Origin of the sequence: Bacillus sp. MHSD_36, assembly GCF_030757775.1 — a bacterium.
Classification (GTDB): domain Bacteria; phylum Bacillota; class Bacilli; order Bacillales; family Bacillaceae_G; genus Bacillus_A.
On record NZ_JAVBIS010000014.1, the window covers coordinates 1 to 57,671 of the forward strand.

General features: G+C 35.5%; 64 protein-coding genes, 6 tRNA genes, 1 pseudogene and 4 riboswitches (1 of these 75 running past the window's edge). Of the genes and pseudogenes, 17 read left to right on the forward strand and 54 right to left on the reverse strand.

The annotated features are described in order from the left end of the window. Nucleotides 1–158 precede the first annotated feature (158 nt). The 7 genes from Q9B79_RS25755 to Q9B79_RS25785 form a co-directional block, all read right to left on the reverse strand. Nucleotides 159–1,244, reverse strand: a complete 1,086-nt coding sequence (locus tag Q9B79_RS25755) for a DUF871 domain-containing protein (protein ID WP_306188743.1) — start codon at nt 1,242–1,244, stop codon at nt 159–161. Further along, nucleotides 1,234–1,512 carry a hypothetical protein gene (locus tag Q9B79_RS25760; protein ID WP_306188745.1) on the reverse strand — a complete coding sequence of 93 codons (279 nt, stop codon included), beginning with the start codon at nt 1,510–1,512 and terminating at the stop codon, nt 1,234–1,236. Before Q9B79_RS25760 ends, Q9B79_RS25755 begins: the two co-directional genes overlap by 11 nt. Further along, nucleotides 1,488–2,798 carry a PTS sugar transporter subunit IIC gene (locus Q9B79_RS25765; RefSeq protein WP_001013059.1) on the reverse strand — a complete coding sequence of 437 codons (1,311 nt, stop codon included), beginning with the start codon at nt 2,796–2,798 and terminating at the stop codon, nt 1,488–1,490. Before Q9B79_RS25765 ends, Q9B79_RS25760 begins: the two co-directional genes overlap by 25 nt. An 82-nt stretch (nt 2,799–2,880) precedes the next feature. Continuing rightward, a complete protein-coding gene (locus tag Q9B79_RS25770) occupies nt 2,881–3,186 on the reverse strand; it encodes a PTS sugar transporter subunit IIB (protein ID WP_000275651.1) in 306 nt (101 codons plus the stop codon). Nucleotide 3,187: 1 nt separating this feature from the next. Next, complete coding sequence (locus Q9B79_RS25775; protein WP_306188748.1) at nt 3,188–3,508, reverse strand: PTS lactose/cellobiose transporter subunit IIA; 321 nt, start codon at nt 3,506–3,508, stop codon at nt 3,188–3,190. 111 nt (nt 3,509–3,619) lie between these two features. Beyond that, nucleotides 3,620–5,560: a BglG family transcription antiterminator gene (locus Q9B79_RS25780; protein WP_306188750.1), complete on the reverse strand. Its 1,941-nt coding sequence runs from the start codon at nt 5,558–5,560 to the stop codon at nt 3,620–3,622. 76 nt (nt 5,561–5,636) lie between these two features. Next, nucleotides 5,637–6,725, reverse strand: coding sequence for a DUF871 domain-containing protein (locus Q9B79_RS25785; protein ID WP_306188752.1), 1,089 nt, complete (start codon nt 6,723–6,725; stop codon nt 5,637–5,639). A 317-nt stretch (nt 6,726–7,042) separates the two neighbouring features. On the opposite strand from Q9B79_RS25785, the gene Q9B79_RS25790 reads away from it, so the two are divergent. Both Q9B79_RS25790 and Q9B79_RS25795 read left to right on the forward strand, forming a co-directional pair. After that, on the forward strand, nt 7,043–8,245 hold the full coding sequence (locus Q9B79_RS25790) for an MFS transporter (protein ID WP_306188753.1): 1,203 nt from the start codon (nt 7,043–7,045) through the stop codon (nt 8,243–8,245). A 332-nt stretch (nt 8,246–8,577) separates the two neighbouring features. Next, a complete protein-coding gene (locus Q9B79_RS25795) occupies nt 8,578–10,233 on the forward strand; it encodes a Na/Pi cotransporter family protein (protein WP_306188754.1) in 1,656 nt (551 codons plus the stop codon). Nucleotides 10,234–10,267: 34 nt separating this feature from the next. Here the strand turns inward: Q9B79_RS25795 and Q9B79_RS25800 are convergent, their stop codons facing one another. Next, nucleotides 10,268–11,266 carry a YhdH/YhfP family quinone oxidoreductase gene (locus Q9B79_RS25800; protein ID WP_306188755.1) on the reverse strand — a complete coding sequence of 333 codons (999 nt, stop codon included), beginning with the start codon at nt 11,264–11,266 and terminating at the stop codon, nt 10,268–10,270. 313 nt (nt 11,267–11,579) lie between these two features. Here Q9B79_RS25800 and Q9B79_RS25805 point away from each other — a divergent pair, with 313 nt between their 5' ends. Beyond that, a complete protein-coding gene (locus Q9B79_RS25805; RefSeq protein ID WP_306188757.1) occupies nt 11,580–12,782 on the forward strand; it encodes an LCP family protein in 1,203 nt (400 codons plus the stop codon). A 148-nt stretch (nt 12,783–12,930) separates the two neighbouring features. Beyond that, the gene (locus Q9B79_RS25810; protein WP_101168581.1) at nt 12,931–13,371 is read left to right on the forward strand and encodes a YbjN domain-containing protein; all 441 of its coding nucleotides are present in this window, start codon (nt 12,931–12,933) and stop codon (nt 13,369–13,371) included. Between the two features lie 33 nt (nt 13,372–13,404). Here Q9B79_RS25810 and Q9B79_RS25815 read toward each other — a convergent pair whose 3' ends face one another. The 15 genes and pseudogenes from Q9B79_RS25815 to Q9B79_RS25885 all read right to left on the reverse strand — a co-directional run bounded on the left by Q9B79_RS25815 (nt 13,405) and on the right by Q9B79_RS25885 (nt 24,416). Further along, nucleotides 13,405–14,169 (reverse strand): sulfite exporter TauE/SafE family protein, encoded by a 765-nt coding sequence (locus Q9B79_RS25815; protein WP_306188760.1) that lies wholly within the window; start codon nt 14,167–14,169, stop codon nt 13,405–13,407. 33 nt (nt 14,170–14,202) lie between these two features. Further along, nucleotides 14,203–14,682 (reverse strand): DsrE/DsrF/DrsH-like family protein, encoded by a 480-nt coding sequence (locus Q9B79_RS25820; RefSeq protein WP_000437728.1) that lies wholly within the window; start codon nt 14,680–14,682, stop codon nt 14,203–14,205. A 71-nt stretch (nt 14,683–14,753) separates the two neighbouring features. After that, nucleotides 14,754–15,050 (reverse strand): rhodanese-like domain-containing protein, encoded by a 297-nt coding sequence (locus Q9B79_RS25825; protein ID WP_306188762.1) that lies wholly within the window; start codon nt 15,048–15,050, stop codon nt 14,754–14,756. 14 nt (nt 15,051–15,064) lie between these two features. After that, nucleotides 15,065–15,430, reverse strand: a complete 366-nt coding sequence (locus Q9B79_RS25830; RefSeq protein WP_306188763.1) for a rhodanese-like domain-containing protein — start codon at nt 15,428–15,430, stop codon at nt 15,065–15,067. A gap of 4 nt (nt 15,431–15,434) precedes the next feature. Next, nucleotides 15,435–15,794, reverse strand: coding sequence for a sulfurtransferase (locus Q9B79_RS25835; RefSeq protein WP_306188765.1), 360 nt, complete (start codon nt 15,792–15,794; stop codon nt 15,435–15,437). A 66-nt stretch (nt 15,795–15,860) separates the two neighbouring features. After that, the gene (locus tag Q9B79_RS25840; RefSeq protein WP_000864996.1) at nt 15,861–16,088 is read right to left on the reverse strand and encodes a sulfurtransferase TusA family protein; all 228 of its coding nucleotides are present in this window, start codon (nt 16,086–16,088) and stop codon (nt 15,861–15,863) included. A gap of 24 nt (nt 16,089–16,112) precedes the next feature. Then, nucleotides 16,113–16,343, reverse strand: a complete 231-nt coding sequence (locus Q9B79_RS25845) for a sulfurtransferase TusA family protein (RefSeq protein WP_306188767.1) — start codon at nt 16,341–16,343, stop codon at nt 16,113–16,115. Between the two features lie 27 nt (nt 16,344–16,370). Further along, nucleotides 16,371–17,501, reverse strand: coding sequence for an MBL fold metallo-hydrolase (locus Q9B79_RS25850; protein ID WP_306188769.1), 1,131 nt, complete (start codon nt 17,499–17,501; stop codon nt 16,371–16,373). A gap of 38 nt (nt 17,502–17,539) precedes the next feature. Next, nucleotides 17,540–18,100 carry a sulfurtransferase TusA family protein gene (locus tag Q9B79_RS25855; protein WP_306188771.1) on the reverse strand — a complete coding sequence of 187 codons (561 nt, stop codon included), beginning with the start codon at nt 18,098–18,100 and terminating at the stop codon, nt 17,540–17,542. A gap of 88 nt (nt 18,101–18,188) precedes the next feature. Next, a complete protein-coding gene (locus Q9B79_RS25860; RefSeq protein WP_000456206.1) occupies nt 18,189–18,452 on the reverse strand; it encodes a metal-sensitive transcriptional regulator in 264 nt (87 codons plus the stop codon). A 184-nt stretch (nt 18,453–18,636) separates the two neighbouring features. After that, entirely contained in the window at nt 18,637–20,301 is a 1,665-nt protein-coding gene (gene cdr, locus Q9B79_RS25865) for a CoA-disulfide reductase (protein ID WP_306188774.1), read from the reverse strand. A 477-nt stretch (nt 20,302–20,778) separates the two neighbouring features. Next, the gene (locus Q9B79_RS25870) at nt 20,779–21,165 is read right to left on the reverse strand and encodes a DUF2606 family protein (protein WP_306188776.1); all 387 of its coding nucleotides are present in this window, start codon (nt 21,163–21,165) and stop codon (nt 20,779–20,781) included. Next, nucleotides 21,131–22,103: pseudogene (locus tag Q9B79_RS25875) on the reverse strand (trypsin-like serine peptidase). Before Q9B79_RS25875 ends, Q9B79_RS25870 begins: the two are co-directional and overlap by 35 nt. A gap of 222 nt (nt 22,104–22,325) precedes the next feature. After that, a complete protein-coding gene (gene spoVR / locus Q9B79_RS25880; protein WP_306188778.1) occupies nt 22,326–23,741 on the reverse strand; it encodes a stage V sporulation protein SpoVR in 1,416 nt (471 codons plus the stop codon). A 114-nt stretch (nt 23,742–23,855) separates the two neighbouring features. Beyond that, nucleotides 23,856–24,416, reverse strand: a complete 561-nt coding sequence (locus tag Q9B79_RS25885) for a nitroreductase family protein (RefSeq protein WP_000214810.1) — start codon at nt 24,414–24,416, stop codon at nt 23,856–23,858. A gap of 233 nt (nt 24,417–24,649) precedes the next feature. Here Q9B79_RS25885 and Q9B79_RS25890 point away from each other — a divergent pair, with 233 nt between their 5' ends. The 9 genes from Q9B79_RS25890 to Q9B79_RS25930 all read left to right on the forward strand — a co-directional run bounded on the left by Q9B79_RS25890 (nt 24,650) and on the right by Q9B79_RS25930 (nt 31,356). Next, entirely contained in the window at nt 24,650–25,246 is a 597-nt protein-coding gene (locus tag Q9B79_RS25890) for a hypothetical protein (protein ID WP_306188780.1), read from the forward strand. 125 nt (nt 25,247–25,371) lie between these two features. After that, nucleotides 25,372–26,889 carry a spore germination protein gene (locus tag Q9B79_RS25895; RefSeq protein ID WP_306188782.1) on the forward strand — a complete coding sequence of 506 codons (1,518 nt, stop codon included), beginning with the start codon at nt 25,372–25,374 and terminating at the stop codon, nt 26,887–26,889. After that, entirely contained in the window at nt 26,886–27,968 is a 1,083-nt protein-coding gene (locus Q9B79_RS25900) for a Ger(x)C family spore germination protein (protein WP_306188784.1), read from the forward strand. The genes Q9B79_RS25895 and Q9B79_RS25900 overlap by 4 nt, the downstream gene beginning before the upstream one ends. 16 nt (nt 27,969–27,984) lie before the next feature. Beyond that, on the forward strand, nt 27,985–29,094 hold the full coding sequence (locus Q9B79_RS25905) for a GerAB/ArcD/ProY family transporter (RefSeq protein ID WP_306188786.1): 1,110 nt from the start codon (nt 27,985–27,987) through the stop codon (nt 29,092–29,094). Between the two features lie 45 nt (nt 29,095–29,139). Further along, entirely contained in the window at nt 29,140–29,649 is a 510-nt protein-coding gene (locus Q9B79_RS25910; RefSeq protein ID WP_140968545.1) for a PCYCGC domain-containing protein, read from the forward strand. Between the two features lie 120 nt (nt 29,650–29,769). Continuing rightward, on the forward strand, nt 29,770–30,018 hold the full coding sequence (locus Q9B79_RS25915) for a YhdB family protein (protein WP_048526289.1): 249 nt from the start codon (nt 29,770–29,772) through the stop codon (nt 30,016–30,018). Nucleotides 30,019–30,183: 165 nt separating this feature from the next. Next, the gene (locus tag Q9B79_RS25920; RefSeq protein WP_306188789.1) at nt 30,184–30,603 is read left to right on the forward strand and encodes a disulfide formation protein C; all 420 of its coding nucleotides are present in this window, start codon (nt 30,184–30,186) and stop codon (nt 30,601–30,603) included. 12 nt (nt 30,604–30,615) lie between these two features. Further along, on the forward strand, nt 30,616–31,068 hold the full coding sequence (locus Q9B79_RS25925) for a thioredoxin family protein (RefSeq protein WP_306188791.1): 453 nt from the start codon (nt 30,616–30,618) through the stop codon (nt 31,066–31,068). 72 nt (nt 31,069–31,140) lie between these two features. Beyond that, complete coding sequence (locus Q9B79_RS25930; protein ID WP_306188793.1) at nt 31,141–31,356, forward strand: DUF1540 domain-containing protein; 216 nt, start codon at nt 31,141–31,143, stop codon at nt 31,354–31,356. A gap of 33 nt (nt 31,357–31,389) precedes the next feature. On the opposite strand, the gene Q9B79_RS25935 is transcribed toward Q9B79_RS25930, so the two are convergent. From Q9B79_RS25935 to Q9B79_RS25945, 3 genes are all read right to left on the reverse strand, one after another. Then, complete coding sequence (locus Q9B79_RS25935) at nt 31,390–31,641, reverse strand: hypothetical protein (RefSeq protein ID WP_306188795.1); 252 nt, start codon at nt 31,639–31,641, stop codon at nt 31,390–31,392. Between the two features lie 103 nt (nt 31,642–31,744). After that, entirely contained in the window at nt 31,745–32,506 is a 762-nt protein-coding gene (locus Q9B79_RS25940; protein WP_306188797.1) for a L,D-transpeptidase, read from the reverse strand. Between the two features lie 68 nt (nt 32,507–32,574). Further along, on the reverse strand, nt 32,575–33,441 hold the full coding sequence (locus tag Q9B79_RS25945) for an SDR family oxidoreductase (RefSeq protein ID WP_306188800.1): 867 nt from the start codon (nt 33,439–33,441) through the stop codon (nt 32,575–32,577). Between the two features lie 202 nt (nt 33,442–33,643). On the opposite strand from Q9B79_RS25945, the gene Q9B79_RS25950 reads away from it, so the two are divergent. Beyond that, the gene (locus tag Q9B79_RS25950; RefSeq protein ID WP_048526278.1) at nt 33,644–34,945 is read left to right on the forward strand and encodes an NCS2 family permease; all 1,302 of its coding nucleotides are present in this window, start codon (nt 33,644–33,646) and stop codon (nt 34,943–34,945) included. Nucleotides 34,946–35,070: 125 nt separating this feature from the next. On the opposite strand, the gene Q9B79_RS25955 is transcribed toward Q9B79_RS25950, so the two are convergent. Together Q9B79_RS25955 and Q9B79_RS25960 are read right to left on the reverse strand one after the other, a co-directional pair. After that, entirely contained in the window at nt 35,071–35,925 is an 855-nt protein-coding gene (locus Q9B79_RS25955; RefSeq protein WP_306188803.1) for a patatin-like phospholipase family protein, read from the reverse strand. A 128-nt stretch (nt 35,926–36,053) separates the two neighbouring features. Next, nucleotides 36,054–36,515 carry a MarR family transcriptional regulator gene (locus tag Q9B79_RS25960; RefSeq protein WP_306188805.1) on the reverse strand — a complete coding sequence of 154 codons (462 nt, stop codon included), beginning with the start codon at nt 36,513–36,515 and terminating at the stop codon, nt 36,054–36,056. Between the two features lie 140 nt (nt 36,516–36,655). Between Q9B79_RS25960 and Q9B79_RS25965 the strand changes: the two genes are divergently transcribed. Next, nucleotides 36,656–37,837, forward strand: a complete 1,182-nt coding sequence (locus Q9B79_RS25965) for an MFS transporter (protein WP_306188806.1) — start codon at nt 36,656–36,658, stop codon at nt 37,835–37,837. A gap of 22 nt (nt 37,838–37,859) precedes the next feature. Here Q9B79_RS25965 and kdpDN read toward each other — a convergent pair whose 3' ends face one another. The 18 genes from kdpDN to tenA form a co-directional block, all read right to left on the reverse strand. After that, a complete protein-coding gene (gene kdpDN / locus Q9B79_RS25970; protein ID WP_306188808.1) occupies nt 37,860–39,014 on the reverse strand; it encodes a KdpD-like non-kinase potassium sensor in 1,155 nt (384 codons plus the stop codon). Nucleotides 39,015–39,070: 56 nt separating this feature from the next. Then, the gene (gene kdpC / locus Q9B79_RS25975) at nt 39,071–39,652 is read right to left on the reverse strand and encodes a K(+)-transporting ATPase subunit C (RefSeq protein WP_306188809.1); all 582 of its coding nucleotides are present in this window, start codon (nt 39,650–39,652) and stop codon (nt 39,071–39,073) included. Nucleotides 39,653–39,668: 16 nt separating this feature from the next. Then, entirely contained in the window at nt 39,669–41,759 is a 2,091-nt protein-coding gene (gene kdpB / locus Q9B79_RS25980; RefSeq protein ID WP_306188812.1) for a potassium-transporting ATPase subunit KdpB, read from the reverse strand. A 13-nt stretch (nt 41,760–41,772) separates the two neighbouring features. After that, nucleotides 41,773–43,440 (reverse strand): potassium-transporting ATPase subunit KdpA, encoded by a 1,668-nt coding sequence (kdpA, locus tag Q9B79_RS25985; protein WP_306188814.1) that lies wholly within the window; start codon nt 43,438–43,440, stop codon nt 41,773–41,775. Between the two features lie 19 nt (nt 43,441–43,459). Beyond that, a complete protein-coding gene (kdpF, locus tag Q9B79_RS25990) occupies nt 43,460–43,540 on the reverse strand; it encodes a K(+)-transporting ATPase subunit F (protein WP_061679172.1) in 81 nt (26 codons plus the stop codon). Nucleotides 43,541–43,542: 2 nt separating this feature from the next. Then, on the reverse strand, nt 43,543–43,641 hold the full coding sequence (locus tag Q9B79_RS25995) for a SipW-dependent-type signal peptide-containing protein (RefSeq protein WP_306188816.1): 99 nt from the start codon (nt 43,639–43,641) through the stop codon (nt 43,543–43,545). 99 nt (nt 43,642–43,740) lie between these two features. Further along, nucleotides 43,741–43,886, reverse strand: a riboswitch (cyclic di-AMP (ydaO/yuaA leader). A gap of 261 nt (nt 43,887–44,147) precedes the next feature. Next, on the reverse strand, nt 44,148–44,378 hold the full coding sequence (locus Q9B79_RS26000) for a hypothetical protein (RefSeq protein WP_306188818.1): 231 nt from the start codon (nt 44,376–44,378) through the stop codon (nt 44,148–44,150). 28 nt (nt 44,379–44,406) lie between these two features. Next, complete coding sequence (locus tag Q9B79_RS26005) at nt 44,407–44,781, reverse strand: hypothetical protein (protein ID WP_306188820.1); 375 nt, start codon at nt 44,779–44,781, stop codon at nt 44,407–44,409. 93 nt (nt 44,782–44,874) lie between these two features. After that, nucleotides 44,875–45,022, reverse strand: a riboswitch (cyclic di-AMP (ydaO/yuaA leader). A gap of 85 nt (nt 45,023–45,107) precedes the next feature. Continuing rightward, nucleotides 45,108–45,929 (reverse strand): bifunctional hydroxymethylpyrimidine kinase/phosphomethylpyrimidine kinase, encoded by an 822-nt coding sequence (gene thiD, locus Q9B79_RS26010; RefSeq protein WP_306188822.1) that lies wholly within the window; start codon nt 45,927–45,929, stop codon nt 45,108–45,110. Between the two features lie 6 nt (nt 45,930–45,935). Continuing rightward, nucleotides 45,936–46,955: a thiazole biosynthesis adenylyltransferase ThiF gene (locus Q9B79_RS26015; RefSeq protein ID WP_306188824.1), complete on the reverse strand. Its 1,020-nt coding sequence runs from the start codon at nt 46,953–46,955 to the stop codon at nt 45,936–45,938. Continuing rightward, nucleotides 46,948–47,718, reverse strand: a complete 771-nt coding sequence (thiG, locus tag Q9B79_RS26020) for a thiazole synthase (RefSeq protein WP_144612949.1) — start codon at nt 47,716–47,718, stop codon at nt 46,948–46,950. The genes Q9B79_RS26015 and thiG overlap by 8 nt, the downstream gene beginning before the upstream one ends. A 2-nt stretch (nt 47,719–47,720) precedes the next feature. Further along, complete coding sequence (thiS, locus tag Q9B79_RS26025; protein WP_001049508.1) at nt 47,721–47,924, reverse strand: sulfur carrier protein ThiS; 204 nt, start codon at nt 47,922–47,924, stop codon at nt 47,721–47,723. 15 nt (nt 47,925–47,939) lie between these two features. After that, complete coding sequence (gene thiO / locus Q9B79_RS26030) at nt 47,940–49,049, reverse strand: glycine oxidase ThiO (RefSeq protein ID WP_306188828.1); 1,110 nt, start codon at nt 49,047–49,049, stop codon at nt 47,940–47,942. After that, the gene (tenI, locus tag Q9B79_RS26035; protein ID WP_306188830.1) at nt 49,042–49,662 is read right to left on the reverse strand and encodes a thiazole tautomerase TenI; all 621 of its coding nucleotides are present in this window, start codon (nt 49,660–49,662) and stop codon (nt 49,042–49,044) included. Before tenI ends, thiO begins: the two co-directional genes overlap by 8 nt. A 10-nt stretch (nt 49,663–49,672) precedes the next feature. Continuing rightward, on the reverse strand, nt 49,673–50,674 hold the full coding sequence (locus Q9B79_RS26040; RefSeq protein ID WP_306188832.1) for an ABC transporter substrate-binding protein: 1,002 nt from the start codon (nt 50,672–50,674) through the stop codon (nt 49,673–49,675). Further along, nucleotides 50,671–51,423: an ABC transporter permease gene (locus Q9B79_RS26045; RefSeq protein ID WP_098667923.1), complete on the reverse strand. Its 753-nt coding sequence runs from the start codon at nt 51,421–51,423 to the stop codon at nt 50,671–50,673. The genes Q9B79_RS26040 and Q9B79_RS26045 overlap by 4 nt, the downstream gene beginning before the upstream one ends. After that, nucleotides 51,423–52,172: an ABC transporter ATP-binding protein gene (locus tag Q9B79_RS26050; protein ID WP_306188834.1), complete on the reverse strand. Its 750-nt coding sequence runs from the start codon at nt 52,170–52,172 to the stop codon at nt 51,423–51,425. Before Q9B79_RS26050 ends, Q9B79_RS26045 begins: the two co-directional genes overlap by 1 nt. Further along, nucleotides 52,141–52,836, reverse strand: coding sequence for a thiaminase II (gene tenA, locus Q9B79_RS26055; protein WP_306188836.1), 696 nt, complete (start codon nt 52,834–52,836; stop codon nt 52,141–52,143). Before tenA ends, Q9B79_RS26050 begins: the two co-directional genes overlap by 32 nt. 82 nt (nt 52,837–52,918) lie before the next feature. Beyond that, nucleotides 52,919–53,022, reverse strand: a riboswitch (TPP riboswitch). 60 nt (nt 53,023–53,082) lie between these two features. Continuing rightward, nucleotides 53,083–53,194: riboswitch (TPP riboswitch) on the reverse strand. A 270-nt stretch (nt 53,195–53,464) separates the two neighbouring features. Here tenA and Q9B79_RS26060 point away from each other — a divergent pair. Together Q9B79_RS26060 and Q9B79_RS26065 are read left to right on the forward strand one after the other, a co-directional pair. Further along, nucleotides 53,465–54,625 carry an SH3 domain-containing protein gene (locus Q9B79_RS26060; RefSeq protein WP_306188837.1) on the forward strand — a complete coding sequence of 387 codons (1,161 nt, stop codon included), beginning with the start codon at nt 53,465–53,467 and terminating at the stop codon, nt 54,623–54,625. 5 nt (nt 54,626–54,630) lie between these two features. Further along, complete coding sequence (locus Q9B79_RS26065; protein ID WP_306188839.1) at nt 54,631–54,969, forward strand: hypothetical protein; 339 nt, start codon at nt 54,631–54,633, stop codon at nt 54,967–54,969. Nucleotides 54,970–55,196: 227 nt separating this feature from the next. Here Q9B79_RS26065 and Q9B79_RS26070 read toward each other — a convergent pair whose 3' ends face one another. The 8 genes from Q9B79_RS26070 to Q9B79_RS26105 all read right to left on the reverse strand — a co-directional run. After that, a complete protein-coding gene (locus Q9B79_RS26070; RefSeq protein ID WP_306188841.1) occupies nt 55,197–56,348 on the reverse strand; it encodes a DUF3965 domain-containing protein in 1,152 nt (383 codons plus the stop codon). A 294-nt stretch (nt 56,349–56,642) separates the two neighbouring features. Next, complete coding sequence (locus tag Q9B79_RS26075) at nt 56,643–57,065, reverse strand: CBS domain-containing protein (RefSeq protein ID WP_073518729.1); 423 nt, start codon at nt 57,063–57,065, stop codon at nt 56,643–56,645. 131 nt (nt 57,066–57,196) lie between these two features. Then, nucleotides 57,197–57,268 (reverse strand) — tRNA-Glu (locus tag Q9B79_RS26080). Nucleotide 57,269: 1 nt separating this feature from the next. Then, a tRNA-Asn gene (locus tag Q9B79_RS26085) sits at nt 57,270–57,344 on the reverse strand. A 10-nt stretch (nt 57,345–57,354) separates the two neighbouring features. After that, a tRNA-Ile gene (locus tag Q9B79_RS26090) sits at nt 57,355–57,431 on the reverse strand. Nucleotides 57,432–57,441: 10 nt separating this feature from the next. After that, nucleotides 57,442–57,512 (reverse strand) — tRNA-Trp (locus tag Q9B79_RS26095). Between the two features lie 6 nt (nt 57,513–57,518). After that, a tRNA-Thr gene (locus Q9B79_RS26100) sits at nt 57,519–57,591 on the reverse strand. A 9-nt stretch (nt 57,592–57,600) separates the two neighbouring features. Continuing rightward, nucleotides 57,601–57,671: transfer RNA gene (locus tag Q9B79_RS26105), tRNA-Phe, on the reverse strand; it runs 5 nt beyond the window's last position.

The following is a 57,671-nucleotide window of genomic DNA, read 5'->3' on the forward strand; positions in this document are numbered from 1 at the left end:
AGAACATACGTTTCGTCTTTTCTCAAAAATAAAATATTTCTTTCGATTCACCTCACCACCTTCACTTACATTTAGAGGTGGGAGTCCTCTCGAAAGGCATGATAGATTACTATTTCAACAGAAAAAGAGGATGCCACAGCATCCTCTCCTTCTCTTCTCTATTCCACACAAGTAAACTGCGTCCAAGCTCCTACATAATCTAGTAAGAATAACTCCTCTTCTGCAATTGTACCGACAATATTTTTCCGTTCATCTATCGGCATTTCTTTTAGAATAATTTGCAGTTCACCTTTATACTTTCCGAATGAGTTGTTCCCAATTACAACTTGCCCTCTTTCCTGTAATACACTTTCGCGCACTGGGAAATCATAGTCTTTATACTTTTTACGCACTTCTGTAGAACGCACCATATATTCTGTTATGTCGCCGCGTCTTACGTGTAATTCTTGCAGCGTGGCTCTCTTCTCTACTTCAGTTGCTTCATCTACAAAGTGTACCTTCAGCTGTAACATGTAACGATTTAAGTTTCCTAGTTTCTCTAACTCTTCTTCACTCGCATAAGCATTTCCGATAATAACATCATCAATAAGCCCTGTCGCCCATAAATGTTTCGCTTGTACTTCAATCGGTAAGTTACGATGCTCTTCTAACGTACATAATCCGTCATTAATATCCCATGGACCGATGTTAGCTGCATGTGACGTAATAAACGCTGCCGTGCGAATACCGTGTTTTTTAAAACGTTCACTACAGCGAATAAAATAATCATACGGAAGACCAGTGAATTTTTGCGGATAAAAGTTATGACAACCAATTAAAGCTGACTTATTCGCCTGATGCGAAAGAATATTTTCTAAGTACGCAATATCGTTACTTACGTTTAGCTCAATTTTTAAGCCGTACGGGTTATTCGTCATTTTCGCTTCAGTTAATCCGTCAAACCCTAAATCTAATCGAATACCGTCTGCACCTAACTCTGCGAAAAATGATAGATCACTATAACTAATACCAAGCTGATCAAAGACAGCTGGAGCTACATCTAAAATAACTTCCATATTGTTATCTTTTGCATGATGAATAATTTCTTTAAATTCAGCTACAATTTCTTCTTTCGGACGATTCACAGATAATAGACATGTGAATATTCTTGAAAAACCGTGGCGTGCCGCTGCCGAAATGTATGCCATATCTTTTTCTTTCGTTGAATGCTCTGGATAAAGTGAAATTCCTAATTTACGCTCCATGCTTTTGCATCTCCTTCACACGTTGTATTAATGCCATGCTCGTAAATCTATATTTTGCAGATAAACATGTTGCACATAAAATCGTTGGTACAATAATTACGTACGGTGATTGTACTCCTAACATTACATAAGCACCCATTGAACAACCGATAAATAAAATTGATACGAGTAGTAAAACTAATAAAGATTTACTTTGTACCCATTTTGAATAATGCGCAATACACTGCCCCGCTACGAATGTAATTAAGATGATAATTGCTCCGAGCATTTTTCTTTCTCCTCTCCTGCTAATTGTTGTTTCTCATACATTTTGAAGAACGGATAGTAAATAACGAATGAGATAACAAAGTTAACAAGTACAAGTACACCAGCCATAATTGTCCAGTCCGTACTAATAACCGCTGCAATTGGTGCTAACATCGTAAATGGCAATTTCGCCATCATCAGCGGAATCATCCCTGAAACAACTGCAAAATATGATACTGTCGTTGTTACTAACGGTGTAATAACGAACGGAATAATTAAGATTGGGTTCATTACAATTGGTGCCCCGAAAATAATCGGTTCGTTAATATTGAATAAACCTGGCACAAATGATAATCTACCTAACTCTTTTAGGAACTTAGATTTAGAGAACATAAACATGATAACTAAAGCTAACGTCGAGCCTGATCCACCGATCCATACGAACCATTGAATAAATTGCTCTGTAAATAAGTTTGGTAATTGATGTGCATTTCCTGTAGCTGTGAATACTTCCATATTTTCAAGAATTGCTGAATCCCACATCGGACGAATGATTGGTCCTAAAATCGCAGGACCATGTATACCGAATGACCAGAAGAACACGATTAAGAATACTGTTAATAAACCGCCGAATAAATTATTTCCTACTAATACTGATTTTAGTGGTGCGATTAAATATGTGATTGTTGTATTTACATCAAATTTTAAACCGTAACGAATACCCCAGAATAAAAGAATAACAACTAACGTTGGAATTAATGCTGCAAACGAATTTGACACTGCTGGTGGTACACTATCTGGTAATTTAATCGAGATATTATGCTTAATCATAAAATGATAAATTTCTACTGCAATTAAGGCTGTAACAATTGCTCCGAATAAAGATGTTGCACTTAATGTTCCTACTGAAATATATCTACCTGCATCAATAACTCCTGGTACAGCTTTCGTAATTTGAATTGGTTCAACCGATGCTAGTAAAAAGGCGAGTACAGATAACAACCCTGCACTTAACTGATTGAGCTGATAAAAGTTGGCGAGTGAAGCTCCCACCCCAAATGCTGCGTATAACGCCATTAAACCTACTGTAAATCGGAATGGAATATCTAAAATATGGCGAAACGGTGCAATCCACTCCATATATGCATCAATTGGTAAATTTAAAAAGATAACGAAAAATGATCCGACAATCGTTAACGGCAATGTCGAAATAACTCCGTTTCGAATTGCTAATAAATGTCGTTGCCCTGCAATCTTTTGTGTTGTTGGCATAATCTTTTGTTCCATAAAACTCATAAAACCATTCATCAATACCCCTCCTCTTTTTCCTTACTATGAAAGAATGAAATAAAGTTATAACATTATAATGTTTATATTTAAAAAAATATAATTATGCTAAAACTAATTGTTCTGCTTGTTTCAATACTTTCAAACCGTCACACATGCCATAATCTCGTTGCTCTATAATTGCAACCGGTATATCGTATGACTTCGCAAGAAACTGTACCGCTGGAAACAAATACTTCACCTGTGGTCCAATTAAAACAACATCAGCATTTTTTATCTCCAGTTTCACAAGTTCTGAATCAACTGCTTTAATTTTATAATTCTTCCCTTGTTTCATTGCCTCTTCTTGCATTTTTCTTACAACCATACTCGTTGACATGCCTGCTGCACAACATAATAAAATGTACATCTTATACTGTCACTTTCTCTTCTATTCGTTTATGAAGAGTGATAAATTCTTCAGCAAGTTCTTTCACTGTAATTGCATTCATTAAATGATCTTGTGCATGCACTAACAGTAAACTGATTTCTGTATGATTTCCTCTTGCTTCTTCTTGAATTAAGTCCGTTTGAATACGATGAGCTGCTGAAATTTCTTCACTAGCAAGTGTCATCTTTTCACTCGCACTCTCAAAATCTCTTTGTCTTGCAAAAGCGATTGCTTCAAGTGCCGCGCTTCTCGCGTTGCCACCATGTAAAATTAACGCAAATGGAGTTTGCATATCAGTCATTTTAAATTCCCCCAAGCTATCTTTTTTCTATATTGTTATCTTATTATGAAAACGCATACAATTAAACATAAAAAACTTCCGTTGTGTAACGGAAGTTTTTATATACTTCTCTTATAACGATAATAATATCTCTTGAAAATCTTCAACCACTTCAGCCTGAGCTAATTTCTCTATCGTATTTTGATTAGACATAATATCATATAAAAAATCATAAAGCTTTTGTAAATCTTCATTATTATTGCGCTTTACACTAAATAAAATAATAACTTGTACTTTTTTATCTCCCCAATCAACCGCTTTGTTAAGTGTACAAAACATCAAAAATGTTTTCTCACTTAACAACTGCATCGGATGTGGAATCGCAACTAAATTCCCGACCGCTGTAGGAGATGTATTCTCTCTTTCCATAACGGAATCATAAAAGTTTTCTGGTACATAGTTTTTCTCAGCAGCTTTCTCACATAAAAATTGAATAACCTCTTCCTTCGTAGAAGCAATATGATTTAAGAAAATCAAATCTTCCTTCATATATTGCTGTACACTAGTATTCACATGCGTAAACAACTGCTGACCGATTGACTTAACCTCTTTATCATCAAATATTGAGTTCACTTTTATAACTGGAACAGGCAAGCCACTTGGTATATGAATCGTACTAATAATACAATCTATTTTATCTTTATAAAGGTCTTCAACTTTCAACTGATAATAACCTGTAATTCCCACAATCTCTAATTTATCTCGGAACTGTGATAGAATTTTATATTTCAATAGCTGGGCGCTTCCTTGACCAGTCGCACAAACTAATAAACATCTTTTCTTTTGATTCTCTTCCTGTAAACGACTCATCGCTCCGCCGAAGTGAATCGCAATATAACCAATTTCACTTTCTGGAATCGATTCTCCCGTATATTCACCAATTATATCTCCAACGAGAACGGCAATTTCAAAAGCATACGGATAATTCTTTTTCACTTCTGCCAAAAGAGGATTTCTCGTATTTAACTTATACTTCAAACGATTTAATAACGTTTTTAAATGAACACCAAACCCAAATAATAATTCTTCATCATAATAAAAAATAAGATTCCGTTCTTCCGCTACTTTAAAGAGAATATGTTGCATAAATACATATAGATCTTTCCCTAATAATTCTTCCACATTTTCATAACGATCTTTCGCTGTAACGGCAGTACTTAATAAATGCATCGTCACATATAAAACTTCTTCTTCGGGGAATGAAAGATGCAACTCTCTCTCTAAATCCCCTAAAATCTCTTTCGCAATTGTATATTCTTTCTTTATAATAAGTTCAGCCTGCTCCACATTTAGTCCTTTCATATAATGTTGATCTTCACAACGCTTTAATGCAATTGCAATATGAATGACTAAATTATCAATTTCTATATCTGATAAATATATCGTTCCTCCTTCAATATACTTTAATATAACCGAACGGATAAGCGGTATATGAGGTAACGATACATATATATCACTCTGCTCAAATTGCTCATGAAACGGAGTATGGTCATAACGTGGTAAACCATATTGTGATAAACAAGAACGAATATGAAACTCCTCTCCCACAATACATATACCATAATACGGTCTCTTTTCAATTTGTAATTGATAACGACTACATATATCTGTAACATCTTTCATAATTAAATTTACAGTAGATTTACTTACATAAATCTCCTCTGCTAACTGTGAAAGCTTCACATATCCCTCAGTCGTTAAAATACGTTGCAGAATGTACGCTATCCTTTCTTCATAAGAAGTTGGGATTTTTTCTGTCTGTTTTTGAAATAGATTCACGCAAAACTCTTCAAACTTCTTCATTTGTATAATTTCTAGTTCGTATCCAGTCCCTCTTTGTGATTCAATTTTAGCTCCATTTTCTTCCAATATATCATTTAATAATTTGATATCTTTTTGAATTGTCTTCGTTGATACATGTAAACGGCTCGCTAAAAAAGCTCGATTTAACATCGATTTCTCTTCTAAAAACTCCTCTAAAATAGAAACTAATCGCTGATGCACTTTTGTCATAGCTCTTCCTCTCGCAATTTATATATAAAAAGGAAAAAGCTGCTGAGGTCAGTAGTTTTTTCCTTTTTCATTTTATCTATTTCTTTAATGTAAACCCAAATTTATCCCATGCTTGTAAATAATCTAATAAGAAAATTTCTTCTTCCACAATTCGGCCAACTACATTTGTTTTTCCTGTGTTCACCATATCTTTTAAAGCAATTTGTAATTCCCCTTTATATTGACCATACTGTTCATTATCAATTAAAAGGTCTCCGCGCTTAATTTCGCGCGTATTATGCGGTTTGAACTCTTCTTTCTTATATTTCACACGACTTTGCGTCGAGCGAATCATATATTCAGATACATCTCCGCGATAAAAATGTGGTTCCTCTAACACAATAATTTTTTCTAATTCTGTTGTCGTATCGTATAACTCTATATCAAAAGTTTGTTTCTCTTTATTTAATGCACCTAGTGCTTGTAATTCTTCTTCTGATGCATACGCATTCGCAATAATGACATCATCAATTAATTCTGTTGCAAATAAATGCTTCGCCTGTGTTGTCATCGGTAATTCACGATGCTGCTCTAACGTACATAATCCTTCTGTTACTGGCCAAGGCCCATATGTTGCATCAAATGATGAAATAAAAGCAGCCGTTCTCATACCGTAATCTTTAAATTGTTTCGAGCATTTAATGAAATGATCGTATGATAATCCTGAATAACGATGCGGATAAAAATTATGGCAACCAATTAAATTTTCACGATTTGGTCTATGGCTCATAATATTATCAACATATTTCGTACCGTTACTCATATTAATTTCAATTTTTAAGCCGTATGGATTGTAAGTCATAATCGATTCTTCTAAACCAGAGAATCCAACATCTAAACGAATACCGTACGCTCCTAGCTCATGGAAGAACGATAAATCATTATATGAAATACCTAATTGTGTAAAGACAGACGGACTAATATCAACTAATACTTGGAACCCTAATGCATTTGCATGCGAGATCGTTTCTTTAAACTCTGCTATAATTTTCTCTTTCTCTCCATCTACAGACAATAAGCATGTGAATACACGATTAAATCCGTATTTACTTGCTAATGTTAAATATTCCTTATCTTTCTCTACTGTTGAATGTTCTGGATAAATAGAAATACCTAATCGTCTCATATGTACACGCCTCTTTCTTCATTGTTTTGTAAACCTTTTCAAATATATGTAGTGAAAAAGTATATATCCCCTTCTCATTCACTACTTTTTGAATCCGCTTTCTTTAAAGAAAAAACAATTTCTATCATTCATAACAACTACAAGTCTATACATCTATACTTTACAACTTTTTTTCATAGTTGTGTAGCTTTTACACAAATTTGTCAGTTTTTCCACGCAAAAATTGTTATACGTTTTCAAGGCACCTTCCTTGACTGTTACATTGACCAATACATATACTCGAAAGAACAGAGAAATTTTATATAGGGGATGAATATATGGGAGAAGCAATACTCGTAAAACGAGAACCGTTATGGACGAAAGAGTTTGTTGCTTTAATTCTAGCAAACTTATGTATGTTTTTAGGGTTTCAAATGTTAATTCCTACTTTACCTGTTTATGTGAAAGAAATTGGCGGCACAAGTTCTAATATCGGATTTGTTGTCGGCATGTTTACCGTAGCGGCACTTTTTGTTAGACCACTAACGGGAAACGCCTTGCAAAAATTCAACAAAAAAATTATTTTAATGATTGGTACTGCTATTTGTTTACTCGCTATGGGCAGTTATCTTTTCGCTTCAACCGTCTTCCTATTGCTTGCCGTTCGAATTTTACACGGAGCTGGTTTTGGTATTACAACGACTACATATGGAACTGTCGTTTCAGATTTAATTCCACAAGCTCGACGCGGCGAAGGCATGGGATATTTCGGTCTTTCTGGAACGATTGCAATGGCGCTTGGTCCACTTATCGGACTTTGGCTTATGCAAACATATAACTTCACAATTCTTTTTTTATGTGCACTTTCCTGTACAGTAGTTTCATTAATATTAACGAAACTACTTCAAATCAAAAAATCGCCACAACCACAAAAGCAAACATCCGGTACCTTCCTCGATGGATTTATTGAGCGCAAAGCTTTACTTCCTTCATTATTAATATTATGTATTACATTAATGTACGGAGGAATCGGGAGCTTTATTACATTATTCGCTACCGAAGTCGGAATTGCTGATATAAGCCTCTTTTTCTTATTTAATGCACTTGCAATTGCTGTCACTCGTCCGTTTTCTGGAAAATTGTATGATGCGAAAGGTCATACATTCGTTATTATTCCAGGAGTTATTTTAACGTTTACAGGCATTATTTTATTGTCGTATACAACTACCATTCCGAGCTTAATTATTGCAGCAGCATGTTACGGAAGTGGTTTTGGAGCAATTCAACCTGCACTACAAGCATGGATGATTGACCGAGTAGCACCGCACCGACGAGGAGTTGCAACAGCTACATTCTTCTCAGCATTCGACCTTGGAATTGGCGCTGGCGCAATTATATTTGGATTCATTGCACATTTTACAAACTACGCAACTGTATATCGCTATTCCTCTCTACTCCTTATTGCTTTCCTGTTCATTTACATCACAAGTATAAGAAAGCAAAAGCATGGCAATAAAAACAGAGAAAAAGCTACTGGATAATTTCAGTGGCTTTTTTTATCGTATTTTTTCTGTTATAAAACTACATGCATTTTCTTACATATTTTTTTAACTTTCATCAAAAAATATACGATGAACTCGCAGACGCTTTCTTTGATACTTAACTAAAAAATACTATTCTAAAAAGTGTGATTCCTTTACAAAATTAAGATTTATATAAGCTGAAAACCAATAAAATACAGCTGTTTCTTTAAGTAATTGTAAACTTTTCACCTCTTTGTAAAGTTAGTGTAAATTTTACTAACAAACCGTTTACAGTACCTCAAGGTTCAGTTAATAATTACATCGTACATGAAATTTAAGGAGTGGAATGCGTGGAATACAATGTTCAAGATATGATCTTCCAGTTCATTGGTGGATTAGGTATTTTCTTATTCGGGATTAAATACATGGGCGATGGACTGCAACAAGCAGCTGGAGATCGTCTTCGCGATATTTTAGATCGCTTTACAACAAACCCACTTATGGGTGTACTAGCAGGTATGTTAGTTACCGTATTAATCCAATCAAGTTCAGGAACAACCGCTTTAACAGTCGGACTTGTAAGTGCTGGGTTTATGACATTAAGACAAGCAATCGGTGTTATTATGGGTGCGAACATTGGTACGACAGTTACTGCATTTATTATCGGAATTAAAATCGGAGAATATGCTCTCCCAATTATGGCAGTTGGAGCTATCTTACTATTCTTCTTTAAAAATAAAAAAGTACATTCTTTAGGTCAAGTTATATTCGGTTTTGGTATGTTATTCTTCGGTTTAGAACTAATGAGCACAGGTATGAAGCCTCTTCGCTCTTTAGAATCATTCCAAGAATTAACGGTTAGCATGAGTGACAATCCAATTCTAGGTATTGTTGTTGGTACAGTCTTCACTTTAATTGTACAAAGTTCAAGTGCAACAATTGGTATTTTACAAGAACTATTCGGTCAAGGTGCAATCGATTTACAAGCTGCCCTTCCTGTATTGTTTGGTGATAACATCGGTACAACAATTACAGCAGTATTAGCAGCAATCGGTACTTCAATTGCTGCAAGACGTGCAGCATTAGTTCACGTTATTTTTAATATCGTCGGTACAATCATCTTTACGATTTTATTAATACCTTTTACAAATTTAATTCAATACTTCCAAACGTCATTAAACTTAAATCCAGAAATGACAATTGCATTTGCACACGGGACGTTTAATGTAACGAACACTATTGTTCAATTCCCTTTCATCGCTGTATTAGCATGGATTGTAACAAAAATCATTCGTGGTGAAGATTCATCTATTAACTTCAAACCACAACATTTAAATCCAATCTTTATTGAGCAATCTCCAGCTATCGCTTTAACAGAAGCACAAAAAGAGATTATTCGTATGGCTGAGTTTTCATTACATGGATTAAAAGAAGCAAATCAATTTTTAAACACACAAGATAAAAAACACGCTGATATGGCTACTCAATTAGAAGGAGCTATTAACAATTTAGATAAAAAAATTACCGAGTATTTAGTTTTACTATCAGAAAAGCCGCTCTCACCTTCTGATTCTGAAAAACATTCCGTTTTAGCAGGTGTTGTTGGAGATATTGAACGTGTCGGTGATCATGTAGAAAACCTTGTAGAACTTGTAGATTTCCAAATCTCAAACCGTGTTTCCCTATCAGACGAAGCATTAGCTGAACTAAATGAAATGCTTGAGTTAACAATTTCAACATTACAAGACGCAGTTGAAGCTTTAACAAACTTCGATACTGAACTAGCACAAACGGTTATTGCAAAAGAGCGTAAAATTGACCAAATGGAACGTGTTCTTCGTAAACGTCACGTATTACGTCTGAACGAACGTAGCTGTTCAGGTGATGCAAGTATTATCTTCGTTGATATGGTAAGTAACTTAGAGCGTATCGGTGATCACGCTGTAAATATTGCCGATGGTGTTTTAGGTGAACAAGGTAAAGTCAATTTAAAACAATCATTATAATAAGAAAGAGACGCTAATATAAGCGTCTCTTTTCTTATTTCATATTTACAACAGTTCTTCCCTTTAACTTTCCTTGCAATATAAGTGTAAACTTCTCCTCTAATTCTTCTAATGTACATTCTTCTGTATAAGTTTGTAACTCTTTATTTCTCCATTCATTTGCTAAGAGCGTCCACACATCACTTCTCACATCTACTGGGCATTGCACAGAATCTACCCCTAAAAGGCTTATGCCTCGCAAAATAAACGGATATACCGTTGTTTGTAATTCCTGGCCTGCCACATTACCGCATGTCGTTACACAACCACCATACTTCACTATTTTTAAAGCTGTTTCTAACATAGGTCCACCTACAGTATCGATAACTCCGGCGTATATCCCTTTTAACATCGGTCTTCCTGATTCATCATTTAATTCCGCGCGATGAATCACTTTTTTTGCTCCTAGACGTAGTAGCATCTGTTCCTCTTCCATTTTCCCTGTTGCTCCTACTACGTTAAATCCTAATTTACTTAAAATACTTACAGCTACACTCCCTACGCCGCCTGTAGCACCCGTTACTAAAACATCTCCCATACTAGGCGTTATACCTGCTCTTATAAGCTTATATACTGATAAAGCCGCTGTAAAACCAGCTGTCCCGTACATCATACTTTCCTTTAATGACATTCCCTCTGGTAAAGGGACAATCCAAGATGCCGGCACGCGAATATATTCTCCGAAACCACCAGAAGTATTCATCCCTAAATCATATCCCGTTACAATGACTTGATCTCCTACCTTAATAGTAGCATCTTCACTACTCACAACTTCCCCTGCTGCATCAATTCCTGGCGTATGAGGATATGTTCTCGTAACCCCTTTATTACCCGTAGCTGAAAGCGCATCTTTATAATTTAATGAAGAATAATGAACCTGTATTAATACGTCCCCCTCAGGCAAACTACTTACTTCTCTATCTACAACGTCTCTTACAAACTGCTTGCTTTCTGTTTCTTTCACAATGATTGCTCGAAATAATGTATGATTCATTATGTCCTCTCCTTTATCCGTCAAATTCTTCTTTATTATATAGAAGAAACAAGTAAACCTACTCATTTCTTCTTGGCTATATTTCAACAAATCTTACTTCTCTATCACTTTCTCACAATACATATTTTCATTTCTACAAAAAAACCTTATACTTATTCTACATTTCAAAAATAAAATATATAAAATCTTACTTTTTATAAATAAATTGAATTTTTACGAAATGTAAATGATTTGTAATGTTTTTTTCGCTAAATTTCATTATAATAAGTGGATATGAGTGTCGTATTTCAATCCAAATGAAGGAGTACAGGAAATGGAGCAAAACCCATCTTTGCAAGAAAATACACGCAGTAAACCGAAAAAAAGTAAGAAAAAAGCAAAAATTATTATAAGCGTTATACTATTCTTTTTAATAATAGGTGGCGGTTATACTTGGTTTTTAGTAAATAAAGCATCTTCTGCTGTTCGAAATGCTGCACACGATTTAGCTCGCGGTGATAAATCTGATTTACGTGATAAAGCTGTAAAACCTATCACAAATAATGTCTCTGTCTTAATCATGGGTGTCGATGAAAGCGATGTCCGTGGGAAAGAATATGGGGAAGCTATAAGAACGGATGCATTATTACTTGCAACGTTTAATAAAGATAGCAAAACTGTAAAACTATTAAGTATTCCACGAGATACATATACGTATATTCCAGTGGAAAAGAAAAAAGATAAAATTACACACGCTCATGCATACGGTTCTACTAAAAATGGAAAAAAAGGTGGACCACAAGCAAGTATTGATGCAGTTGAAAAATTACTAAATGTTCCTGTTGATTACTTTGTAAAATTTAACTTCAAGTCATTTATGAAAATTGTTGATGATTTAGGCGGCATTGAAGTTGATGTACCAGTTGAATTTACTGAACAAGATAGTAATGATAATGCTGATGCGATTCACCTAAAGAAAGGTGTTCAAAAGCTAAATAGTGAAGAAGCTCTTGCTCTTGCTAGAACGCGCCACATTGATAGTGATGCAATGCGTGGACAACGTCAACAGCTCGTTATTGAAGCAATTTTACACAAACTAACAAGTGTTGGCTCTGTAACAAAAGTTGGTAACATTATTGATGATATTAACGGACAATTCGTTACAAACTTAACATTTGATGATATGCTTTCATTCTATAAGTACGGATCAGATGCTGAAATTGAGAAATTACAACTTCAAGGTGACGACTGCTATATGGAAAAAGGTGACGACACATGTAGCAAATCTGCTGGTGGCGGTCGAACGTATTACTACAATCCAGATAAAAAAGAATTAGCAAAAGTTACAAACGATCTTCGTACTCATCTTGGATTACCTGCATATACAAAAACAGACTCTGATTCGAAGAAAACAAGCACAGAGAAAACAAAAGAATCTAAGTCTGAAAACACAAGTGAACGCGAATCAAGTAACAATGAAGTAAAAAATAAAAATAGCAATGAAGACACAGAAACATCGTCTAATGACAATGAATAAAAAAGAAGCAGTTCTCTATGGAGGTAGAGTACTGCTTCTTTTTATTTCTCCACAATTAAAAATCAGAACTTTCTAACTATCTTTTTTAATATTTTTAAATTATAATAAATAGTAGCAATCTATTCCAATTATCAGGGGGCTCATACATATGAAAGCTGCAGTAAAACATAACATCTCAGATTTTAAAGACTACTTAAAGTCAAACGATATATTCATGGAAGAAAATATAGATGAAAATGATGGTTCTGTTCATTTTTCAGTAGGATTAGAGACGGAAGCTGGGGCAAAAATTCAACTTATCGCTGCTTTCCAAAACGAACATCCTACTGTAGATATATACTGTTTCAATGTTGCTCACGTACCAGATGCAACAGCAACAAATGACATTTTGCACGTTATCAATGAATTAAACACATCTTACCGATTTGCAAAATTCACGTTAAACAAGCAAAATGCAATTGATATTTCAACATCTCTTGCATTCTCAGAACCAAACTTTAATCCAGCACTTGTATTTGAACATACGAGAATGCTATATAAATTAGCAAATGACGAATATAAAAACTTAATGAAGGTTATTTGGGCGTAAATAAAAGGATGGGCTGCAAGCAGCGCCATCCTTTTATTTCGATATCATATCAATCCACATCTTAACAGCTGTACCTACAATCAAAATCGATAACATATATTGCAGTGCTTTTTGATTGATCCTCTTCCCAACTCGCGCTCCAAGTGGCGCGGCAAAGATACTTGCAATCGCAATAATAAGAGCTGGAATTACAACTACTTGTCCAGTTATCACTTTTCCAGTCGTAATCCCTACTGAAGAAATAAACGTAATAGCGATAGATGTTGCTATTGTTGTACGTATCGGCAATTTTAAAATAACTAGCATAATTGGGACTAAAAGGAACGAACCTCCAGCACCTATAATACCTGATGCGCCTCCTACAATAAATGCTAACAAACTTGCTAACCATTTATTATATTTGACCTCATCACCATTATTTCGTTTCGGCACGAACATCATAATAGCAGCAATTGTGGCTAACACTGCATAAACAACATTGACCGTATGTTCCGCTAATACGTTAGCACCAAAACTCCCTATGAAACTTCCTATTAATATACTAGCTCCCATATATACAACTAGCGTTTTATCCATATCATTACTTTTCCGATAGGCCCATGCCCCTGCAAAAGTTGCAAAGAATACTTGCACCGCTGTAATACCACTCACTTCATGTGATGTATATCCAGAAAACCCCAGCAATACCGGAATGTATAAGATCATCGGATAATTAATGATCGCACCGCCAATTCCAACCATTCCTGATATAAACGATCCTATAAATCCAATTGTAAAAAGTAATACGACTAAGCTCATCTTACATCCCCTCCCTTCTAGAAAGAAGGTGAATTAAATGAATAAGTTTACATTTCCATCCGAAGCATCTGCTAAATAAGCTCCTACTCCTGCAAACTCTACCCCTTCCATAATCTCTTCCTCCTTTAACCCTAATAAATCTACTGTCATTTGACAAGCGACAAGTTTAATCCCTTGTTCTTTCGCCAAATCGATTAAATCTGGTAAAGGCATCGCATTATGTTTTTTCATAATACCTTTAATCATCTTTGGTCCCATACCTGCAAAATTCATTTTCGATAATCCCATCTTATCCGCACCGCGTGGCATCATCTTTCCAAATACTTTTTCGATGAAAGTTTTCTTTACCTTCACATGCTCATCTTTCCTTAAAGCATTTAATCCCCAAAAGGTATGAAAAATAGTTACCTCTTGATCATATGCCGCTGCACCATTTGCAATAATATAAGCAGCCATTGCTTTATCATAATCTCCGCTAAATAAAACGATTGTTGTTTTCTTCTGTTGTTCCATATTGTTCTCCCTCCAATTACCTATAGGGGTATTTGTCATTTGTAAAAAGGCTCAAATCATGTATCTCTGTACTATACGACTTTACCTTCCCATGCTAACATACCACCTACCATATTGATTGCTTGAAAACCGTAGTTCTCTAAAAACTGAACTGCTCGTGCACTTCTTCCGCCAGAACGACAAACGATAATATACTCTTTCTTTTTATCCAACTCATGCATACGAAACTCTAATAGTCCTAGTGGAATATTACACGCTTCTAGAATTTTCCCTTCGGCTACTTCTTCTACTTCACGTACGTCCACAATATTTATTGCTTCTTCACGTAACAATTTTTCTTCTAATTCTTTTGCTGTCATTTCTTTCATTTTAAATTTCCTCCTCACAAACCATTCATACCGCCTGAAACATTGATAATGTGCTGAAATCCTAATTTCTTTAATACCTTTGCTGCTTGCTTACTTCTCATCCCGCTCTGACAAATAACGATTACTTCCTTATTTTTATCTAACTGACTTGCTTTACTAGATAACTCATTTAACGGGACATTTTGAAATCCTTTCATATGATTTCCTCTATACTCACCTACTGTACGCACATCGATAAATTGTTTATTCCTTTGCCCCATCATACGTTTTAAATCTTTTCCTGAAATACTTTTTACTCCTCTAACTGGTAAGAAGCGAGAAATAATAAACCACGATACAAGTACAATTAAGATTACATTCAATATTGTCTTTACATCCATAAAACTATTTAAACTCCTTCTGTTCTTTTTTCCCGTCCAAATATATACTATAGCTTTGAATATGGAACCCTTTCTTTCTTAAAAAACGAACACTTAAATTCCGATCCACTTTATTATGAACAATAAGATGCAAAGACTTATTTGGTATTTCATGATAATACCGTTTTAAATACGCATACGGTATACACATAATTTTAGAAGTGTTATCACTGTGACTCTCTGTATAATTGCGTACATCTACAACAACACTTTCCATTTCCCTTACTTGTTCTAACGAAATATATGCAACATTTAAAACCGGAATGTAACGTTTTACTAAACTTCCTAGCATCCATACTATTAGAGATATAACTATATAAGACATATATGATTATCCTCTTTACTTTCAATAATAAGCAGCGGATGTAATCTTCCACTTATTATTGAAATGCTATGCTTTCTTGATCCAGAACTTTAATTCACCAGATTCTTCCGTGTGCTTTAACACTTCATGACCGCCTTTTTGTGACCATGCTGGAATATCTTTAATCGCACCTTTATCTGTTAAGTGTACTTCTAACACTTCTCCTGATTGTAATGCTTCCATCGCCTTCTTTGTTTTTACAATCGGCATTGGACATGCTAATCCTTTTACATCTAATACTTCTTTCACTTTCATCTTATATACCTCCTTTTTTTATAATTAAGCCTTCTTAATCCAGAACTTTAATTCGCCTTCTTCTTCTGTATGCTTTAACACTTCATGACCGCCTTTTTGTGACCATGCTGGAATATCTTTAATCGCACCTTTATCTGTTAAATGTACTTCTAACACTTCTCCTGATTGTAATGCTTCCATCGCTTTCTTCGTTCTTACAATCGGCATTGGACATGCTAAACCTTTCGCATCTAATACTTGTTTTACATTCATCATCTATTCCTCCATTTTTTATTTATTTTATTATTCATGAACTGCACAACGATTTGGACCAATCTCCATTTCACGCTCTTCGTCTTGACTTGGATTTAATCGCCCCATATTTGTTTGACGAATTTCTTGATATGCATTCGGTTGAGGTGGTAAATTCTCCGTTACAACTTTACGAAACTCTCCCTCATCCTCAATATTTAATCCTGCATTATACGCAAATAAATCTTTTAATTTAGCACTAACAATACCACTCTCGTCCATTTCACTTATTTTTGAATAATGAGCCGGTAACACAACTAAGTTTTGAGATAGTTCTTTATATCGGCTATACAAAGTAGTACGTAAATCACTTACCCAATCTTCAGCCTTTCCAGCAAGGTCTGGACGCCCAATTGAATCTACAAATAAAATATCACCTGATAATAAATAGGAATCATCTACAATAAATGACGTACTTCCAATCGTATGCCCCGGTGAGTATAATGCGTCAATTTCAATTTTAGTACCCCCCACCGTAATAACAGATCCTTCAACAAGCGGTTTATATGAGAACACAACTTCCTCTGCATCTTTTGGCGGTAACCAATACGTACCACCTACTTTTTCCGCTAACTTACGTCCGCCAGAAATATGGTCTGCATGTAAATGTGTATCCATTACATTCGTAATCGTAACGCCATGCTCTTTCGCAAACTCTTCGTACGCTTCAACTGTTCTTACTGCATCAATAACTGCTGCTTCACCGTTTGAAATAACCATATATGATAAGCAACCTTTTCCAAGGCGGTTAAACTGATACATACTTCCGCCATCTTTTAAATCTCCCACTTTTATAGGCTTTACATATTCACTCCAAGCCTTCATACCACCAGATAAATAATAAATATTTTCTAATCCAGCCTCTGTTAATTGCTCTGCCACAAATATAGAAGACCCTTCTTTTGCACATACTACTAAAACATCTTTATCTTTAGGTAGTTCACTGACAATATGATCTACACCCTCTAATAAATCAAAGTACGGCACATTCATTGAAGTAACTTCTTTTCCTTCAATTTTCCAACCTTCATAATCCGCCTCATTACGAACATCTAAAATAAACAACTCTCCAAATAAAACTTTCTCTGCAACATCTTTTGCTTGTAATGCTTTAACATTCATTTCATTACCCCCATAGGTATATTTTTATTTAAAAAATTTTATTTTTCCACATTCCCTTGCCACTCTAACATGCCTGGAATGACATTTTTCACATTTGCATAACCTTTCTCTTTCAACATGTGACAAGCTACATCACTACGGTTACCAGTTCGACAAACAACGTAAATTTGCTTCGTCTGATCTAATTCCGCACTACCAAGTTCGCCTAATGGAACTGAAATAGCCGATGGAATATGACCAAAAGCAAATTCCGCCGCTTCACGAACATCTACTATAATACACTCTTCACCACCTAATACTATCTCTTCCAATTCCGAATTCGTAATTGTATGAGGATATTTCACTATTTCATTCATTTCATGCTCATTTGCTTTTCTAACATAATGCATCAATACATCACCTTCTTGTTTCGTACCAATATATTGATGACCTACTTTACTCGCCCAACTTTGTATATCTACAGTAGACCCTTTATCTGTTGCCTGAACTTCAATCACTTGCCCTGACGTCAATCCTTCCATCGCCTTCTTCGTCTTTACAATCGGCATCGGGCAAGCCAAACCTTTACAATCTAGATTCATATCCACTTTTATACTCATAGTCGATTCCTCCATAATTTATATACATATACCTGCAGGGGTATATTAAAATGTTTTTGAAAATCTGTCAACAATTATGTCTGACAGATTATCGGCTTTTTACAAGTAATTGAACAGCTTCTTTTATTAACTCTTCATTTGAACCATTACCGCTTTCAAACTGCTCACGCAAACATTGCTCTAAATTTGTCCCAACAACAAGTCCAATTGTACGATCTAGCGCAGAACGAGATGCCGTTAACTGTGTAATAACCTCTCGGCAATCTTTTCCTTCTTCCATCATACGAAGTACACCACGAACTTGCCCTTCTATACGTTTCAATCTATTTTTCATATCTTGATTATATTCCATTCTATAATCACCTCATTACCATTATGTCACTATTTATAGCTTATGACAATATATTATACCCTATAGGGTATTTTGTAAACCCCTATTTTTAATATTTATCTTATATGTTCACAAAATAAGAAGTAAAACCTTACTATATAAGCTTTCATCTCCCACCAAATTTTAAAGTGGAAGATGAAAAATATTAATATACAACACGTTCTGGTAATACTGTCCCATACAATTTAAAGCCACCATCTACGTTCTTTACCTTATATCCTTTTTCCATTAACATGCGTGCTGCAACATAACCTCTCATACCAAGTTGACAAGTAATATATATTTCTTTATCTACCGGTACTTCATCCAAGCGATCACGTAACTCATCTAAGGGAATATTAATAGAACCTTCCATCATTCCTTGTTTGAGTTCATTCGGCTCTCGAACATCAATAAGATATCCACCATTTTCAACAATACGATCTATTTCATGCCATTGTACTGTGTCCACGAAACCATCTACTATATTACTTGCTGCATACCCCACCATGTTTACTGGGTCTTTTGCAGAAGAATATGGCGGGGCATATGATAATTCTAAATCCGGCAAATCGATTACAGTTAAGTTTGCCTTCATTGCCGTTGCGATAACATCAATACGCTTATCTACACCGTCACGCCCTAATGCCTGCGCCCCATACATTTTTCCGCTTTCTTTATTAAAAATTAATTTTATTAGCACTGGCGTAGCATTCGGATAATATCCCGCATGCGAATTCGCCTGTACATGTACTACCTCATAGGGTATATTTAATCGTTTTAATATTTTCTCATTTACGCCCGTCGCGGCAACTGTTAAATCAAAAACTTTAGCTACAGAAGTTCCCATCGTACCTTTATATAAAGAATCTGTATGGCCATGAATAATATCTGCTAACATGCGACCTTGACGATTAGCTGGCCACGCTAAAGGAATCATTGTCTCTGTTTCTGTAACAAAATCTTTCACTTCAATCGCATCACCAATTGCATATATGTGCGGGTCCAACGTTTGAAAACTCTCATCTACCTTTATCGTTCCTCTAACTCCTAGCGCTAACCCTGCATCCTTCGCTAAACTACTCTCTGGTTGCACACCAATTGCTAAAATAATCATATCTGTATTTATGATTGAACCACTTTTTAAACGTATAACAGTCCCGTTCTCTTCTATTGCATCTACACCATCTTCAAAAACAAGCTCAACATTGTGCTTTTTCATATGCTCATGTACATATGCTGCCATTTCATAATCAATTGGTGGCATTACTTGATTTGCCATCTCTACAACAGTAACATCCATTCCTCGTTCTCTTAAGTTTTCAACCATTTCAACTCCAATAAATCCACCACCAACAACCGTCGCATGACGTGGTTTCTTCTCATCAATATACGCTTTAATACGATCTGTATCAGGTACATTTCGTAACGTAAACATTGCCTTCGCTTCTTCAATACCTGGAATAGGTGGAACGATTGGTTTTGCCCCTGGCGAAAGAATTAAAATATCATATTCCTCGTTATATGTTTCATTTGTAGTTACATTCTTTATCGTAATTGTTTTCTCTTCTTTATTAATCTTTACTACTTCACTCAATACACGTATATCTAAATTAAAACGCTTCGACATTCTTTCAACAGTTTGTACTAATAATTTTTGTCTTTCTGTAATGACACCGCCAATATAATATGGTAATCCACAATTTGCAAATGAAATGTATTCACCGCGCTCAACCATAATAATTTCATCTTCTTCACTTAAACGACGAAGCCTTGCAGCCACTGATGCCCCGCCAGCAACTCCGCCTACTACTATAATTTTTCTAGACATATTTCAAACCTCCATATTATTTATTATTTAAATTTCTCATGTATCACATACACAAAACATATACCTGTATGGGTATAGAATAAATTATAAAAAATTTAATTTCAATCAATATGTCTTTCTTTCACAAATTTGAAACAAATAAAGTGAAACTTTAGTCAGCCCTCACCAATCGGGCTTTTACGGACAGTTGATTCCCCACCTAACTTCTTTGTTTCCGCTGAATTTTGAGGTGGGGGTCTTACTACCCGGCAAATAGCGATATAAAAAAGAACTTAGATATCTCCAAGTTCTTTTACGTATAGTTCTATAACTTTCTGTACGATTAAACCAATGTATAAATACACGTTTTTAATAACTGAAATATACCTGTATTTAAATTTTCAAAATCAATAGCTTCTTCACATAAGGCTAGATCCATTCCACGTAAAATTCTTTAATGCCACAACCTGAGAAAACGGATCCCAACGGATTCGTTTTCTACAATGATATGTTTATTTTTTTCGTTTCATCTCTGTCATTAATCATAACAATCTCTGTCTCTTTATTTGGCAAAAATACGATATATTTTCCCGTCCTCACATTCCTCCAAATAACTTTTCCTTCTTCGTCTGTTTTCCCTATTGAGACCCCAATTTCTTTACTCGGTTCAGGTGATTCGTCTTTCATAAGTATAATTTCAAAATCTTTTATTGGCTGTTTTTCTTTATTTTTCACATAAAACGTTACAGAATTAACAACCTTACTAAACTTCTTTTCATTATTTGCTATAGAACTAGACATTATGATGATGACCAATACACAACATAAAATCCATAAAATCTTATTATATTTATTCAGACCATTTTTTAAGATTATTAAAAACATCGTCTGTCACCCGGTTTCCAGAATTCCAAGAATTACTTCCTACTGTATGGGTAGCTATTATTGTTACACCCGTACGAGAATAGTCATGATATACAGGTGCTCCACTTTGACATCCATAAGTGTCCATCCTATATGTTAACATTCTAGGACTAGTGCCTTCAATTGGTCCATAATCTGTCCACATAGTATATTTTTCATTTCCTACTTTATTCACACGGATACCCTGGAACTACTGCGAGTAACCCCTTTGGAGACTCTACATTAGTAGTTCTATATCCTAACCAACCTGTATAACCTCCAGGAGATCCATTTAATTTAATGGCTCCATAATCAAATTCCGAATCTCCATCATCAGTCCATCCACTTACTGAATAAAGCTTTGTCCAACTATAAGGCAAATACGGTGCTTGGTTTCCATTTCTACCAGGAGTCACAATAACATTTTCTGCCCATCCACCAAGCTTTTTATTATAAACACAGTGCCCAGCTGTAAATACTGTATCTTTACTAATTAGCGCTCCTGTACATCCATAAACCTCTTGTCCATTAAATTGAATTACTAATTGTACTATAGCCCTATAAGGATACAAAGTTGTATCAGTAACTCTAATTCGATCATCTCTTCCTATTATAGAATGTGTAAGAATATTAGATGGATAATTAAAATTACTGTCTCTTAATAAGTATCCCCAATCTTCCCCACCATGTTTACGCCCTTCAAATGAAGGTGAAACAAGATCTTCTCCCCTTCGATCATTACTATACAAAGATTGTTCTTGAAAAAGTACACGTTCTGCCTCATTTGAAACTGATGTCCACGGTACATCTTCTGCATACACCTTCTGATTCACCAAAAATACTGTACAAAAAAAGATAAAAAGAACACCAAAACTATAAAGAGCCAACCTACATCTTATAGAAATAAAGCTATCCAACATAACTTACCTCCTATACAAATGGTAGCGAACAATTGAAGATCCCTTTATAAATTCTAGTTTTTCTTTTTTTAGAAGTCAATGTAATTAATAATAATAATCATTATCAATTATATTGACTTAACAAACTCAAACAATAATTCATATTCTTTACTTTAAGTAAAAAATATAAATTAATTTTTCAAAGAAAAGAACGGACACAGTATCCTATGTCCGTTCTTCCCCTCACACATACTTCCGATGCACCATCTTCCCATCATAAGAAAACACAACGCCCTTACTCTCCACAATCGACTCCATATGCACCGTTCTTCCCCACAACTGATGAAGATATGGTAATACTTTTTCTAAGTATTTTAAATCGAGCTCGATTCCTTCGTAGCTATGTTTAATGTACAATTCTCCGTTCTTTAAGTAGTCCCCGTCTTCTACTACTAAATATGGGAAGCCGCCATTTGTCCGCATATTTACGAGCTGATCACGTACATGTTCCCACTCTTTATCTATTACTTTATATTCTTTTCCTTGGCGCTGGAATAAGTACATATCTTCTCTCATTACGAGATCTTTATTTAAGTAGTTTCTTAAGAACGATACGTCCCATTCAATTTCGCGTACTTCAAAGATTTTGTCTCGACCAGATCCTGGTTTAACGCCTCTTCGTTTCATTTCTTCTGTCGGGTTGTTGTAGCGTTCTTCAATATCTTCAAACATTTTAATACCGAGGTAGTATGGGTTAATACTCGTTTTTGATGGCTGAACGACACCTGCATTTAATTTCGCAAATTCGATTGCTTCATCAGATGTTAAGTCCATTTCGCGGAGGATGCGTTGATGCCAGTATGATGCCCAGCCTTCGTTCATAATCTTCGTTTCAAGCTGCGGCCAGAAATACAGCATTTCCTCACGCATCATCGTTAATATATCTCGTTGCCACTCTTCTAGTTCACGGCTATATTCTTCAATAAAGAGGAGTAAGTCTTTTTCTGGTTTCGGTGGAATTTTCTTCTTTTTACGTACATTGGGACGTTCCCTCTTTTTATTTCGATCATCTAAATTCCATAGGTCATCATATTGTGATGCCTTTTTCTTTTCTACTTCTTCTTCTAAATCATCAATACTCCACGCAAGTTTCGGACGCATAAGCGACGGATCAATATGCTCTTGAATAGCAAGTACGGCATCCAAAAACGTTTCTACTTCTGCCTTTCCGTACTTATGCTCATACGCTTTCACCCGTTCAGCTGTCGCTGACATACTTTCTACCATATCTCGCTTCGTATTTGAAAAACGAATATTATTTTTAAAGAAATCACAGTGTGCTAAAACGTGCGCTACAATTAATTTATTTTGAATTAACGAGTTTGTATCTAATAAAAAGGCATAACATGGATCAGAGTTAATAACGAGTTCGTATATTTTACTGAGACCTAGATCGTATTGTAATTTCATTCTGAAAAATTGCTTCCCAAAACTCCAATGTGAAAATCTCGTCGGCATCCCATATGCACCAAATGTATAAATAATTTCCGCTGGACATATTTCATAACGCATCGGATAAAAATCAAGCCCAAATCCAGTCGCAATTTCTGTAATTTCCGCAATCGCATATTGCAGTGCTTTATCGTCACTTGCTCTCATTATTTTCCCTCCTTACACTTTCCCTTAAGAAAGTGTATGATTGAGAACAAGCTTTCATGAGGATTGATTGCATAATAAAAAGACATCCTCATAAAAACGAGAATGTCTCATCTATTAACCTTCAATAATCTCCATCTTCTCCGTAATCGGCGTACGAGCTTTCCCTTCTGGTGCTTTATCGAAATAGCCAAGGTGAAGAATTCCAACGATGCGTTGACCTCTTGTTAAACCAAGTCCTTCTATAAATAATGGATTGTAGTTTAATCCGCCTGATTTCCAAACACAACCTAATCCACGTTCCCAAGCAAGAAGCTGGAAGTTTTGCATAAATGCGCATGTTGCAGCGTAATCTTCGTCACGTTGAATTTGACGAGGATCTTCATTTATATACACAACGATTTGTGCAGGTGTGCTTAAGAAACGATCCGATAAAATTTTACCGCGTTTCGCTCTTTCTTCTTCTGTGAACGAGTTTAATACTGCGTCCACTAATTTCTGACGGCCTTCTCCAATGTATAATTTACAATTCCATGGTTCACGATGTTTATGATTCGGTGCCCACGTTGCGTCGTTTAATAGTTCAATTAATAACTCTTTATCTACTGCTTTATCTGTAAATGTACGAACAGAACGTCTTTCTTTAATCACATTTGCGATGGAAGTATATGTAGTCATATTTTTCTCTCCCTTATTTTTATCTATATGTATACGTTTATTATTGATATTGATTTTCAATTTCGATTATACCTTAGTTTTTTACTATTAATCAATGTTTTATGTTGGAAAACTTTCAAAAAACATCATTTCATATTGTGAATAAAAAAACTTGATTTGTTCACAAGTATTTCACATTTTATGGAAATGATATATGTACAGTTTTCCACATTATCCATCTAGGAGGAATTTATATGTACAAAAAAATTGCAGTAAGTATGACCATGGCAGCATTATTATTCGGGGCAACCGTCCTCCCTACTTACGCTGCCACGCCAAAAGAAGTAACCTTCCATCATCATAAACCAATTTCCGAAGAAGAAATGCAGTCGCTCGAAAAACTCGGCTATAACAAACATGAAATTTGGAAAGCTGCTCACATTGCAAGAATGAGTAAAAAAGAAATAAAAGACGTTTTAGCTTACTATAAACAAAATAAATCTTGGGAGAAAACAGCTGAGCATTTCGGCGTAGATCCAAGTAAATTGAAAAAGCATCATATGGATAAAGAAACGAAAAAAGCACTACTGCAAGAATTAGCAAATATGCAAAAATCTACACCAGACGGACTAAAACAGAAAATGAAAGAATATAATATCGGATTACGTCAGCTCACAGTATTAACAATCATCTCTAAAAAAAGTAATACCCCTCTTGACGATGTACTAAAAATGAAAAAAGACGGAATGGATATGAAACAAATTGCTGAAAAATTAAATGTAAAAAAAGAAGATATACGAGCAGAAATGATTAAATTAGTAAAGTCGATTAAGGAAAAGAAAACAAATTAATACACCAAAAAGGAAGAGATTTTCAATACTCTTCCTTTTCTTTATGAACTTTCAATTTTCAAGTATAAATTCCCGTCTTTCCCAAAAACTAACACAAGTAAATGATATATGTTAGGGGTGAGAAAATGTTCGGTTTATCATCTAAGAAATCCAAAAAGACTAATCCAAAAACACTTTGTTCTATTCCAGAATTTATACAAAGCATGACAGAATCTAGCGATTTTGTCTCTTATAACGTACTTGAAAATGAAACATTATGCTTGTTTTATTATAAATCTGTCGTGGAAGCACTTATTATTAAACAATTTATTTTAACTCCTCTAAAAAAGGAATCGGATCGAATCCAAAACATCTCTGATTTATGTAATATCATCTCTATTGAAGATATTATTACCTCCCCTTCTATTGATGATATTCGTGAGAAATTATTAGGTGGATATATTTTAATACGCTTAAAAAACAATTCGAATCCCGATCAATATGCTTTAATTCGTGCCGAAAGTACTGTTTTAGGAATGCGATTAAATAACGATACAGAAAATGAATATAGCGTAATTGGGCCTAAAATCGGTTTCGTTGAAAACCTTGATACAAATATACACTTATTACGCCGAAATATTGTCACGGAGCAACTCATATTTAAAGAAGTTACCGTCGGATCTATGTCAAAAACGAAAGTAGCAGTTGCTTATATAGAAGGAGTTACAAATCAACAATTTATCAACACCGCAATACAACGGCTAGAAGACATTGACTTTGATGTCCCATTTGACGCAACTATGATTGAACAATTTATTAGTGATAATAGCAATTCACCGTTTCCTGTTCTATTACCTACAGAACGATTAGATCGAGCAATATTTGCATTAATTAGCGGGGAAGTTTTAATTTTAACAGATGGCTCTCCCTATGCTTTATCAGGCCCAACAACGTTACTAGATTTTTTTATTTCGCCAGAGGACTATTATTTACCGTGGATGATTGGTTCATTCTTTCGTATCATTCGTTTTTTTGGGGCTATATTTTCTCTTTTTTCCTCTGCCATTTATACAGCAGCTTTAACATATCATTATCAAATGATTCCTGCCGACTTACTAGGCCCTATTATTTTCTCGAGAGCTAACGTACCTTTCCCGCCTATTCTAGAAGCACTTTTTTTAGAAATTACAATCGAATTGCTGCGTGAAGCGGGAGCACGTTTACCGACAAAAGTTGGACAAACGATTGGGATTGTTGGTGGGATTGTAATTGGACAAGCATCCGTTGAGGCAGCTTTAACGAGTACAATTTTATTAATTGCAGTTGCTTTATCCGCCCTTGCATCTTTCACAACACCGACTGTAAAGATGTCTTCTACTATTCGGTTGTTACGCTTTCCACTTATTCTTTTAGCCGGTGCATTCGGAGGATTAGGCCTTATTGTCGGATTTGTATTTATTTTAGCTCATTTAATTAAATTAAAATCACTTGGATCACCTTATTTATTACCTTTATATCCATTTCGTGGTTTAGGTACAGCAGAAGGTTTCCTTCGACTACCATTTAGTCAAACGGCACAAAGGCCTTCCTTCCTTAGACCCACATCAAAATGGCGCTATAATCCGAACAAAGCAAAGCGAAAACGTGATGGTGATAAGGAATGAAAAAACTCTTATTGTACATTATTATTATCTTTTTCATTCTACAAACTGGCTGTACACAAACGTATATAGTGGATACACAGCGTATTATTCATATTGCTGGATTTGACATCACAAAAAATAAACAATTCCAAGGAACTATCTTATTCCCAGAATACACACATGGTGTAAAGTCTAAGCCAGAGACTCAATCAACATCTGCTCGTTCACTTGAAACAATTGCCTCACGACTAAATGCGAAATCTCCTCACAATGTTGTTGTAGGTCAAATGCGTGTCGTCCTATTTGGAAAAGCTCTAGGAGAGCGTGGCATGGGAGAAATTATTACTAACTTACAACGTGATCCAAATATCGGGCGTGATGTACAACTGGCAATTGTAGATGGATCGGCTGAAGAACTTTTAAATTACGGAAAAAAAAATGGTTCATTATATATTGCTGATTTACTCGAGCAAAATATAAGAAATGAGAACATTCCACAAACCGAATTAAACGTTTTTTTATATAATTATTACTCCTCTGTATGTGATGCCTACGTCCCTTATATTAAAATGGACGATAATCATTCTGTCGCTGTCAAAGGACTTGCCTTTTTAAAAGGTGATAAAGTCGTCATGTATACGGATAAAAGACATTCTGTTTTAGCAAAATTACTTATTAATCCTACGAAAAATGGACGTTACGAAGCAGCAATAACAAAGGATAAACATAAAGGTATGGTTGTTATACAAAACTTAGCTGGGAAAAATAAATATGATATAGATCAAACTGGCGACATACCAAAAGTAAAAATCCATTTAAAATTAAATGGTTTAATTAAAAACTCTCCTAATTGGATTGATTTAAGAAAAGAAACTAATATCAACTATATAAAGAAACAAATTGAACGAAATGTTGAAAAAGACTGTGAAGATTTAATAAAACAATTTCAAAAAAAGGAGATTGATCCTTTAGGAATACGAGACGAAATTAGAAGCCATACGAGAAAATGGAATATAAAACAAATTCGAAATATGTATAAAAATGTAGCGGTGGATATAAATTTAGATCTTAATATTGTACAATCTGGAATCGGGGAATAGTGAGGTGAAATAAGCAATGAATACAATGAATAAAGCAAAGACAGTCTCTCCATACTTTGCATTTATTTTATTACATTCGCTTCAAGTTGGAATAGGAGTTCTTGGATATCAACGTGTAATTTTAAAAAACGCTGGTTATGATGCCTGGATTTCTCTTATTATTGCGGGAATTGCAACCCATATTGTGCTGTTTTGTATGTTAAAAATGTTAGAAAAAGATGGAGATTTAATTAGCATTCATACAACAAGTTTCGGAAAATGGTTTGGCTCTATATTTTCTGTAATTTTCACTCTTTATTGCTTATTATTTTGCCTTACTGTTCTCCGTACATATATGGAAGTGATACAAGTTTGGATCTTCCCTACCATTAAGTTATGGAAACTTACCCTTATGTTTTTATTAGTCACTTACTACATTATAAAAGGTGGCTTCCGTTCTGTGACAGGGATATGTTTTTGGGGTATTGTACTTCCTATTTTCGTTGTGTTCTTTTTAATCTATCCAATGAAATATGCTCATTTCCGTAATATTTTACCTATTTTTACACATTCACCTGTTGACATACTTATATCTGCAAAACAATCTGCATTAGAGTTTCTCGGCTTTGAAACAATTCTTATTTTCTATCCATTTATTGAAAAGGGAAACTCTTTAAAAAGATGGGCTCATGCAGGAATTTTTTTTAGCACTTTGATTTATGTAGTTTTAGCTATTGTATCTTTTATGTATTATAGTGAAGGACAATTAAATCATACTATTTGGCCTACTTTAACGATGTTAAAAATAATTAAAGTTCCTTTCATTCAACGGTTTGAATATATTATTATTTTTGTTTGGTTTTTAATTATTTTGCCGAATCTTTGTTTAACTATTTGGTCATCATGTCAAACGATGAAACGTTCATTTCATATTTCATTTAAATTTACATTACCGTTTTTTATTTTCATCGTTTTTATAGCTTCTTTATTTTTTAAAAACCGTGAAAGTATCAACACATTAAATACAGTACTATCTCAAGCTGGCTTATATATTGTATATGCTTATATCCCGGTTTTATTTCTATTTCATTCAGTGCGATGGCGCTTCAAAAATCGGTCAAAAAAATCTTCACCCGACACACCATAATCTCTGATACAATTTGATTAATACATTTGTAAAGGGGACAAGCGTATGAAGAAATATGTATTTTCTTTACTTGCAGTACTGAGTTTAATTCTTGCTGGATGCGGAGCTACTAGTACAAATGAAAAAAAATCATCTGAATCAAAAGAAGAGCATGACCACGCCACGCACACTCAGCAAGCTGACATTCAAGAAAAAACAAAAGGAGTCGACACACTTCCTACCTTCCTAGACAAGCTTGATCCACAAATGAAAGACATCTACACTGTCGCTGGGCAAAATGCAGAGCTATTAGATTGGATTCCATGTTACTGCGGTTGCGGTGAAAGTGTAGGACATAAAAATAATAAAAACTGCTTTATTCGTGAAATTAAAAAGAATGGTGAAGTTGTTTGGGATTCCCACGCAACGACTTGTGTCAATTGCTTAGAAATCGCTGTTGAATCTGCTTCGATGAAACAAAAAGGAAAATCAACGCTTGAAATTCGCAACTATATCGACAATAAATACAAAGAGGGCTATGGCAAGCCAACACCTACGCCAATGCCGAAAGCTTAAAAACGAGGAAATTCCTCGTTTTTTCTTTTCATTCGCTTTTTTTCTTAACAAATTCTTTCAAGTGTATTTCTCCTTGCTTGTCACACACTATATATAACTCCTCAGTAAGGAGGGTACACAGTGCAAACATATAACGACTATGATAAAGCTCTCTATTACACTTATTGCTGTAATTGGGATAAATTACTCGTTCTTATGGTTCAAACGAACGATCAATTATTTTCTAAGCGTATTGAACATTTTTTACACGCTTATCAATACAGTAAAGAACTACCAGAAGTTGATAAACAATTGCAGCTCCTATTTCAATATATTGACCATGCATCACAAAAGTCACATATAGATGAAGTAGAGCAAATTCAAATGTAAAATATAGCGCTATTCTCTTTATGAGAATAGCGCTTTTTTAAAATGTTCATATCAATAAAAGTTTCTCCTTATAAAACTTTTATTGATAAACATATTTTTTCTTTCTTTTCTGTACCACTTCATACTATAATTTAGTATGTAACTATTATAAGAGAGGTATAAAATATGGGACGAGAAAAAAAGCAAGAATATGCTTTACTTACCGCATGGGGAGCTTCTTTTATCGCTACACTAGGAAGTCTTTATTTTTCCGAAATCATGAAATTTGAACCTTGTGTACTTTGTTGGTATCAACGTATTTTTATGTATCCATTCGTTTTATGGCTTGGTATCGCTATAGCAAAGAAAGATTATCGCATCGCAAGTTATTCTTTACCAATTGCAAGTATTGGTGCTTGTATTTCTTTATATCACTATGCAATTCAAAAAGTCCCAGCATTTTCAGCTGCTGGAGCAGCTTGCGGCCGTGTACCTTGCACCGGAGAATTCATAAACTGGTTTGGTTTTATTACAATCCCGTTTTTAGCACTTATCGGCTTTATTACAATCGCTGTATGTAGTTTTATTGTAATAAAAAACAAATAAGGAGATGAAACAATGAAAAAAATGCTTATATTTGGTGGTATTATTATCGCCTTATTTGCGGCAATTTTTGCTGTCACACAAATGGAAGAAAAAAATGCTACTAGCCAAAAAATTGATAATGCTACTGATAGTAAAACAAATGGTCCTGACTACTATACAAACAAAATCTCTCTTTCAGATCTTCAAAAGAATTTAAATGAGAAAAAAGAAGAAACAGTATACTTTTATCAAACATCTTGTGTTCATTGTCAAAAGCTATCTCCTGTCGTAGTACCAATGGCTAAAGACTTGAACGTTGATATGAAAGTGATGGATATCGAAAAAATAGATGCTCCTTGGGATGAATATAAAATTAAAGGAACTCCAACAATCATTCACTTTAAAGATGGCCAAGAAGTAAGCCGTATTAGTGGTGAACAGCCGAAGGACAAATTAAAAGAATGGCTGGAGCAAACGAAAAAATAACGAGAAAAGGAAACTCCTTCTACACATGAAATGGGCGTAAAATCCCAAACTAATGTATAAGGAGGGGGTTTTATGCCAGAAGTAAGATGCTCTGTTTCCAATTGTTCATTTTGGGGACAAGGTAACTTTTGTCAAGCAAATGCGATTATCGTTCAGCCAGATGCGGATGAAACAGGTCAAACTGAAAATGAATCGTATACAAGTGCAGTTTTAACAAACGAGACGCTAGAAAGTTCTGTAGCAACGAGTGTAGAAACTTGTTGTCATACATTTAAACCAAAATATTAAACATAAAAAGCATACGATTACTCGTATGCTTTTTTACATTCCTCTCCAAAAATCATGCATGATAAAAAAGTACAAAATAACGAGAATAGCTGTCCCGCATAGGGTAATGCGCCGATATATACTCCGCTCTCCTTCTCTTGCTTTCACAAATGCCAAAATAAATCCGAAGAACAATATTAAATCAACATATGGAACATAAAAAGAAAAAACGAGAAATGCATACAAATACACGATAAATAAACAGGTCGTTACTAAGAAAACTTTAAAAGCAAATTCACTTTTCATAATGTAACCGCCCCCTATCTGTACTGTATTATATTCAGCCAAATACAATAGTTGCAGTTAAACTCGAAGTAGAAATAAGCTACCGTCTGTAATACGGTAGCCATTATGGAACATTATATTTCCGTTTATATATATCACTTAAAGTCGAAGTAGGAATTTGCTCATAACGAATTTTTTCTCCTGTTTCATCCATAATATACAAATTGTTTCCTATATAATATATTCCATCTTTTCGTTTTGAATACACCCTATATCTTTCATTCGGCAATACTGTTTTCACTTTCGTTAACTGCCCATTTGGTTCTTGCCAATATATATCGGCACGGTCTACTAACGTAAGCATACCAATTTGCTCTTCCTCTACTTTACGACCATTCCAGCTCACAACGCGGTAGCCAAGCTTATTTGCTTCATATTCAGGGCTCGTATGAAAACGGGAAATGATTACTTTTGTTTGTAGTTGGACTCGGTCATATAGCCACTGTATATCCCGGTCATGCATACGAATACAACCATTTGATTCCCTACTTCCAATTGTCCATTCCCGATTTGTCCCGTGAATCGCATACTCCTTTTTATCTAGTCCAAGCCACCTCGTACCAAGGGGGTTATTCGGTGCACCACCAGCTATTTTTTTCCGATGGTATTCTTTATTTTTAAATTTAGTTATAATACAGAAATTACCTTCAGGCGTAGGTGTACGATCTCTTCCAGTTGTTACGGGGAATGTTTTTGTATAATTTCCATTTTCAAAAAAAGATAATTGGTTTGTCGTAAGATTCACTAATATTAAATGATCTGTGTCAGCAAAGGCACTAACTGGTATGATGAAAAATAATAGTATGACGAAACATAATTTTTTCATCTATCTCTCTCCCCTAGCGCTCACTATAATAAGTGGAATTAACTTTACTTTGCTCTTATAAATGAAAACTATCCATTTACAATAACGCCCCCATTTACATGTATCATTTGCCCGGTAACATAGGATGAATCACCAGACGCTAAGTATACGTATGCTGGTGCTAATTCATACGGTTGACCAGGCCTTTGCATCGGAACATTGCTCCCGAACTGAGCAACCTTCTTCTCATCAAAGCTTGATGGAATAAGTGGTGTCCAAATTGGCCCAGGTGCAACACCATTTACACGAATCCCTTTTTGCACTAACGATTGAGAAAGTGACCTTGTAAAAGCTACGATTGCTCCTTTCGTTGCCGAGTAATCGATTAAAGTTTCATTTCCTTCATAGGCAACAATAGACGCCGTATTTATAATGACATCCCCCTGCTTTAAATGAGAAAGTGCTGCTTTCGTAACGTGAAAATAAGAAAAAATATTAATACGAAAAGTCTTTTCTAACTGTTCTGCTGTAATATATTCTAACCCTTGCTGTGGATATTGCTGCGCGACATTATTTACTAAAACATGTAAACTACCTAGTTGCTTGACAGTCTCTTCTACAATATCTTTACAATGCTGTTCATCACTTAAATCACCTGGTAACAACACACACTTTACACCTTCTTGTTCTACACGTTGCTTCGTCTCATTTGCATCCCCATCTTCATCTAAATACGCAATCGCAATATTCGCTCCCTCTTTCGCAAAAGCGATGGAAACAGCTCGTCCAATCCCGCTATCCCCTCCTGTAATTAATACATTCTTTCCTTTTAACTTTTCGCTTCCTTTATAGTTTGGATCTTCAAACTGGGGAAGTGGATTCATTAACGATTCAACACCGGGCTGTTTATTTTGATGTTGGGCAGGCATTGTTACAAAGTTTTTTTGCTGCGGCATATCTTCTTTCAACTCCTTTTCCTTATAATATGCGCACAATAAAAACTGAAATTCACACTCGTTTTACGATTAATATTCGAATTTAAGACACAAAATATGAATTGTTGTAAACTTTTTATGCAAAACTATTGCAAAATAGTTAAAAAACGAATATTATATATAACTGTTGTGAAAATTATTCGTAAACAGAAAGGATGTTTATATGTTTAACCTTTCAAAACATAAAACTTCTATTAAAACTGAAATTATGGCAGGTATTATTACCTTCTTAACAATGGCATATATCATTGTCGTAAACCCTGTCATCCTTGGGGATGCAGGTGTTCCATTTGAACAAGCATTTACAGCAACCATTATCGCTGCTGTTGTCGGAACATTATTTATGGCGATCTTTACAAACTTACCAATCGCAATTGCACCAGGTATGGGATTAAATGCTTACTTCTCTTACTCTGTTGTAAAAGCTCATGAAGGCATGACTTTCGCAATTGCATTCTCTGCTGTATTCGTAGCAGGTATGATTTTAATTTTGTTATCATTCACATCTTTCCGTACAAAATTAATGGAAGCAATTCCTGAAAACTTAAAACATGCAATTACTGCTGGTATCGGTCTTTTCATCGCCTTTATCGGTTTACGTTTAACAGGTATCGTTACAAAAAATGAAGCAAACTTAGTTGGACTTGGTGATCTTCACTCTGCTCCAGTACTACTAGCATTAGCTGGACTTGGAATTACAATTATCCTTATGTCTTTAAATGTAAATGGTGCGCTATTTATCGGCATGCTATTAACTGGTATTATCGCTTTCTTCACAGGACAATTAACATTCTCAAACGGTGTTACATCAATGCCTGGATTACCAGAAGGAATTATCGTTTCAAATCCAATTACTGCTGTATCTGATGTAATTAACTACGGATTATACGGCGTTGTATTTTCATTCTTCCTTGTTACATTATTCGATACAACAGGAACATTACTTGGTGTAGCTCAACAAGGTGGATTTATGAAAGACGGAAAACTTCCAAAAGCTGGACGAGCTCTTCTATCTGACTCATTCTCAGCAACAATCGGTTCCATGTTCGGAACAACACCATCAACAGCTTACATTGAATCATCTGCTGGTGTTGCAGCTGGTGGTCGTACTGGTTTAACAACTGTTACAGTAGCTGTTCTATTCGCACTAGCAGCATTCTTCGGGCCATTAGTAAGTGCCGTTTCTGGTGTATCAGCTATTACTGCACCATCATTAATTATCGTTGGTAGTCTTATGATGGGTTCAGTTCGCCACATCGATTGGGATGCATTTGATGAAGCATTCCCAGCATTCTTAGTAATCTTAAGCATGCCACTTACATCAAGTATCGCAACAGGTATCGCACTTGGATTTATTTCATACCCACTTATGAAGGTGGCAAAAGGTAAATTCCGTGCTGTTCACCCACTTGTGTATGTATTTGGAATCTTGTTCGCTTATCAATTAATTTTCTTACCACATTAAAATCCCTCATAAAGAGGGATTTTTTTATACATAAAAAGTAGAGTATCAAAATTCGATGCTCTATTTTCCTTTTTTAAAAGCAATATAAAAAGACTGCAGAGAAATTCTTCTCCGCAGCCTAATCATTACTTTTGTAAAAACGCCTGTAAATCTGCAAACTGTCTCTTTGCATCTTCATAGCCTTGCTCATATAGATTTCGTAGTTTTGCTGTATCTTTTTCCATACGATCTACTTGAAGCGGCACTTCTGGGCGAATAACAAATAAATTCCCAGCTTGTTCTTCTTTTTCAATGTAGTGCAGTGTTTCATTATATACTTCATAACGATTCAACATCGTCTTCACAAGGTTCGGATATTTTTTATATGCTTTCGCTGCCACCCATCCAAACTTTGATTTTTTCTTCGCATAACCATGATTTCTCGTTAAAATCACGACTGATTTTTTAAATCCATCTTCTTGTGCTTTACGAACTGGAATTGGATCTGAAATCCCGCCATCTAATAATTGCTTACCACGGTAATTTACTACAGGTGCAATGAAAGGCAATGAACTAGATGCTTGTAATAAATTTAGTGCATCATCATTCGTTCCTTCTTTTTCAAAGTAAACAGACTGTCCTGTTTCACAATCCGTCGTTCCTACAAGGAAACGTTCTGGACTATTAAAGTATGTTTCAAAGTCAAACGGAACATGTTTTTCTGGAATTTCATGAAAAATGAACTCCATATCAAATAGCTGGCGTTTTCTCCATAAATTTTTATACGATAAATATTTCGGATGTGATGCATAATCAATATTTACTGTTTTATTTCTATTTCTTTGTCTGGAAAGATACGACGCTGCATGACAAGCACCAGCTGATACACCAATTACATATGGAAAGTATAAATCTTGTTCCATAAAGTATTCTAATATCCCGCCCGTATATACACCACGCATACCGCCGCCTTCTAATACTAACCCCGTACTTTCAAGCATGTTATTCTCTCCTCTTTATATATTGACTCTTTAATTATTCACCATGTTAAGTATCTATTTCTATTATATATGAGTTCTTTTAGAAATTATATTCAAAAGGCTTGAAATGAAGGAGTTTTTTCTTCCAATTATATTTCCAAATGTTTGGAGACATCCTTTATAAATCTTTGAATAAAATCTTGCTCTTCTCTCGTATATCTATCTAAAAGTAACAGCCACTTTTCTTCAGCTTGTTTATGCAATTTATCATGAGCTTTATATATTTCATTTCCGCTTTCCGTTAAACGGAAGAATATTTCTTTTTGATTATCTAACATTTGCATCTTCTCAACGAATTGCTTTTGAAACAACTTTGTACAAATTTTAGAGATTGCACCTTTCGTCATTCCCATTTCCGTCGTAATAGCAGTTACATTCATCAAACCATTTTTCCCGATACAATCGATCACATGTAACTCAGATAAAGACATACCACTTATACCTGTCTCACGAAGAAACTTCTCATTTTTCCCTTTCAAGTGTTCTTCTTTTTTATGTAAAAGTGTACGAATGTCCGAAAGTATTTCCATTTGTTTCGTTGCATAATCCAATCCGTTCGCCCCCTAAGTTTCCAAAGAAACAATTTAACTATATACCATTTTAAAATCATTTTTTCATATTTACAAGTAAGAAAATCATGTTAAAATAAATTTGGTTTCCTAGGAAACCAAATAATAAGGAGGTTAACATAATGAAAAAATCCAAACTACATTTCATTTTATATGTCGTCTGTATGAGTGCCTTACTCGGTTCCTTCGCTCAAAATATTTACACGCCTATCTTGCCCATGATTCAAGGTTCTTTTCACACTTCTCTTTATTTTGTAAATGTAACAGTTTCACTTTTCACATTCGTTCTTGCAATTATGCAGCTCATATATGGACCTTTAATTGATACAAAAGGGCGAAAATCTGTCCTTATCCCTAGTTTGATCATTAGTACAATTGGTTCAATCGGATGTGCTTTTTCGGCCAACATTTATTTATTTCTATTTTTTAGAGCTGTTCAAGCTATAGGAATAGCGGCTATACCTGTAGTCGCAGCAACGATTATTGGTGATTTATTTGAAGGAAAAGAACGAGGAGAAGCAATGAGTCTTTATCAAATGTTACTTGCCCTCGCACCTGCGATTGGCCCCCTCATTGGTGGTTATCTTGGTAGTATAAACGGCCATGTATCCGTATTTCTCTTTTTATCTATACTTGGCATTCTCTTATTAACGATAAACATTTCACTACTTCCAGAAACAAAACCAACTGTAAGTAAGCAACCGCAAGCAAAAAAGAATTACTGGTTTATCTTAAAAAATAAAACTGGATTTTCTATTAATCTTATTGGCTTTATTCAATTTTGTATTTACTTTTGTTTCCTCGTTTTTTTACCGAGTATTTTAACGAATTTATTTCACTTAACTACAAGTACAATTGGTCTTATGTTTGTACCGATGTCCCTTTCTATTATGTTAGGAAGTTATTGCTTCAAGCTTTTGCAAAAGCGCCTCACAATAAAGCAAGTTTTATTCATTACTAGTTTCTTCAATATTATATGTGTCACTTTATTCTCTTTCACATATAGCATCAATATCCCATTCATCATTATCGTTACATCTTTGTACGGTTTTAGTATGGGGATTTCTATGCCAACACACACTACTTTATTAACAGAAGAATTCGTACAAGAACGCGCAACTGCTATCGGTATATACAACTTCATCCGCTATCTTGGTATGGGCACAGGGCCACTTGTAGGTGGATTTTTTGTATTTAATCAAAATTACTTTTGGATTTTCTTCCTAGGTGCAATTATGTTTCTACTCATAATCTTATATGCGATAAAAATGCTACGCTTCCCTGCCACACAAAAAGCAAAATAGAGACCTACAGATGGTCTCTATTTTAAGCTCTTTGATCCGCAACGATATGAATATCAATATACTTCGTTTGCCTCATAATTTCATTTACAATTGAACCTTTTCGGATTTCTTCCCAACGTGTTCTTGCCGATTGCCCGAGTAAAATTTGCGTTACTTGTAGTTTTTTCGCGATTTCAATAATAACATCCGCTGGCTTTCTTCCTTTGGCCTCTTCTAAAACAAAACTCGCATCAAATTGATTCGTTAGCGACTTCCACTCTTCAATCGTTTGCTTTTTCCCTGCTGAAAGAGAATCTATATTTTCCCTTTCAACGTTTAATACATACAATTCAGCGTTTAATCGATCCGCCATGCGCCATCCCCGTCTTATTAATTTTTCCGCTGTTGAACTGTATTGTACACAAACGAGAATTTTTTCTTTCACGCCAATCGGCTCTATCACTGTTTGGCTAATTTTCTCGTCCATATCATCGGCAACTTCACGAAGCGATAATTCTCTGAGTGCCCCTAAATTATTAAGCGTGAAGAAATTTTGCAAGCTTTGCTGAATTTTTTCCTCTTTATATATTTTCCCGTCTATTAATCTCTTCCTTAATACTTCCGGCGTTGCATCGACGAGCTGAATTTCATTTGCTTTTTGTAAAATAAAATCTGGAATACGTTCTCTTACTTTTACATTCGTAATTTGAGCTACAATATCATGAACACTTTCTAAATGTTGGATATTAAACGCTGATAATACGGATATACCAGCCTCTAATAATTCCTGTACATCCATATAACGTTTCTTATTTTTAGATCCAGGAATATTACTATGCGCGAGTTCATCCACAACAACAACTTGCGGTGCACGTTTTATAATTCCTTCCACGTCTAGTTCATAAAATACTTTCCCTTTATAATCTATTTCTTTTAAAGGAACTTGTTCTAAATCAGCAATTGCGTCTTCTGTTTCTTTTCTCCCGTGCGTTTCAATTAAACCAATTACAATATCCGTACCGTCCTTTTTCATCTCTCTAGCATCATAGAGCATTTTATAACTTTTCCCTACCCCTGGAGCCGCTCCTACATATAACTTTAACTTCCCGCGATTTTGCTGCCGGATATATTCTAAATATTCCTCTGGCGTTCGCCTTTGAAAAGTTGGTTTATAGTCATCCACATACAAAACACTCACAACCTTTCTTTCGAAACAACGCTACCTCAATCCGTTAGATTGAGGTAGCACTGTTACTATTTCATTAATTTCTGTAATTCTAAATTTAACTTTAAGACGTTCACGCGGTTCTCTCCAAATAAGCCAAGTGCCGCACCTTCCGTTTGATCCTTAATCAATTGATCTAGCATTTCTTTCGGAATTTTCGTTAATTTTGAGATGCGATTCACCTGTACAGAAGCGGCCTTTGGGCTAATGTCAGGATCAAGCCCTGAACCTGAATTCGTCACTAAATCAATTGGTACTTCTGTCACTGGAACAGCCCGGTTTTGTTTCTTCCATTCTTCAATACTTTTCTCTACTCGTTTCTCTAAATCTGGATTAGACGGTGCATAGTTATTGGAACCAGACGCTTCCGCTTTATATTCAATACTAGAAACACGCCCATGAAAATAACGTGGGTCTGTGAAATTTTGACCGATTAATTTAGAACCAATCACTTCATTTTTATCATTATATATTAGACTTCCATCCGCATTATCCTTCATTACCGCTTGTGCAATACCAGTTACAATAAGCGGGTATACAAGGCCACACAACACTAAAAATGTAAAAGTAATCCGGATGATTGGTGATAGTATACTTTGTTTCTTCGCCATCTTTTTCCCCTCTTCCTTATATAAACAAGCCGACAATTATATCAATTACTTTAATTCCAATGAACGGTACAATCACTCCGCCAAGTCCATAAATAAGTAAGTTTCGGCCAAGTAGTGCATTCGAACTCATCGGTTTATATGCGATACCTTTCATCGCCAATGGAATAAGTAACGGTATAATAACTGCATTAAATATTAATGCTGATAAAATCGCTGACAGTGGTGATGTTAGTTTCATAATGTTTAATGCTTCCATTTGCGGAATCGCAAGTGTAAACATTGCTGGAATGATTGCAAAATATTTCGCGATATCATTCGCAATACTAAACGTCGTTAACGCACCACGCGTCATTAACAATTGCTTACCGATTCCTACAACCTCAATAATTTTTGTCGGGTTCGAATCTAAATCAATCATATTCGCTGCTTCTTTCGCAGCTGTCGTACCGCTATTCATTGCTAATCCAACGTCAGCTTGCGCTAGTGCCGGAGCATCATTTGTACCATCACCTGTCATCGCTACGAGTTTTCCTTTATCTTGCTCTGCTTTAATAACCGCAATTTTATCCTCTGGTTTGCACTCAGCAACGAATTCATCTACCCCTGCTTCTTTTGCAATGGTTGCTGCTGTTAATGGGTTATCCCCCGTACACATAACCGTTTTAATCCCCATTTGACGCAACTGTTCAAAACGTTCACGCATACCAGGTTTTACTGTATCTTTTAAATAAATCAAACCGTAAATACGATTATTCACTGCAACTACAAGTGGTGTTCCGCCCTCTTTTGAAATGAAATCTGCTTTTTGATTTACATCTTTCGGAATCGTTCCGCCTTGTGACTGAACCCATTCAATCACGCTACCTACAGCACCTTTTCTCACTTTCGTTCCGTCCTGTAAATCAACACCACTCATTCTCGTTTCTGCTTTAAACGGAACAAACTCACCTTGTTCTGCAATTTCTCGATTATATGATATAGACTTCGTTTTTACATATTCGATAACTGATCGACCTTCTGGTGTTTCATCTAAAACTGAGCTAATAGCTGCCCATTTCCCTACTTGCTCAATCGTTTCATTTCCTACAGGTAATAATGTATGAGCCATGCGGTTCCCGAAAGTAATCGTACCTGTTTTATCTAAAATAATTGTATTAATATCTCCCGCAGCTTCTACTGCTTTCCCTGACATCGCTAACACATTAAACTTTGTCACCCGGTCCATCCCAGCAATACCAATCGCTGATAATAACCCACCAATTGTCGTTGGAATTAAACAAACTAATAACGCAACAAGTACAGCTGTATCAATTTGAAATCCTAAATAGTTTGTAAAAATCGGTAACGTCACAACAACGATTAAGAAAATAAGAGTTAAGCTCGTTAATACTGTATTTAAAGCAATCTCATTCGGCGTTTTTTGACGAGCAGCCCCTTCTACTAACGAAATCATTTTATCAATAAATGATTCACCAGGATTACTCGTAATGACAATCGTGATTTCATCACTTACAACCATCGTACCGCCTGTCACGGAACAAAAATCACCGCCCGCTTCTTTTATAACAGGAGCTGATTCTCCTGTAATCGCAGATTCATCAACAGACGCTAACCCTTTTATAACTTCCCCATCACTTGGAATCATTTCTCCTTGTTTTACAATAACAACGTCACCTTTTCTCAAATCAGTTGCTGAAACTTGAACAATATCCCCATTTTCTTTTACAACATTTGCAAACACATCTTTCTTCGATTGTTTTAAAGAATCAGCTTGCGCTTTCCCCCGCCCTTCCGCTAACGCTTCTGCAAAGTTAGCAAATAAAACTGTAAATAAGAGAATGAGAGAAACTGTTATATTAAACCATCCTGGTACACTACTAGAATGACTTGGAAGAAACGATAAAATGAACGTAATGACAAACCCAATTTCTACAACGAACATAATCGGATTCTTTATCATAACTTTCGGATTCAATTTCGCAAAGGATTGTTTCATCGCATGTTTCACGATATCACGATCCATCGTTTTCGCTTGTCTAACCTCATCTTCTACCGCATGTATGTGTGACTCATTCACTCTTTTTTCTTTTACCACTACCGGTCTCATCATTTACCCTCCATTACTTCAATGTAAGAAATTCTGCAATTGGGCCGAGTACTAACATCGGGAAGAATGTTAATGCACCGACAATTACAATTGTTCCGATGAAAATGCCGCCAAATAAACTATTATCCGTACGGAACGTTCCGACTGTTTCTGGCACAACCGTCTTTTCTTTCAAAGAAGCTGCAACAGCTAGCATCGTAATTAAACTGAAATAGCGCCCTAAAAACATAACTAAACCAGTTGTAATATTCCAAAATGGTGTACTATCTCCTAATCCTTCAAATCCAGATCCGTTATTCGCAGCTGACGAGGTGTATTCATATACCACTTGCGTTAAACCGTGGAAACCTGAATTAGAAATGGCATCCGTTCCTAAGTTTGTTGAAAGAGCTAATGCTGAAAATCCTAAAATAAGCAGTGGATGAAATAGTATTGTTACCGCAATTAATTTCATTTCCTTACCTTCAATTTTCTTACCTAAAAACTCTGGTGTCCGTCCAACCATCAATCCAGATATAAAGACTGCGATAATCGCATACATAATGATGTTCACAAAGCCTGCTCCAACGCCGCCGTATACTGTATTTAACATCATATTTACGAGTGGTACTAACCCGCCAATTGGTGTTAACGTATCATGCATCGTATTCACAGCACCTGTTTCGGCAGCTGTCGTAACTGTTGCGTAGAGTGAAGAAAATACCGTTCCAAATCGCACTTCTTTTCCTTCTGTACTTCCTTGTACATGTTCGATACCCATTCCATTTAACGCTGGATTCCCATGTAATTCAGATGTCGTAATCGTTATAAACCCTAGTAAAAACACCATAAATAGTGAAACGAAAAGGATACGTCCTTGCTTTTTATTGCCTACCATTCGTCCGTACGTAAAGGGAAGTGCTGTTGGCAATAACATCATAAGCATCATTTGCAAAATATTACTCATTTGCCCTGGATTTTCAAAAGGGTGCGTCGAGTTTGCTCCGAAAAATCCACCGCCGTTATTTCCAAGTTCCTTAATAGAAACGAATGATGCAACCGGCCCACGTAAAATACTTTGCTTCGCGCCATCAATCGTTTGTGCCGTAACTGCACCGTCTAACGTTTGTGGTACACCAAGAGCGACAAAGATTAATGCCGTAATAAAAGCGATAGGAAGAAATACTCTCGTTAGTGCTCTCGTAAAATCAACGAAAAAGTTACCGAGTTCTTTTCCAGCAAGCCCTCTTATAAACGCCATTACAAGCGCTAACGTCGTTGCCGGTGCTGCAAACATTAAAAATGTAATTCCAATTAATTGTGATAAATAAGATAAACCATTTTCACCGCTATAATGCTGTAAGTTTGTATCAGCCATAAAACTAATTGCTGTATTAAAAGCGAGCGTAGGCTCCATTCCTTCAATGTGTGCTGGATTTAATGGCAATACTCCTTGCAGTCTGAAAATGAAATATACGACAACAATCATAAATCCATTCAATAAAACTAATGATAGTGCGTACTGTTTCCACGTTTGATTGTATTCTTTTACACCCGTAATTTTAAAAATAAGTTTTTCAAAAGGCCCAAATACTTTATCTAGCTTTTCACTACCTTGAAAAGCTTTCTCTAAATAAATTCCCGTTGGCTTTGCCACAAGAATAAACAACAGCATTGTAATAACAACTGCGACCCATATCATAATGAATGACTCCCCCTAATTAAAACTTTTCCGGATTTAATAATGCATACACTAAATACACCGTAATTGCTGTAACAATAACCGATAAGGCGATCGTCATGATTACTTCCCTTCTTTCACAACTTTATCTGACCAACTTGCAAGACTTGCCATCGATGCGACTAACACAACAAAGATTCCGATCATTACAACATCTAACATAGCTATCCCCCACTTCTTTTTGTTAAAATTTACCATTAAAATATTAAAAAAGAACACTGAGCTCTACTCAGTGTTCAAAAAATGAACAACAAAAAGTAAACCTCCTCTCTAAACGCTTACGAGGTTAGCTGTCGGATTCGGGCCTAAAGAGTAGCCCTACTTTCAAAACTGAAAGATTCACCCCAAGTGACGATGCACAAAATTGGTTCCCCCGCTCCATTTCTGGAACTCAGCGATTTTAGGTTTTTTTGGAAATTTTATAAATGATTTATGAGAGTAAATATACTCCTCTATATTTCACTTGTAAAGAGATAAATTACTGAAAATAAGAAAATATCATTCTATTTAAACGCTTACATTAAGTATTATTAATATCCTTTCATCTATTTTCTCTTCTTTTCTTTCTTTTTCACAGAAATAATCTTTTAAATACGAAATAAAAAGAACGAATGACATGAAGTACATAGCTTGTTACACGTCGCATTCGCTCTTTTTTCATCAACTATTTATTCTCCACGCAAAAACGCGCGCAAATTTCTCCCGCGAATATAAACTTGTGACAATTCTGCATGTAGTTGCTCATATTCGATAACATCTGTTTTTAAATATAAAGCGCCTTTTGATGGCAATATGATATAGGGCCTTGGAAAAATAGGATCAAGCACCACCAATTCTTGAACTCGCTCTACCGTTACCGCCCAACGATTCGCTATATCTCCTAATAACAACACTTTCATCTTCTTTTCCCCCACCCTATTCAAAAAATCAAAAAGAAATATTATCACAATTCGTAAACACGACAAATGTAGCTCCCATTGTTTCATAGAGCCTCGCTGGATATCGTTTATTCCTTGTAACAACAGTAATAGGTGCTTGAAAAGAAAAGCGAATGTGTTCTGTAAAGAAGCTAACGATTGGAAGCTCATCACCTAGTAAAATCACCTTTTTAATACACTCACAAATACCAGTAAAATCCTGCTCCTTACTACAACTATACGTCCAATCAAATCCACAATTCCTAACTTCATCCGCTATTTCTTCATTTGCTGTAAAGATGATTAACTCATGTTGAAATGCTACTAAATCTCTTAAACTATTTACCTTGCTTTCTTCTCCAACACAAATAAGTGTTAGCTCCATGTACCTTATCCTCCTTAGCATAAAAGAAATCAAACATAGATTGATATTCCCCTATACTAATCAGATCGATGAAGTGATGTATCCATCATGGCACCGTCCTCTCTCAAGACGCTTACGAAGTTAGCTGTCGGATTCGGGCTTTGAGAGTAGCCCTACTTTCAAAATTGAAAGATTCACCCCTAGTGACACTGCACAAATTGGTTCCTCCGCTCCATATAATTGGACTCAGCGTATTACAAAAAATATATTCTGGCTGATATATTACTCCTGTATTTGGAAAAAGTAAACAGAAAAAAAGCCAGTTAGCAAACTGGCTTCTCATGTCTTTATACACGTGTATTATTCATCTTATACGCAAAATGATTCGTCGGTCCATGACCACTTCCAATATTCAATGGCTCTTCAATTGCTATACTAATAAATCGTTTTGCTTCTTGAACTGCCTCTTCAATGGAGTATCCTTTCGCAAGTCCTGCAGTAACCGCTGAAGCAAATGTGCACCCACTTCCGTGCGTTTGCTTTGAAGGAATTCGTTCACTTCTAAATTCGATAAATTGCTCACCATCAAAGAGTAAATCAACTACTTCATTACCTTGATATTCTGCATGTCCACCCTTCATAAGCACGTATTTCGCACCTAATTCATGCAGTACTTTCGCAGCTTCCTTACTATCTTCAACATTATGAATCTCCATCCCAGTTAACACTTCTGCTTCAGGAACATTCGGTGTTACAACGGTTGCTACTGGTAATAAATATTCTTTTAATGCTTGTACTGCTTCTTGTTGTAATAATGATGCACCGCCCTTAGCAATCATAACAGGGTCTAGTACAATATTATTCCAGCCAAATTTATTAATATATTCTGCTACAATTTGAATAATTTCGCTGCTAAATAACATTCCCAGTTTCACAGCATCTGGTGTTAAATCCGTACCAATTGAATTCAGCTGTTCCGTAATACCTTCTAACGGAACTGGATATACCCCTTGAACGCCAAGCGTGTTTTGAGCAGTAATTGCCGTAATAGCCGTCATCCCATACACACCAAGCTCTTGGAATGTTTTTAAATCTGCTTGAATGCCGGCACCGCCGCCGCTATCAGATCCTGCAATTGTTAAAGCTTTATTTACTTTCATCCCACTCATCCTTTTCTATCCAAAATAGCGATGATAAATTGTTTTCGCTTCGCTTATATCTTTCGTTCCATGTACAAGTACACGACCATCTTTAAAAGCAACTAATCTCTTTTCTTCCACAGAAAATGATAATAAATATGGATTTACATTTAAATCATGCACACGATCATTCAGCAGCTCTTTATATCGTTCAAAATCTATTTCCTCTTTATGAGGTGGTCTAATTTGAACTGTATTTCTCCCGCATAACACTGCTGTTTTCGATGTATTATCTTTATTTAAATACGGGTATATCGCATCCTCTCCGCACGAAGGACAATTGTGCTTACGAAGCTTTTGTACATTCATACATGAATATTCATTCTTCCATACATCAAACGATACAAGTCCATCTCGAAGTGATTCGTAATCTTCCACTAACAATTTAAGAACTTCTGTAACTTGATGAGAAACGACGAGAGATACAGCAGGTGATATAATCCCCGCTGTATCACATGTCGCCCCGCCAAGCGGAATCGATTCTAATAAACAAGATAAACATGGCGTTTTACTAGGAAGAATTGTGTAAGAAAGGCCGTAACTCCCTACACATGCTCCGTAAATCCATGGAATAGAATGTTTTTGCGCTATATCATTTACAATAAAACGCGTTTCGAAATTATCAGTTGCATCAATAATTACATTAACGTTTGTAACGAGTTCTTCTAATTCTTCAGCCGTTACGTCTTGAACGAGAGCTTCTACTCTTACTTCACGATTAATCTCTTTTAGGCGTTTTTTTGCCGCTACAGCCTTCGGAAGATTATTTTCCACATCACTCTCTGAGTACAATTGCTGCCTTTGTAAATTACTCCAATCGACATAATCCCGGTCAACAATCGTTACTGCGCCTACGCCAGCTCTTACAAACATCTCTGCATTTGCACTACCTAATGCACCTGCACCGATAATAAGTACACGTTTTTCTCTTATTTTTCGTTGCCCTTCTTCTCCAATTGGAGAAAATAGTTCTTGGCGAGAATATCGATTATTCAACTACACTCATTCCTTCTAAAGGACTACTTGCTGTTGCACAACGTTTACGTGCAATACGACCTGCCTCAAATCCTAAACGTCCTGCTTCAATACCTAATTTCATTGCCTGTGCCATTTTAATAGGATCTTTTGCTCCTGACACAGCAGTATTTAATAACACACCATCCGCTCCTAATTCCATCGCAAATGCTGCATCAGCTGGGCTACCGATACCAGCATCAACAATAACTGGTACTGTCGCTTGTTCAATAATGAAGCTTAAATTTAACGGATTTACAATACCAAGCCCTGAACCGATTGGGGATGCTCCTGGCATAATTGCATGCACACCTAGTTCTTGTAATTTACGTGCTAATACAACATCATCAGATGTATACGGAAGTACGATAAACCCTTCTTCTAATAACATTTCAGATGCCTTTAACGTTTCTACTGGATCAGGTAATAACGTTCTATCATCACCAATAACTTCTACTTTGATCATGTCACAAAGCCCTGAAGCTTTTGCTAATTTTGCAATACGAACAGCTTCTTCAGCATTTTTTGCTCCAGCTGTATTCGGTAATAACTTATATTTTTTCACATCAAGTTTCTCTAATAAATTAGGCTGCTTTGCATCAAATATATCCATACGACGTACTGCGAACGTTAAAACCTCCGCCTCAGATACATCAATTGCCTTTTGCTGTACATCAAAATCAGGGAATTTTCCTGTTCCTAATAAAAGTCTAGAATGAAATGAAAATGGTCCAATGTTTAACATAATCAACCGCCTCCTACGAAAGTTACAATCTCAATTTGGTCTCCATCAAAAACAGATGTATCTGTATGATCATCTTTTTGTAAAATATCTTTATTACGCTCTACTACAACAATTCTGTTTTCCAACTCTAAATGTGTAAGTAGCTCAGCTACTGTTTTTACACTCTCTGGCACTTCAATTTGATTACCATTAATTTTTAAATTCAAACTTCCATCCCCTTTCTAAACTGTTTTAGAAAGCAATAAATCTAGCAAGTGATTCCCCTGCTTTCCTTCTATTAAATCCGCCATATACTGACCAGAAACAGGGCTTAATAAAATACCGTTTCGATAATGGCCCGTACAAGCATATAAACCTTTTATTTCTTCATGCTCTCCCATATAAGGAGCTTCATGATTCGATTGTGGTCTTAATCCTGCCCATGCACTTTCCCATTCTGCTTCTTTTAAAGCTGGCAATATTGTATACGCGCGCTCTAATATAGAAGTAATACTTTCCGGTTGCACCGTTTTATGAAACGTATGAGGCTTCATCGTTGCTCCAATTACGTAACGTCCGCCGCGCTTTGGTGCAATGTAAAATCTTTCTTGAAAAATAGGCGCCTTTAAAAGTGGTTTTCTACTTCTTACCGCTACTACTTCTCCTTTAACTGGATATGTACCCCATTCGCGGTGAAAATAACCTAGTAACTTCGTACTCCATGAGCCACCCGCAATAACCACTTTCTCGCAAGTGATACTACCTTCGCTTGTCACAATTCCAGTCACTTTATTATTTTCAATACGAATATCAAACACTTCTGTCTGTTCATATATATCAGCGCCCGAAAATGATGCGGAATGTGCGAATGCTTTTGTAAGCTCTGGTGCAATAACATGACCATCTTTTGGATAATATACAGCCCCTATAATTGACTCAGATAGATACGGCTCTTTCTCTCGTAAACGATCTCCCGTTAAAAAGTAAGAATCTTCACCTGTTTTCTGCTGCCAATCCATAATGTGAAGAATTCTTTCCTTCTCATCTTCATTTTGAGCAATGCGATAAATGCCTTTCTCTTCATATCCAATATCGATGCCTGTTTTTTCACGTAAAACTTCTGCAAGTTGTGGAAATATAGCACGGCTTTCTCTAGCAAGTTCAAATAGCGGATCATATTCATCCCATTCTGCCTGAACCCCAAGTAAACCAGCAGCTGCTTTCGAGGCTTCAGATGCAATTCTTTGCTTCTCTACAATCGCTACCTTATGTCCTCTTTCTGCTAGAAAGTGTGCAACTGAACTACCAATTACACCACCGCCAATTATCGCTACATCATACTTCTTACACATGTTTTTCCGCCCACTTTCTTATTGATTCCTTATAAGATTTCGCTTTGCTATACGGGTTACTACTACTTATAATCCCAGACATAACAGCAATACCACTGACGCCGTTAGTAAGAACATCTCCAGTGTTTTCCGGGGTGATTCCTCCAATTGCTGTAATCGGTATGGATAAACACTTTGCAATGTCTGAAATTTCTACAAGCCCTCTCGCTGGCACCCCTTTTTTACAATCTGTCGGAAATACATGACCATAGACAAGTGAATCCGCTCCATTCTTAAATGCATCAATCGCCTCTTCTAAAGAATGCACAGAATAACCGACATGCAAATAAGAAAACTTTTCTTTCACTGACCTTACATCTGCGCTTCGATATCCTAGCTGCACGCGCGGAATATTTAATAAAATAGCAATGTCAATTCGATCATTTATCACTATTTTCGATACCGGAAATCCTTTCCTCAAAAGACTTTCCACACCTTCATACAATTCCTTCGTACTTTTCTCACGCTCACGAATATGCAAATAATCAATTTCACTTTCAATTTGCATCGCTACATTCACTAACTCTTCAAATGACATGTGACCATTTGAGATTACATGAAGCTCATTTTTCATATTCATTCGCCTACTTTAAAATGTTTTCGAATAACTCATCGGCCGGAACGATTTCTTTCGTCATTCCTTTATCTTTCAGCCATTTATTTTGTTTCTCCCATGACTCTTTTGAATCTGATAAAAATGGCTCATCTTTCGTTTCCATCTTATCTAATAAAATTTTCATACTTTCTTTTTCAACTTCTGGTACAAGCGGGAAGTTTTCTTTTTCTTGATGATTTAATAAAATATTTAATGCTTCATCTGGATTTTTCTTCATGAAATCATAGCCTTTTTTCGTACCACGTAAGAAGGCTTGCAACGCTTCTTTATCTTTCTTCAACGTTTTATCACCCGTTACAAATACAAGTTCATGATAATTCGGTACACCGTAATCTGCTGGATTAAAGTATGCTGGTTCATGGCCTTCATGACGCATAACAGGTACTTCATGGTTAATGTATGCCCCAGTTACCGCATCCACTTTTTTCGTAATTAATGCTGGTACTAAATCAAAGCCAACATCGACTACTTTCACTGTATCTGGATTACCACCAGCTTCTTTTACCATCGTTTTTAAATACATCTCACTTAAAGGTGTTCCAGAATATCCAACTGTTTTCCCCTCTAAATCTTTTGGCGATTGAATGCCTGCTGATTTCAGTGATACAACATGATTTAATGGTGAACGTACGACAGCCCCAATTGATTTCACTGGAATCTGTTCATTTGCTTTTGCCATGACAACATCTGGCTGATAATATAAACCAACCGTTACTTTTCCTGCAGCTGCTAAAGTTAATGGATCAGTCGGATTAGAAGGGAATTTAATATTCACCTTTACCCCTTCTTCTTTAAAGTAGCCTTTTTCAATTGCTGCATAAATAAAGCTATGTACCGCATTTGGGTACCAATCAAGCATGACCGTTATTTCCTTTTCTTTTTTACTCTTATCTGATGCTGAATTACTAGAACATCCAGCAATCATTGCAACTAATAATGTAAACACAAAGATGCGTTTTAATAATTTCATGAATGCTTCCTCCAACTAATGAATTTCTTTTCTAATATCGAAATAAGTATGACGAAGAAAATAGCTAATAATGATAACAATACAATGGGTGCAAATACACCTGCTCCGTCTAACTGCGTCATCATTCTTTTACTGAAATATCCTAACCCAGCTTGTGCACCGAGCCATTCGCCAATTGCTGCCCCAATTACACTAAGCGGAACTGCAATTTTTAAAGCTGAGAAAAAATAAGGAAGAGCAGATGGCAATTTTAATTTAAGAAAAACATCTTTTTTCGTTGCCCCGTACGTAACTAAAAGCTCTTCCCATTCTTTTTTCGTACTGCGTAGTCCATCATACGTATTGACCGCAATTGGGAAAAACGTAATTAAAACCGTAACAACGACCTTACTCCAAATTGTATATCCAAACCATAAAACGAAGAGCGGAGCAAGCGCTGTAATAGGAATCGTTTGTGAAGCCACTAATAATGGATAAAATGCTCTCTCCATCCAATTACTCGCGTTCATTAACATCGCTAGCCCTACCCCAAGTACGATAGAAATAGCCACCCCTATTAAAACGACATATAATGTTGCCGGCAAATGAACCGTAAATAATATATCTTTTAGTTTCCATATCTTCATTACAATTGCTGACGGTGACGGTAAAATGTACATTTCATCTACAATTCTTGCGCCAATTTCCCACATGACAAGTAAAATACTAGAAAGTGTAAGCGCAGGTAATAACTCCTTCAACCGGTTCATCATACGAGTACCTGCCTTTGTAACATACTAAGAAGCTCATCTTTAAGCGCTAACACTTCAGGCTTATATAAATCTTTTCTTGTCCGATTATGATCAAGCGGTACAATCTTCTCGGTTAAAGTAGTTATCGGTTGCTGCTCTACTACTAAAATTCGATTAGAAAGAAACAATGCTTCTTCCACATCATGAGTGATAAATAAAATTGTTTTTTTCCACTCTTTCCATTGTTCAAACAGCCATTCTTGCAAAGATGCCTTCGTTAAAGCATCCAACGCGCTAAACGGTTCATCTAACAGCAATATCTCCCCGCCTGTTAATAAAGTTCGAATAAAGGATACGCGTTGTCTCATACCACCAGATAAATCTTTCGGATATTTTGTCTCATACCCTTGTAAGCCAAATTTATGTAGCAGTTCCTTTGCCTTTATTTGAGCTTCTTTCTTCTGTACACCTTGGCACTCTAACGGCAGGGCAGCATTCTCAATAATCGTTCTCCACGGCAGGAGCATATCTTTTTGGGGCATATATCCTACAGGATGGCTCTTTGTTTCTGTCAGCTCTATCTGTCCTGTACTTGCTTCTTCTAAACCTGTAATAAGGCGAAATAAAGTACTTTTCCCGCATCCACTCGGTCCGATAATACTTACAAACTCTTTATCTTGTATAGAAGCATTTAATTCCTTGATGATTGGTTTCTCATCATAATGAAAAGAAACATTATGAAACTGTAGTATGTTCTTGCTCCTCAAATCCCCACATCTCCTTACGGTAGGACATATCCCAGAATAAATATTCAAATCGACTGGAATATAGGAAAATCTCCTCTAATCGATCTAGCTCTTTTTCAGACTTTCCAACTGCTATTTCATTTAATAAATCTATTAACCAAACACAAAGGTTGCCATATTCTTCAGAACTATATCCCTGAATCCACTCACCAAAGAACTCATGATCTCTTGCTCCAGGAATATCATTTAAACGCTTTCCAATTTCCCAGTAGCTCCACATACATGGCAGAAGTGCTGCTATTAATTCCGCAAGTGTGCCATTTTGAGATACAGACATCATATAATTTGTATAAGCTAAATTTTTAGCAGAGGGTTTTGCAGACTCTATCTCCTCTATAGAAATCCCAAGTCTTTTTGCATATTGTTTATGAATTGTCATTTCTCCATTTAATATCCCATCAATTTGTTCAGCAAATTTCCCCATTACTTGTGGATTCGTTGCCTTTACAACACCGATGGCATATAGCTTTGCATAATCTAACAAATATAAATAATCTTGAATAATGTAATACTGAAACTTATCTTTTTCTAACGTGCCATCCCCCATACCTACGACAAATGGATGATTATGACTCATCTCCCAAACTGGTTGTACAGTTTCTAATAATCTATCGCAAAATTTCATTTCCCTATCCCCTTCCGGTATGTGTATATAAATAAAAAACCACTTCTAAATAAGAAGTGGTTACAGCAAATAAAATTATAAATTATTCGTTGTTCCACTTCCCTTCGCTAGTATTACCTAGATCAGGTGTTATAAGGGTTAAGGATTATTCCTCTCTCAGCACAACAAGCACCCCTAGTGGTTTCAATATGAAATTTTTAAACAAAAAAGCCCCGTTTCTATACGCAAAGAAACGGGGACTTATTATTAGTGTCCGAATTGCTTCCCTACGCTAGCATAATCTAGATCAGGTAATAAAAAGGATCAAAGGCTTACGGCCTACTCTCAGCTGGCAACACCAGCTCTCCTAGCAAACTATGAAATTAACACTGTCAGTATAACACCGTAATAAGACATCATCAACTGTTTTAATTTTCTCAATTGTCAACAAAATAACAAAAACCATATAATACTTATATTCTATATTTGAAATCATTATCCTAATGAATTGGGTGAAAAGGAATTATTATCCTCAAAAAATTTATTTTTATATTGATTTCATATTACATTTATGTGAATAAACCCACTATATTATATCTTTATACTATAATAAAATTACAACTATACAACTAGAGGAGGTCTCTATTATATGAATATGAAAGCTACTGCTTTAACAGCAACTACTGTCGCAATTGCTTCTTTACTTCCTTCTATGGGAGAAACAAATGTACAAACAGCCAACGCAGAACAATTATCTAATGGGAAAACTGGATATGTAAAAGTCGATCAAGTAGCCTTACATACAAAAGATAACGCAAATAGCTCATCAATTGATACAATTCGCTTTAATACGAAAGTGAACATACTTGAAACAACTAATAGTTGGTATAAAGTATCTGTTAATAATAAAGTGGGTTACGTACAAAAAGATTCTATTCTACTAAAAAACAAACTTCAATCTAATAATCAATATATTGTTAATGCCAATGCATTAAACGTTCGTTCTGAACCTAATTTAGAATCTTCAATTTTAGATGTATTACCAAATGGGAAATTCGTTACCATTGAAGAAGAACAAGGCGAATGGTATAAAATTTTACATAATGGCAAAATAGGTTATGTACAAAAAGCATTCGTTTCTAATGGTTCACAAGCTTTAGTAAAAGGCATCACAGTTCAAAATAATACGAAATATACAGTTGCAACACCTAAACTTAATGTACGTAGCAACGCTAGTACAAGTAGTGCACTACTTGGTTCATTACAAAATGGTACACAATTACAAGTAGTGGAAACTGTAGGAACTTGGTATAAAATTCGTTTTGGTACAGGGTACGGATATGTCGCAAAACATTATGTGATGCAAAATCAAACGCAATCACAAGCTCAAACGGCTCAACCTACTTCCATTCCAGCAGTTTTCAAATTCCCTACACAAGGAAAAATTAGCTCAACCTTTGATATGCGCTGGGAACAAATGCATTATGGTATAGATATTGCAGCTTCTGGTAATGTCTCTATCCAAGCGGCGGCGGCAGGTAAAGTTGTGAAATCATATTATTCAGCTAGCTATGGTAATGTTGTGTTCATTGCCCATCAAATAAATGGGAAATTATATACAACAGTCTATGCTCACATGAAAGATCGCACTGTACAAGCTGGTGATCAAGTACAAGCTGGACAATTAGTAGGTCATATGGGAAACACAGGTCATTCATACGGACAACATCTTCATTTTGAATTACACAATGGAGAATGGAATTTTGAAAAAACAAACGCAGTAAACCCACTGCCATATTTAGTTAGGTAAATTGTATGCCACGCAATATTAATATACCTCTCTTAATTGAATACTTAGCCTTTTTAGGTTTAATCTGTTGTTTAATCATTTACAATACAAATACTGTATTTTTATCTATTATCATTGCTTTTGTTGCTTTAGAAATTATGATGGAATCTTTTCAAGTTCAACTAAAACAAAAAATTGCCCATATTTATAATGCCATCTTTCTATTAAGTGCCCTAATAGCAAATATTATTAGTAATGGTTTTTATTTATCTACCGTATTTCCTATATTTTTTATGGCTGTTTTATTATTCATAGCTAGATACATTCATGTTCCTAATAACAAAAAACACGAACAAGAAGCTTAGAAAGAGGAGACACTGTGTATCAATCTTTCAAAGATAATCCGCTAAAATATATATTGAACTTATATAAAAAAACAAATACTTTTTTTGGTATACAAGGAAGCTATAAAGCACAATTTCTCCTTTATGGAATGTTATTTCTCGTCTTAATTGCGTTCTCCTTGCTTTACTAAAAAAAAGGATCTCAAATAAAATTGAGATCCTTTTTAATTTATATAGAAAATGCTCTTTTATCCGCAAGCATATTTTTCATAAATAAAGCTAAGATTATATTTTTTCTCTAAGCTCATTCTTTGTTCATCATCGCACCAATAGAACAGAATGTCATGAATCGTTGCATAACGCTTATTTTTAAGAAATAGTTTAAAGAATGATGGTAAACAATCATGTAATTGTATAAATATATAATTGCGTAATATTTCTTCTTTATATTCAATGCCCTTACAAATATACAATAATTCTTCACAATAATATGCATGTTGGGGAACTTGAATCATTTCGAAAAATGGCACGTATGATAATAGCTTTCCGATAAAATGATCATACCGATCCATTATTCCTATCGTCATGTGCTCCATCATATCTTTCATTACATATAAATAATCATCAACATGAGTAGTTTTGAGTGGATCTAATCGATCTGAAATTTGAGAAAGGACAGCTCTTTGACAAGCTAACACCGCTTGACTAGGTCCATAGTACGATAGGAAGTCTGTACACTTACGATATTTTCGTAATAAGTCATGTGTATATAAGTCATATACAAAAGTATTACAATACATTGCTAGACTCATCATATCACTATTTAATTGCTCTTTTGATAGAGATTTAGCTCTCTTACACATATAAAAGAATGTAAATTCTAATACTTCTTTATGGGATAATAGATGTTTACAGTCTGTTATACATTTCTCATTAAATTTAACCCTATCCCAAATTTCTACATCCTCATCAGTTAATTCACCAATACGATATTTAATAATTAAATAGTTTAAAGCAACCGCCTGTGTCAAAAGATCCCACGTTTCATATTCCAATGAAGTGTGAACAAACTCAGCAAGTCCTTGATTCACCATAAAAGTATTCGCTTCTTCATACCAACCGATTTCTTGACATAAGCGAAGAATACGTACTAAAGTTGGAATTTCATCTTTATGAAACTGTGGTAAATTTTTTACTTTATTCATTCCATATACAATAAATGCAGCTAAATTTTCTTCTTTATAAAATTCTTTTTCTTTCCACACTAATATAGTTCGTTCTTTTCCTTCACCTTTTGGATGACAAGGTACAAGTAAAGAAAATAATTCAGCGAAATTATTTGGTTCTATATATGTATCTGTAACCAAATTCCAATTTGGATCGCGCTGTATAGCCCTCATATAATTCCCCTTCCCTTTTATCTACATAGGAAATATTAATCCGTTATTACATCATTAACAATAAATATTGCTATATTCGAAATCTTACATAATACTTATATCTATCAGTATATCATTTTTTCTCTTATTTAAAATTAAGAATGACAAATTTAAATAAACTGTCGAAATTACTACCTATATACTTATTATATAATGGCTCAGATACATCATGCTAACATATTAGCTTAACCCTATATACTAGAATAATGTATCTGATTTTTATACGTAACTTATTCCACTAATTAAAGTCGCACTTCATTCTGTATGCTGCTCCGATATTTCACTTAAAGCAAATCCCGCTTGATCATCTGCCGATTCTCTTATAGCTAAATCTCCTAGTGCCAGCATTCCAACGAGTTGACCACTCTCAACTACTGGCAATCGTCTAATTTGATACTGTGCCATTAACTCTGTAGCCTTTTCAATAGAATCATCTGGAGAAACTGAAACAATGTTTGTTGTCATTACATTCGTAATTTTATTAGATCCAGGATGTTTTTCAGCAATCCCTCGAACAACTAAATCTCGATCCGTAACAAGACCAACAACTTGCTCATTTTCAACAACCGGTATTAATCCAATCGATTCTTCTTTCATCTTTACAGCGGCCTCATATACATTATCTAACGGTGTACACTGTACAATATGAGTGCTCATCAAGTCTCTCACTCGTGTCATTTATATCTCCTCCTTTTTATACATACCATAGCTTTTCCTAAATCCCTTTATTTATTTCAGGAAAATCCGTTGATAAAGGAGAATGAACGCACAATAAAAAAGAGTCAGCAATATGCTGACTCTTTTTTTTATGACCCGTACGGGATTCGAACCCGTGTTACCGCCGTGAAAGGGCGGTGTCTTAACCACTTGACCAACGGGCCATGGCTCCGCAGGTAGGACTCGAACCTACGACCGATCGGTTAACAGCCGATAGCTCTACCACTGAGCTACTGCGGAACAATATATATGGTGGGCCTAAATGGACTCGAACCATCGACCTCACGCTTATCAGGCGTGCGCTCTAACCAGCTGAGCTATAGGCCCATATACTTTACAGGGGCAGTAGGAATCGAACCCACACTGGAGGTTTTGGAGACCTCAGTTCTACCTTTAAACTATGCCCCTAAAGGATGCCGACTAGAGGACTTGAACCCCCAACCTACTGATTACAAGTCAGTTGCTCTACCAATTGAGCTAAGTCGGCATAAAAAAATGGTGGCTCGGGACGGAATCGAACCGCCGACACGAGGATTTTCAGTCCTCTGCTCTACCGACTGAGCTACC

Bases quoted from the DNA above. Each gene is read 5' to 3' on its own strand.
- Q9B79_RS25755 (WP_306188743.1), bottom strand. From the start codon at position 1,244: ATGGAGCGTAAATTAGGAATTTCACTTTATCCAGAGCATTCAACGAAA.
- Q9B79_RS25760 (WP_306188745.1), bottom strand. From the start codon at position 1,512: ATGCTCGGAGCAATTATCATCTTAATTACATTCGTAGCGGGGCAGTGT.
- Q9B79_RS25765 (WP_001013059.1), bottom strand. From the start codon at position 2,798: ATGAATGGTTTTATGAGTTTTATGGAACAAAAGATTATGCCAACAACA.
- Q9B79_RS25770 (WP_000275651.1), bottom strand. From the start codon at position 3,186: ATGTACATTTTATTATGTTGTGCAGCAGGCATGTCAACGAGTATGGTT.
- Q9B79_RS25775 (WP_306188748.1), bottom strand. From the start codon at position 3,508: ATGACTGATATGCAAACTCCATTTGCGTTAATTTTACATGGTGGCAAC.
- Q9B79_RS25780 (WP_306188750.1), bottom strand. From the start codon at position 5,560: ATGACAAAAGTGCATCAGCGATTAGTTTCTATTTTAGAGGAGTTTTTA.
- Q9B79_RS25785 (WP_306188752.1), bottom strand. From the start codon at position 6,725: ATGAGACGATTAGGTATTTCTATTTATCCAGAACATTCAACAGTAGAG.
- Q9B79_RS25790 (WP_306188753.1), top strand. From the start codon at position 7,043: ATGGGAGAAGCAATACTCGTAAAACGAGAACCGTTATGGACGAAAGAG.
- Q9B79_RS25800 (WP_306188755.1), bottom strand. From the start codon at position 11,266: ATGAATCATACATTATTTCGAGCAATCATTGTGAAAGAAACAGAAAGC.
- Q9B79_RS25805 (WP_306188757.1), top strand. From the start codon at position 11,580: ATGGAGCAAAACCCATCTTTGCAAGAAAATACACGCAGTAAACCGAAA.
- Q9B79_RS25810 (WP_101168581.1), top strand. From the start codon at position 12,931: ATGAAAGCTGCAGTAAAACATAACATCTCAGATTTTAAAGACTACTTA.
- Q9B79_RS25815 (WP_306188760.1), bottom strand. From the start codon at position 14,169: ATGAGCTTAGTCGTATTACTTTTTACAATTGGATTTATAGGATCGTTT.
- Q9B79_RS25820 (WP_000437728.1), bottom strand. From the start codon at position 14,682: ATGGAACAACAGAAGAAAACAACAATCGTTTTATTTAGCGGAGATTAT.
- Q9B79_RS25825 (WP_306188762.1), bottom strand. From the start codon at position 15,050: ATGAAAGAAATGACAGCAAAAGAATTAGAAGAAAAATTGTTACGTGAA.
- Q9B79_RS25830 (WP_306188763.1), bottom strand. From the start codon at position 15,430: ATGGATGTAAAGACAATATTGAATGTAATCTTAATTGTACTTGTATCG.
- Q9B79_RS25835 (WP_306188765.1), bottom strand. From the start codon at position 15,794: ATGTCTTATATAGTTATATCTCTAATAGTATGGATGCTAGGAAGTTTA.
- Q9B79_RS25840 (WP_000864996.1), bottom strand. From the start codon at position 16,088: ATGAAAGTGAAAGAAGTATTAGATGTAAAAGGATTAGCATGTCCAATG.
- Q9B79_RS25845 (WP_306188767.1), bottom strand. From the start codon at position 16,343: ATGATGAATGTAAAACAAGTATTAGATGCGAAAGGTTTAGCATGTCCA.
- Q9B79_RS25850 (WP_306188769.1), bottom strand. From the start codon at position 17,501: ATGAATGTTAAAGCATTACAAGCAAAAGATGTTGCAGAGAAAGTTTTA.
- Q9B79_RS25855 (WP_306188771.1), bottom strand. From the start codon at position 18,100: ATGAGTATAAAAGTGGATATGAATCTAGATTGTAAAGGTTTGGCTTGC.
- Q9B79_RS25860 (WP_000456206.1), bottom strand. From the start codon at position 18,452: ATGGAATATAATCAAGATATGAAAAATAGATTGAAACGTATAGAAGGG.
- cdr (WP_306188774.1), bottom strand. From the start codon at position 20,301: ATGTCTAGAAAAATTATAGTAGTAGGCGGAGTTGCTGGCGGGGCATCA.
- Q9B79_RS25870 (WP_306188776.1), bottom strand. From the start codon at position 21,165: ATGTTTTTAATAATCTTAAAAAATGGTCTGAATAAATATAATAAGATT.
- spoVR (WP_306188778.1), bottom strand. From the start codon at position 23,741: ATGAGAGCAAGTGACGATAAAGCACTGCAATATGCGATTGCGGAAATT.
- Q9B79_RS25885 (WP_000214810.1), bottom strand. From the start codon at position 24,416: ATGACTACATATACTTCCATCGCAAATGTGATTAAAGAAAGACGTTCT.
- Q9B79_RS25890 (WP_306188780.1), top strand. From the start codon at position 24,650: ATGTACAAAAAAATTGCAGTAAGTATGACCATGGCAGCATTATTATTC.
- Q9B79_RS25895 (WP_306188782.1), top strand. From the start codon at position 25,372: ATGTTCGGTTTATCATCTAAGAAATCCAAAAAGACTAATCCAAAAACA.
- Q9B79_RS25900 (WP_306188784.1), top strand. From the start codon at position 26,886: ATGAAAAAACTCTTATTGTACATTATTATTATCTTTTTCATTCTACAA.
- Q9B79_RS25905 (WP_306188786.1), top strand. From the start codon at position 27,985: ATGAATACAATGAATAAAGCAAAGACAGTCTCTCCATACTTTGCATTT.
- Q9B79_RS25910 (WP_140968545.1), top strand. From the start codon at position 29,140: ATGAAGAAATATGTATTTTCTTTACTTGCAGTACTGAGTTTAATTCTT.
- Q9B79_RS25920 (WP_306188789.1), top strand. From the start codon at position 30,184: ATGGGACGAGAAAAAAAGCAAGAATATGCTTTACTTACCGCATGGGGA.
- Q9B79_RS25925 (WP_306188791.1), top strand. From the start codon at position 30,616: ATGAAAAAAATGCTTATATTTGGTGGTATTATTATCGCCTTATTTGCG.
- Q9B79_RS25930 (WP_306188793.1), top strand. From the start codon at position 31,141: ATGCCAGAAGTAAGATGCTCTGTTTCCAATTGTTCATTTTGGGGACAA.
- Q9B79_RS25935 (WP_306188795.1), bottom strand. From the start codon at position 31,641: ATGAAAAGTGAATTTGCTTTTAAAGTTTTCTTAGTAACGACCTGTTTA.
- Q9B79_RS25940 (WP_306188797.1), bottom strand. From the start codon at position 32,506: ATGAAAAAATTATGTTTCGTCATACTATTATTTTTCATCATACCAGTT.
- Q9B79_RS25945 (WP_306188800.1), bottom strand. From the start codon at position 33,441: ATGCCGCAGCAAAAAAACTTTGTAACAATGCCTGCCCAACATCAAAAT.
- Q9B79_RS25950 (WP_048526278.1), top strand. From the start codon at position 33,644: ATGTTTAACCTTTCAAAACATAAAACTTCTATTAAAACTGAAATTATG.
- Q9B79_RS25955 (WP_306188803.1), bottom strand. From the start codon at position 35,925: ATGCTTGAAAGTACGGGGTTAGTATTAGAAGGCGGCGGTATGCGTGGT.
- Q9B79_RS25965 (WP_306188806.1), top strand. From the start codon at position 36,656: ATGAAAAAATCCAAACTACATTTCATTTTATATGTCGTCTGTATGAGT.
- kdpC (WP_306188809.1), bottom strand. From the start codon at position 39,652: ATGGCGAAGAAACAAAGTATACTATCACCAATCATCCGGATTACTTTT.
- kdpB (WP_306188812.1), bottom strand. From the start codon at position 41,759: ATGAGACCGGTAGTGGTAAAAGAAAAAAGAGTGAATGAGTCACACATA.
- kdpA (WP_306188814.1), bottom strand. From the start codon at position 43,440: ATGATATGGGTCGCAGTTGTTATTACAATGCTGTTGTTTATTCTTGTG.
- kdpF (WP_061679172.1), bottom strand. From the start codon at position 43,540: ATGACGATCGCCTTATCGGTTATTGTTACAGCAATTACGGTGTATTTA.
- Q9B79_RS25995 (WP_306188816.1), bottom strand. From the start codon at position 43,641: ATGTTAGATGTTGTAATGATCGGAATCTTTGTTGTGTTAGTCGCATCG.
- Q9B79_RS26000 (WP_306188818.1), bottom strand. From the start codon at position 44,378: ATGAAAGTGTTGTTATTAGGAGATATAGCGAATCGTTGGGCGGTAACG.
- Q9B79_RS26005 (WP_306188820.1), bottom strand. From the start codon at position 44,781: ATGGAGCTAACACTTATTTGTGTTGGAGAAGAAAGCAAGGTAAATAGT.
- thiD (WP_306188822.1), bottom strand. From the start codon at position 45,929: ATGAGTGGGATGAAAGTAAATAAAGCTTTAACAATTGCAGGATCTGAT.
- thiG (WP_144612949.1), bottom strand. From the start codon at position 47,718: ATGTTAAACATTGGACCATTTTCATTTCATTCTAGACTTTTATTAGGA.
- thiO (WP_306188828.1), bottom strand. From the start codon at position 49,049: ATGTGTAAGAAGTATGATGTAGCGATAATTGGCGGTGGTGTAATTGGT.
- tenI (WP_306188830.1), bottom strand. From the start codon at position 49,662: ATGAAAAATGAGCTTCATGTAATCTCAAATGGTCACATGTCATTTGAA.
- Q9B79_RS26040 (WP_306188832.1), bottom strand. From the start codon at position 50,674: ATGAAATTATTAAAACGCATCTTTGTGTTTACATTATTAGTTGCAATG.
- Q9B79_RS26045 (WP_098667923.1), bottom strand. From the start codon at position 51,423: ATGAACCGGTTGAAGGAGTTATTACCTGCGCTTACACTTTCTAGTATT.
- tenA (WP_306188836.1), bottom strand. From the start codon at position 52,836: ATGAAATTTTGCGATAGATTATTAGAAACTGTACAACCAGTTTGGGAG.
- Q9B79_RS26060 (WP_306188837.1), top strand. From the start codon at position 53,465: ATGAATATGAAAGCTACTGCTTTAACAGCAACTACTGTCGCAATTGCT.
- Q9B79_RS26065 (WP_306188839.1), top strand. From the start codon at position 54,631: ATGCCACGCAATATTAATATACCTCTCTTAATTGAATACTTAGCCTTT.
- Q9B79_RS26070 (WP_306188841.1), bottom strand. From the start codon at position 56,348: ATGAGGGCTATACAGCGCGATCCAAATTGGAATTTGGTTACAGATACA.
- Q9B79_RS26075 (WP_073518729.1), bottom strand. From the start codon at position 57,065: ATGACACGAGTGAGAGACTTGATGAGCACTCATATTGTACAGTGTACA.